Source organism: Microtetraspora glauca (assembly GCF_040656155.1).
In the GTDB taxonomy this organism is placed as follows: domain Bacteria; phylum Actinomycetota; class Actinomycetes; order Streptosporangiales; family Streptosporangiaceae; genus Microtetraspora; species Microtetraspora glauca.
Map to the genome: position 1 here is coordinate 57672 of NZ_JBFALK010000012.1, position 56993 is coordinate 114664.

Consider the following 56993-nt stretch of genomic DNA (forward strand, 5'->3'; position numbering starts at 1 on the left):
GCCGCCCGATCCCGTCGGGCGGCCGTCGTTTTGGGCCTTGTAGGGCGTCCGTGTCAAAGCTACGATCACGTCAACTCTTAGGAAACTTTATTAAAAGATCTGCCTCACATCACTCACCCCCCTCATCCCCCACCTGCCGTGACGAGACCAATGGAGCCGTCACCGCCCGGTCGGCCTCCGGGAGAAGGCGACGCGTTCCAGCCGCGGGAACGATCACGCGGCGCACTCGCCCCTTACTCGCCCTGACCACCCCCGCAAACCCCGCGCGCCCGCATGACGGCGGGATCCGCACCGCCGTCATGGACGACCGCCCGACCTGACCCGCGGAGCGGCCGGGACCTCAGCCGCTCCGCGACCGCGGCCCGCGACGCGCTCCCCCGATCGCGGCCCGCCCCCGTACGGCTCGCGCCCGCCGCCTCCTCGGGCGTGGGCCGTACGGCACCCCCCATCACCGACCCGAGGTGCACATGAGATTACGCGCCACCCTGGTCGCACTGGCGACCCTGTTCCTGAGCCTCGTCGCGCTGCCCGCGCAGGCGGCGTCGGTCACCGCCACCTTCACCAAGACCCAGGACTGGGGCTCCGGGTTCGAGGGCAAGGTGACCGTCACCAACGGCACGTCCTCGCCGGTCAACTGGAACGTGCAGTTCGACCTGCCCGCCGGGTTCTCCATCCCGTCGGCGTGGGACGCGACCATGACCCGCAGCGGGCAGCACTACACCTTCACCCCGCCGAGCTGGGCCGGGGCGCTGGCCGCCGGGGCGAGCCAGAGCTTCGGCTTCAACGGCACCCCCGGCAACTTCTCCGCCATCTCCAACTGCACCGTGAACGGCGGCGCCTGCGGCGGTTCGGAGGTCCAGGCGCCCGGCAAGCCCGGCGCCCCGAGCGTCACCGGAGCGACGAACGGCTCGATCTCCCTGAGCTGGGGCGCGTCCTCGGGCACCGTGACCGGCTACCGCGTCTACGAGGGCACGACGGAGCGCGCCTCGGTGTCCGGGACCAGCGCCACGATCACCGGCCTGGCCACGTGCTCGTCGCACACCTACACGGTCAAGGCGTACAACTCGGCGGGTGAGTCGGCGGCGAGCGACTCCGTCTCCGGCTCGACGACCGGCTGCTCCAGCGGCGTACCCGGGAAGGTGGGATCGGTCACCGCCGGGCAGGTCGGCGACACCGGCCTCACCCTGAGCTGGCCCGCGGCGACCGGCACGGTCACCGGCTACCGGGTCCGCACTGGCGGCACCGTGGTGGCCACCGTCAGCGGCACCTCCCACGCGATCACCGGCCTGACCGCCTGCACGAGCTACACCTACACGGTCACGGCGTACAACTCGGTCGGTGAGGGCCCCGCGAGCGACCCCGTCACCGTCACCACCACCGGATGCCCGATCGGCCCGCTGCCCAAGCACTTCCTCACCGGCTACTGGCACAACTTCGACAACCCGACAGTCGAGCTCAAGCTGTCGGCCGTGCCCGACGAGTACGACCTGGTCGCCGTCGCGTTCGGCGAGGCCACCCCGACTGCTGGCGAGGTCACCTTCGGCGTCGACCCCGGCCTGTCCGCCTCGCTCGGCGGCTACACCGACGCGCAGTTCAAGGCCGACCTGCAGACCCTGCACGCGCGCGGCAAGAAGGTCATCCTCTCGGTCGGCGGCGAGGCGGGCCGGGTCCAGGTGGCCAGCGCCACCGCCGCGACGAAGTTCGCCGACTCCGTGTACGCCCTGATCCAGAGCTACGGCTTCGACGGGGTGGACATCGACCTGGAGAACGGCCTCAACGCCACCTACATGGCCCAGGCGCTGCGCGCGCTGCGCACCAAGGTGGGCGCGGGCCTGATCATCACGATGGCGCCCCAGACGATCGACATGCAGTCGACCGGGATGGAGTACTTCAAGCTCGCGCTGAACATCAAGGACATCCTCACCGTCGTCCACACGCAGTACTACAACTCCGGCTCCATGCTCGGCTGCGACCAGTCGTTCGCCTACTCGCAGGGGACGGTCAACTTCATGACCGCGCTGGCCTGCATCCAGCTGGAGAACGGCCTGCGCCCCGACCAGGTGGCCCTGGGCCTGCCCGCCGGACCCGGCGCCGCCGGCGGCGGCGTCCTTTCGCCCTCACTCGTCAACCAGGCCCTCACCTGCCTGGCGACCAGGACCAACTGCGGGACCTTCGTGCCGCCGCGCGCGTACCCGGAGATCAGAGGCGCGATGACCTGGTCCATCAACTGGGACGCCGGCAACAACTGGAACTTCTCCAAGACCGTCAAGCCCCACCTCGCCACCCTCCCCTAAGGAGCACGCATGAGATTCCGTCGCATGGCGACGGCGGTGCTCGCCGCCCTCGCGATGTCCGTCGCCGGCGTCAGCGCCACCACACCCGTCGCGTACGGCGCCTCGACCACGATGGCCGCCTATCCGGCCTGGCAGGCATGGACCGCCTACAGCACCGGCAGCCGGGTCACCTACAACGGCGTCGACTACGAATGCGTCCAGGGCCACACCTCCCTCCCCGGGTGGGAGCCGCCCGTCGTCCCGGCCCTGTGGAAGGTCGTCTCCGGCGGCGGCGACCCGACGCCGCCGACCGCCCCGGGCAACCTCCGCACCACGGGCAGCACGACCAGCAGCATCTCGCTGGCCTGGAACGCCTCCACCGACAACGTCGGCGTCACCGGCTACAACGTCTATCGAGGCGGGAGCCTGGTGACGACCGTCACCGGCACCACCTACACCGACGGCAACCTGGCGGCGGGCACCTCGTACGCCTACACCGTCCGCGCCAAGGACGCCGCGAACAACCTCTCCGACCCGAGCAACACGCTGAACGCCAGCACCCAGGGCGGCAACGGCACGCCGGGCACGCCCGGCACGCCCACAGTGACCGGCGGCACGAACGCGTCGATCTCGCTGTCCTGGTCCGCGTCGAGCGGCACCGTGACGGGCTATCGCGTCTACGAGGGCGGTACGCAGGTCGCCCAGGTCACCGGTACGTCCGCCACGATCTCCGGCCTGTCCGCCTGCTCGTCGCACACCTACACCGTCAAGGCGTACAACGCGAACGGCGAGTCGGCGGCCAGCGGCTCCGTGACCGGCAGCACCACCGGATGCACGACCGGCGGCCGGCTGGCGGGCGCGCCATACCTCTACATGGGCTGGGGCGACCCGCCGAACGCGGGCACGGTCATGGACGCCACCGGGATCAAGTCCTTCACGATGGCCTTCATCCTGTCCAGCGGCGGCTGCACCCCGGCGTGGGACGGCCAGCGCCAGCTCGCCGGAGGCGTCGACGCGCAGGCGATCTCGACGATCAAGTCCAAGGGCGGTAGCGTCCAGATCTCCTTCGGCGGCTGGCAGGGCAACAAGCTCGGCCCGAACTGCTCGACCCCGGCCGCCTTCGCCGGCGCCGTGCAGCAGGTCATCAACGCGGTCGGCCCCGCCGTCGTGGACTTCGACATAGAAAACACCGACGAGTTCGAGAACTACACGGTCCAGGACCGCATCCTCAACGGCCTGAAGATCGTCAAGCAGAACAACCCGAACGTCAAGGTCGTCGTCACCTTCGGCACCACCACCACGGGCCCGAACTCCCACGGCGTCCGCCTGATCAACCAGGCGAAGGCGCTCGGCGTCGACATCGACAACTACACGATCATGCCGTTCGACTTCGGCGGCGGCGCGAACATGTACCAGAACACCGTCAACGCCGCCGAGGGCCTGAAGAACGCGCTGAAGTCCGCCAACGGCTGGACCGACGCGCAGGCATACGCCCACATGGGCATCTCCGGCATGAACGGCCTGTCCGACCAGCAGGAGCTGACCTCGGTGGCGACCTGGACCCAGATCCGCGACTGGGCGCTGTCCAAGGGCCTGACCCGCCTCGCCTTCTGGTCCGTCAACCGCGACCGTCCCTGCCCCGGCGGCGGCGTGGCGGAGAACTGCAGCGGCATCTCCCAGCAGAACTGGGAGTTCACCAAGGTAACCGCCGGGTTCTAGTGCCGTGACCGGCAAGGTTTGCCCGGAAGGAGCGGTGTCCGGGGTGGTGCGTCGCAAGGCGGAGGAGGAGGCCGTAGCGGAGCCTACGGCCGACATTCCCGGGCCCCGCGGAAACTCCGAGCCTGCGAGGAGTTTTCGTGGGTGGGGCGACAACGCGGCGAGGTGCCACCCTGGGCGACGCGACGGGGCAAAGATTGACGGGAGGGGCACTAGGTAGTGTCCCGCGGATCCCCGCCTCGGCGTGGGTCCGCGGGACACCTTCCGGCCGGTACGGCTCGCGCCCGACGGCACATGCCCGGGCACCACCTCCGCCCCCTTGACCGCCGGACCACGCGTCGTCGAACGCACCGCCCGGGACCTGCCGGATCGGCACCTCCCGCGCGCGATGGTCCTGGCCGTCGACATGTTCACCGGCCGATGACGGGGCGTCGAGACGAGATCATCTGGCCCGGATCCCGCGATCACCGCTGGTCGCCGCCGTCCGCCCAGACCCCAAAAGCACGACGAACTCCCTGGTCAGCGCTTTGATCACGCGACCGGTCAGCATTGCCTCTTGACCGGGCCATCGGCGACGGGTTGAATACTAAAACGCCGTTCCGGAACGGCATTCCGAAACGGCGTTTCAAAAATTCCCCGCCCTTCCCCTCGATGGGATCGCCACGCGGTGAGAACCCGTTCGCGCGCCCCCGACCATGAGGAGACATCGTGCCGACGCGACTGAGGCCCGAGCCGAGCTACCTGATCGGGCTCATCGGCGATGGCGTCGTGGGCTCGCTCAGCCCGGCGCTGCACGAGCGGGAGGCCGCCCGGCTCGGCCTGCGCTACGTGTACAAGCCGGTCGACCTCGCGGCATCCGGGTTATCCGCCGCCGATCTCCCCACGCTCCTCACCCAGGCGCTGGCGCTCGGTTTCGACGGCTTCAACGTGACCTATCCGTACAAGCAGGCGATCCTTCCCCACCTGGAGGCGATCGACGAGCAGTCGCGGCGCATCGGCGCGGTCAACGTGCTGATCCGGGGCAGCGCGGGCTGGATCGGGTGCAACACCGACGTGACCGGCTTCCGCTCGGCCCTGGCGCGGACCGTCGGTGACGGAGTGGCGGGTCCTGTGGTCCAGCTCGGGGCGGGCGGCGCCGGTTCGGCCACCGCGCACGCCGTGCTCGATCTCGGGGCCGACCGGCTGCTCGTGTGCGACACCGACGCGGCGCAGGCGACGGCCCTGGTCGGGCGGCTCGCCCCGTACTTCCCCGGCGCGGAGCTCCGGGCGATCGATGGCGCACAGTTACGCGACGCGGTCACCACCGCCTACGGCGTCGTCAACGCGACACCCGTCGGCATGGACCATTCGCCCGGCCTGCCGTTCGACGTCACCGAGCTTCCGTCCGGGGCGTGGGTCGCGGACGTGGTGTATCGGCCGGCCGAAACCGCGCTGGTCCGGCTCGCCCGCGCACGAGGGCACCGGGTCGTCGACGGCGGACAGATGGTGGTCGAGCAGGCCGCGGACGGGATGAGGATCTTCGCCGACGCCTCGCCCGATCGCGACCGGATGCGCGATCACTTCCTCCAGCTCACGGCCGCAACGAGAACGCAGTAGTCCGGAAACCGGCAATTCTTGGAACAGTATTCCACTATTGCCCGCCCCTCGAACCGGCACCGTCGACGCCCGGCCGCCGCGCGATCCGGCGTCAACCTTCACGCCCGACCCCCTTCGAGTGCGATCCGGCCCTCTGCACGTGAAAGCAGAACGAACCGCACCACCTGACCCCGAGCCCACCGCACGGCAAGGAAGATGACGCAGTTGACGCTCCCCCCCGAACCACAGCACGCGAACGGGACCCGCCCCATGATCTCGGTCGCGAACCTGAAGAAGAGCTACGGCGACCACACCGTCCTCGACGGCGTATCGATCGAGATCCAGCGGGGCGAGGTCGTCGCCATGATCGGCCCGAGCGGTGCCGGAAAGAGCACGCTCCTGCGCTGTCTGAACCTTCTGGAACGGCCCGACTCCGGCCGGATCACGATCGGCGACACCGTCGTCGATCTGCCCGCCAAGATTCCGGTGCGCACCCTCGAAACTCTGCGCAAGACGGCGGGCATGGTCTTCCAGTCCTTCAACCTCTTCCCCCATCTCTCTGTCCTCAGGAACGTGTCCCTCGCGCAGGAGTACGTACTCGGCCGGGACGCCAAGGCCGCGCACCAGCGGTCGATGGAGTTGTTGGAGCGGGTGGGGCTCGCCGACAAGGCCGGCTCATACCCCGCCCGACTTTCCGGCGGGCAGCAGCAGCGCATCGCCATCGCGCGCGCCCTCGCCATGGAGCCCGAGGTCATGCTCTTCGACGAGCCCACCTCCGCTCTCGATCCCGAGTTGGGCCTCGACGTCCTCGCGGTGATGCGCGAACTCGCCGCCTCGGGCATGACCATGGTCGTCGTCACGCACGAGATCCACTTCGCCCAGGACGTCTCCGACCGCGTCGTGATGATGGCCGACGGGGGGATCATCGAGCAGGGCGATCCGGCGCAGGTGCTCTCCAGTCCCGCCAACCCACGCACCCAGCGGTTCCTCAAGGCGGTGATCGACCGTTGATCCCGCTTGACGTCCTGGGGAACGCGATCGTGATGACAGTGGTGATCACGGTCTCGTCGTTCCTCATCGGCGCGATCCTCGGCGTCCCGCTCGTCCTGTTGCGCACGTCCCGGTTCGGCGTGGTGCGGGTGCTCACCCGGGCGCTCATCGACGTCCTCCGCGGGGTTCCGCCCGTGGTGTGGATCTTCATCCTCTACTTCGGTGTGAGCTCCGACGTGATCAAGCTCGACCCGCTGACCGCGGCGATCGGCGGGCTCGGCGTCATCTCGTGCGCGTACCTCGCGGAGATCTACCGTGGGGGTCTCCTCTCGGTGCACGCGGGGCAGACCGAGGCGGCGCAGGCGCTCGGCTTCGGCCAGGTGGGCATATTCACCCGCATCGTCGCGCCGCAGGCCTTCCGCGTCTGCCTTCCCTCCGCCGCCACGTACGGCATCGGCCTGCTCAAGGATTCGTCGCTCGCCTCGACGATCGGCGTCGCCGAGATCGCGTTCCGCGCGACGGCACAGGCCCGCTCGGGCGGTGACGGCATCACCCCGTTCGTCATCGCCGGCGTGCTGTACATCGCGCTCAGCATGCCGCTCGCCTATCTGTCCCGGACGCTCGACACGAAGCTGCGGATGAAGGTGTCGGTGTGATGAACGGACTCATCAAACAGTGGATCGACTGGCTGCCCAGCCTCGTCGACGGTCTCGGGGTCAGCGTCCAACTCGCCGTCGTAAGCCTGCTCATCGGGCTTCCCCTCGGCCTCGCCGAAGCCCTGCTGGTGGCCTCGCCGAACAGGATCGTCCGCTGGATCACGCTCGCGGTCGTCGAATTCGGCCGAGGCACCCCGACCCTCGTCCTCCTCTATCTCATCTACTACGGACTTCCGAGCCAGGGCCTGGTGCTCCCTGCTTTCGGATCGGCGGTCGTCGCGCTCAGCTTCATGACCGGCGCGTACACGAGCGAGATCATCCGGGCGAGCCTGCAGGCGGTCCCGCGCGGGCTCGTCGAGGCCGCTGCGGCGCTCGGGATCAATCGGTGGGGAACGTTCCGATTCATCCTCTTCCCCGAGGGCATCCGGATCGCGATCCCCGCCCTGATGGGCTTCGCCATCCAGCTGTTCCAGACGACCTCGCTGGTGTTCCTCATCACGCTGCCCGAGTTGCTGAGCCGCGCCTACTCGATCGGCTCGACCACGTTCCAGTACACGAGCGTTCTCGCTCTGGCCGGCGTCCTCTACCTCCTCGTGACCCTCCCCTCAGGATGGCTGGCCGCCCTGCTCGAGAAGCGGATGGGCCGCCACCTCGCCTGACCCGCCCCTCATCCGCCCGCCTTCACCGACCCCCACCACGACCATTGAGGTGAGCAAGATGTCCATCAAACGATTCGCCGCGCTCCTGTCGACGATCACCGTCGCGTCCGTCGCGCTCGTCGGCTGCTCCTCGGAGGGTGACACCACGGTCGCCGCCGACTGCAAGCCGGCCCACACGTTCTCCACGGTGTCCAAGGGGACGCTCACCGTCGGCGTCACCGACATGCCCCCGCAGGTCACCACCACCGGCGAGGGCGGCATGGGCGGCATCGACGCCGACATCATCCGGCTGTTCGCCAAGGCCGAGTGCACCACGATCACCGTGCAGACCGGCAACTCGGCCGCCGTGATCCCCGGCGTACAGCAGGGCCGTTCCGACGTGGCGCTCGGCGGCTGGAACCGCACGAAGGAACGTTCCACGATCGTCTCCCTGAGCGACCCGCTGTACATCGACCCGCTCGCGATCATCTCCGCCGCCGGTACGGACACGATCAAGACGCTTGAGGGGAAGACCGTCGGAACAGTCGACGGCTACAACTACGTGCCGAGCCTCAAGGCGGTCTTCGGTGACAAGCTCAAGCTCTACCCGACCCCGGTGAACATGGCGCAGGACCTCGACGCCGGGCGCATCGACGCGGCCGTCGACGGCGCGATCGCGGCCGCGGTGACCTACAACATGGACAAGTTCAAGGTCGCCGTCGCCCAGGGCGACGACCGCGTGCCGGCGACCCAGGAGGCCGCCCAGGGCGCCCTGGTGTTCAACCTCGGCAACGCCGAGCTGACCAAGGCGTTCAACGAGTTCCTCGCCGGGATCCGCAAGGACGGCACGCTCGCCGGGATCCTCAAGAACCACAACGTGCCGGCCGAGGTGCTCGAAACCGGCGACCCGCGCCTGATCTGACCGTTCCGGTGTTCCTCCCGCCCGCCCCGAGCAGAAAGCGCGTTCCATGACCTCATCACTCCGCGGCAGGACCGCCGTCGTCACCGGGGGAGCCACCGGGATAGGACGCGGCATCGCCGAGAGGCTGCTCGGCGCGGGCGCGAACGTCGTCATCGTCGGACGGCGCGCGGAATCGCTCGCGGCCGCCGCCGAGGCGCTCGACCCGTCCGGCGCGCGCGTCCTCGCGCGGGCGGCGGACATCTCCGGCCGCGACGGTTGCCACGCCGTCGCCCGGGACACCGTCGAGCGGTTCGGCACGATCGACATCCTCTGCCTCAACGCCGGGGTCTACCCGGCGGCCCGGCTGGGCGAGATCACCGAAGACCACCTGCGGGAGGTCGCGGCCACCAACCTCTTCGGGACGGTGTACCTCCTGCAGGCGTGCGAGGCCGAGCTGATCCGCGGCGGCCGGGGCCGCGTCGTCGTGACGTCCTCGATCACCGGTCCGGTCACCGGCTACCCCGGCTGGTCCGTGTACGGGGCATCGAAGGCGGCCCAGCTCGGGTTCGTCCGGTCCGTCGCGCTCGAACTCGCGCCGTACGGCGTCACGGTCAACGCGGTCCTGCCCGGAAAGATCGAGATCGAGGCGACGTCCGAGCAGGACCCCGACTACGTGGCGCGGGCCACGAGGGCCATCCCGGTCGGCCGCCTCGGCACGCCACGTGACGTCGCCGCCGCCGTCGCGTTCCTCGCCTCGGAGGACGCGGGCTTCATCACTGGGCAGTCGCTCGTCGTCGACGGCGGCCAGGTGCTGCCCGAGACCCCCTACCTCTGACCGGGCGGGCCCCCGATGCCCCCGGCCGGTCTCCCCGAACCCCCACCAGACGAAAGGCCGATCATGGCGATCGACAACTGGAACGCGTCCTTCCAGGCGTGGCAGCGAGCGCGGGACGTCGTCGGCGGCGGCGTCGCCAGCGGCGCCCGGCTGACGTCCAAGCCCCACCCCATCTTCATGAAGGGGGGCAGCGGATCACGCCTCGTCGACATCGAGGACAACAGCTACATCGACTACGTCCTCGGCTGGGGCCCGGTCATCGCGGGGCACGCCCACCCGCACATCGTCGAGGCCGTCCAGCGCCAGGTCGGACTGGGCGCCACGTACGGGTCGGGGCACGCCTACGAGTACCTCGCCGCCGAGAAGCTGCTCGCGCTCATCCCCGGCACCGAGAAGCTGCTGTGGACCAACACCGGCAGCGAGGCGACCCAGATCGCGTTGCGGCTCGCCCGCGCCGCGACCGGGCGGCACAAGGTGATCAAGTTCGTCGGCAACTACCACGGCTGGTCAGACCAGTTCCTGGTCGGCTACCGTCCCGATGCCGAGGGACGGCTGGACGGGCTCGGCACACCGGGCCAGACCCCGTCCGTGCTCGATGACGTCGTGCTCGTGCCGTGGGGCGACCTCGACGCGCTGGAGCAGGCGCTGGGCGGCGCGGGCTCCGACATCGCCGCGGTCTTCATGGACGCCGTCATGAGCAACTCGGGCGTGTTCACTCCCCCGCACGGCTACTTCGACGGGGTACGCCGGCTCTGCGACGGGGCGGGCGCCGTCTTCGTCCTCGACGAGGTGCTGACCGGGTTCCGGGTCGCCCTCGGCGGCGCGGCGGTGCGCTTCTCCGTCGACGCCGACCTCATCGTGCTCGCCAAGGCGATCGGCAGCGGGTATCCCGTCGCCGCCGTCGCGGGCCGGGCGCACCTGATCGACCAGGTCACGCGGGGCGTGATGCACGCCGGGACCTACAACGGCAACCCGCTCGTCCTCGCCGCCGTCGACGCCACCCTCGACATCCTCGCGAAGCCGGGAGTCTACGAGCGGATGGACCGGCTGAGCGCCAAGCTCGCCGCCGGGGTGCGGGACGCCTTCGGCGCCGTGGACATCCCGGTCACGGTCAACCAGGTCGGCGCGCTCATGCACTGCCTGCCCGGCGTCTCCGGCGGCAGCCGCTTCCCGGACTACCTGGCCAGCGACTACGGCATCTACGACGGCGTCGCCGTGGAACTGCTGCGGCGCGGGATCTTCGTCCCGGTGGGCGGGCGCCTCTACCTCTCCACCGAACACAGCGAAGCCGACATCGACGAGACGGTCGCGGCCTACCGCGAGGCGCTGCAGGTCGTGGCGTCCGCGCGGGCCTGACCGTCCTGACGCCCCGCGGCGTACAAGCCGGCACACAGCCCACGTACGGCGACAAGCGGTCGCGTGTGGCCCGGTCCGGCGGCACGTCGCGGAAGTCATCTCTCGAACCACCATCCGGACGCCCGACGACGTGCGCCCGGATGGCGAAACCCGTCCAGAAGGAGCCACGTGCCCGCGTCCGCCGCGACCGAACGACCCGCCGTCTCGGCCCAGTCCGTCCTCGGCCGCCCCCTCGACCTCGGCAGGGTGCGCCTGCCCAACCGCATCGTCTCCGCGCCGATGGAACGCAACTACTGCACTCCCGAAGGCTTCATGACGGAGCTGTACCGGGACTACCTGCTCCGCCGCGCGCGTGAGGGCGTGGGCCTCGTCTTCACGGAGGCCACCTTCGTGCGAGCGGACGGCCGGGGACGCACCCACCAGCTCGGCATGCACCGCGACGAGTGCGTCCCGGGTGTACGCGCCCTCGCCGACGCCCTGCACGCCCAAGGGTCCCTGCTCGGCATGGAGCTCAACCACGGCGGCAGGACCGTCCAGGCCACGGTGTCCGGCTTCCCCGCCGTCGCCCCCAGCCCGATCCCGTGCGAGGTGTCCGGCGGCGAGATGCCCCGAGAGCTGACGATCCGCGAGATCGAGGAGCTCGCGCGGGCGTTCGGCGAAGCGGCCGCGCGATGCGTCGCGGCGGGTACGGACGTCATCGAGATCCACGGCGGGCACGGCTACCTCATCCACCAGTTCATGTCGCCGCTCTACAACAGGCGGGCCGACCGTTTCGGCGATCCGGGAGAGTTCCTCGCCCTGGTGATCGACCGCGTACGGGAGGCCGCGCCCGAGCTCACGATCGGCCTGCGCGTCTCGGCCGTGGAGGGGGCCGAGGGCGGGCTGACCGCGGAGCAGCAGTTCGACATCATCGCGGAGACACGGCTGGACCTGCTCGACTATCTCGACATCTCCGCCGGCAACTACGAGGCCGGCGAATGGATCATCCAGTCGGGCGAGTGGAGCCCGGGGTTCCTCGCTCCGTACGCGCGGCGGTACCGGGAGCTCGGCCTGCCGCTCGGCATGGCGGGTCGGCTCAACACTCCCGAGGCCGCCGCGCGGGCGATCACCGACGGTGTCACCGACTTCGTCACGATCGGGCGCGCGCTCCACGCCGATCCGACCTGGGCGCGGGCCGCGCTGTCCGGTGGGAGCTACCGGCCCTGCATCGCCTGCAACGTGTGCATCGACGGGCTCGGAGACGGTGCGGTCACCTGCTCGGTCAACCCCGAAGTGGGCCGGGGCCGGGTATTCCTCCCGGCGCCCACGGTCGGGAGGACGGGTGGGGACGCGCCACGCGTGGTCGTCGTCGGTGCGGGCCCCGCGGGCCTCAGCGCGGCCGTCCTCCTGTCGGAGAACGGCGCCGACGTGACGGTCCTCGAAGAACGCGACCGGCTCGGCGGGCAGCTGGAACTGGCCTCCAGGCAGCAGCCCAATCCGGAGTTCGGGCGCTACCTCCGGTGGGCGTCGGAGTGCCTCGCCGCCCGCGGCGTGGATGTTCGACTGAACACGCGCGCCGGCGGCGCCCTGGTTTCGTCCCTGTCCCCGGACGCGGTCGTGTTGGCCACCGGCGGTGCCGGAAACACGCCGGCCATCCCCGGGATCGACGGCGAGCGTGTCCACGACCTGCGTGACTGGCTCGCCCGCCACGAGTCGGACGATCTCCCCGGAGCGGTGACGATCTGGGGCAACGACGGCCCGGCCATGAGCGTCGCGGACACCCTCGCGAGCCGGGGCGTACGGGTGCTGATGGTCGGCGCGCAGCCGCGGATCGCACCGGAGTTCGGTCGCCGCAGCAAGATCCTCGTTCTGCCCCGGCTGGCCGCGAACCCCGATGTACGGATGATCTTCGGAGCGACGATCGACGAGATCGGGGACGACCGGGTGCTGGTCCACGACGGCGCGGAGCGCACCTGGATCGACGCGCCGGGGATCGTGCTCGTCTCCCAGGGGGTGCACGCGCGGCCCCTCGACCGCGACGCGTACGGCGACGCCCACACGTTCGTCGCCGGGGACGCCGCCGGACGGCCGGGCAGCTCCGTCCGCGCGTCGATCGTCTCCGGCACCGACACCGCGCGCCGCATCCTCGACCTGTACGCGGGTGAGACGAAGGCGGTGGCCTCATGAGCCGCGTGTTGTCCCTGTCGGCGTTGACCGTACTCGACCTCGCCCCGCCGGACCTGGTCCGGTGCGGCGCGGAGACCGGCTACGGCGCGGTCGGCTTGCGCCTCGTGCCCGCGACGCCCGACGAGCCGTCGTGGCCGATGGTCGGCCGTACCCCGCTGGTGGAGCGGACCCGGCTGCTGGCCGACGACCTCGGCATCCCGGTGTGGGACATCGAGATCCTGCGGCTGACCGAGACGACGGACGTCCGCGAGTTCGAGGCGTTCCTCGAAACCGGCGCCTACCTCGGTGCGAGCCAGATCCTCGTCGCCGGCATGGACCCGGAACGGGGACGGCTCGCTGAGAACCTCGCCGCCCTCGCGGCGTTCGCCGAGCCGTACGGGCTCACGCCCAATCTGGAGTTCATGCCGTGGACGGCGGTCAGTGACCTCGCGGACGCCGCGGAGGTTCTCCGCGCCGCCGCGCACCCGAACGTCGGGCTGCTCATCGACTCGATCCACTTCGCCCGGTCGGGAAGCGATCCGGAGCTGATCGACGCGCTTCCGGTGGAGTGGTTCCGCTATGCCCAGCTCTGCGACGCTCCGGCTCGCGAACCCGCCGACCAGGCGGAACTGATCTACCAGGCCAGGAACGCACGGCTCCCGCCCGGCGAGGGTGGGCTCGACGTGCTCGCGCCGCTACGCCACCTGCCCCCGGATCTTCCTCTCGGGGTGGAGGCACCCTTCGAGAACCACGCCGGCATCCCGGCCCGGATCCGCGCGACCAGGGCGCTCCAGGCGACGCGGGCGGTGCTCGACCGCCTCAGCGGGGACGCCTGACCCCATGACACCACCCAGCGTGGAGAAAGCAGCGATGAAGAGTCCCTCCCCTTCCCGTCATCACCACACCGATCCCGCATCGGCGATACCGGAGGTCCGGTGCGACGTGCTCGTGATCGGCTCCGGCGCCGGCGGCCTGTCCGCCGCGGTGACCGCCGCGCACGCGGGAGCTCGCGTCGAGGTCGTCGAGGCGGCGCCGGTGCTGGGCGGCGCGAGCGCGTGGTCGGGCGGGTGGATGTGGACACCCGGCTCCTTCTTCGCGAAGGCGGACGGCGTCGACGAGGGTGCCGAGAAGTTCCGCACCTACCTCCGCACCTGCCTGGGCGACGACTACGACGCCGAGCGGATCGACGCGTTCCTCGACGGCGCGCCCCGGATGGTGGACTTCTTCCATCACCAGACATTCATGCGTTTCGTTCCCGGCACCACGATCAACGACATCTACGGCGACCTGCCGGGCGCGGGCACAGGTCACCGCTCCGTAGGTCCGAAGCCGGTCAACGCGCGGCGCATCCCCCGGCCGCTGCGCAGGAAGCTGCGCCGCCAGCTGTACGAGACGTCTTTCCTCGGGCTCGGCATCATGGCCGGCTCCGACCTGCAACGGTTCCTCTCCGCGTCGCGGGGGGACCTCCGCGGCCTCCTCCATGCCACCTGGCGGGTCGGGCTGCACATCATCGACCTCGTCGTTCACCGGACCGGTATGCAGCTCGTCAACGGCACCGCGCTCACGGCGCGGCTGGCGAAGTCCGCCGACGACCGCGGGGTCGGCCTACGGGTCTCGGCGGCCGCGGAAGAGCTGCTCACCGACGAGGACGGCCGGGTCATCGGCGCGCGGGTCCGAACGCCACAGGGCGTGACACGCTACCTCGCCTCGCGGGGCGTCATCCTCGCCACCGGCGGATTCCCGAACGACGTCGAACGGCGCAGGCGACTCTTCCCCCGCACGCCGACCGGGAGGGAGCACCACACGCTGGCGCCGGAAACGGCGGACGGCTCGGGCATCACCATGGCCGAGCAGGTTGGCGCCCACTTCCGCACCGACGTGGCCTCTCCCGCCGCGTGGTGCCCTGTCTCGCTCGTGCCGTACCGGAACGGGCGCGTGGGCACGTTCCCGCACATCATGGACCGGGCGAAGCCGGGCGCGATCGGCGTGCTGAGCACCGGCCGGCGCTTCGTCAACGAGGCGAACGGCTACTACGACTACGTGGAGGGGATGATCGCGGCGGCGCCGGAGGGAGAGCCCGTCCAGTCGTGGCTGATCGCCGACTCGCGATACGTCCGCAGATACCCCCTGGGCATGGTGAAGCCACGGCCGGTGCCGCTCTTCCCCTATCTCCGGAGCGGATATCTGAAGAAGGGCCGCACCCTACGCGAACTGGCCCAGGTCTGCGGCATCGACCCCGACGGACTGGAGCGGACCGTCGCACGATTCAACGACGGCGCGCGCCGCGGTGTGGACGACGAATTCGGGCGCGGCTCCACGCCATTCAACCGTTACGGCGGGGACAAGAAGTCGACGCCGAATCCGTCCCTCGGTCCTGTCGAGAAGGGCCCGTTCTACGCCGTCCGTGTGGTGCCCGGGAGCTTCGGGACGTTCGCCGGCATCAGGACGAACAAGCATGCCCAGGCCGTGGACGCCGATGGGAACCCGATCGCGGGCCTATACGTCGTCGGCAATGACCAGGCGAGCGTCATGGGCGGCCATTACCCCGCGGGCGGCATCAACCTCGGCCCGGCGATGACATTCGGTTTCCTCGCGGCACGTCACGTCACCGGCAATTCACGTAATGAGTGACCAGGCCGCGCGGACCGCGCCACCGTCGAGGTCATGGGAAAATCACAGACGCTTCACGACGGCTCCGACAGCACGTATTCCAAGAATTCGGAGCCGAGTTGACCGGACGGGCCTGAATGCGTTGACGACTGAAGGGAGATTTTCATGAGCGGATCGCTGGCACGCGGCCTCGCCGTGCTCAAGGTGCTCGCGACGGAGATCGACGGCCTGCCTCTCAACGAGATCGCGCAGCGGCTCGACCTTCCCAAGAGCGCGGCGCACCGGGCACTGGCTGAACTGGCCGCCGCCGGTTTCACGCAGCAGGTGGGGCCGCAGGGCAACTATGCGATCAGCCTTCGTTTCACCTCCCTCGCGCTGCGCCATCTCGGCCAGTATCCGCTGGTCGACCTGGCCAAGCCCGCCCTCCAGCGGCTGGCCGCGGTCTCCGGTGAGCTCGTACGGCTCAGCATCGTCGAGGACGACCGGTTGTTCTGGGTGGAGAAGCGGCAGGGGGCACGCAACGGCCTGCGTTACGACGACCCCGACATGGGAGCCCAGGTCATGCTCAGCTGCAGCGCGACAGGGATCGCCTGGCTGGCGCACCAGACCGACGCGCGGGTGAGCGAGCTGGCCGCCGCGCAGGGATATCCGAAGGAATCGGAGTTCGGTGCCCGCGCCCCCCGTGACGAGGCGGAGTTGATGGAGTACGTGGTCCGCGCCCGCGAGCAGGGCTACGCCTTCGTTGACGCCATCTACAAGGCCGGGCTGGCGGGCATGGCCGCGGCGATCGTGCCCGCGGGCGCCTCGACGCCCGTCGGTGTGATCAGCATCGCCGGGCCCAGCGTCCGGCTCGACCGGGACAAGGCGGAGTCGCTCGCGCCGGAGCTGCTGCGCGAGATCCGCGACCTGGAGGGGCTCCTGTCGGGCGTCTAGCGGTGACTCTCCCAGGTCGGCAGGCACGGTGTGCGCGAGGTACGAGCACCGGGGATGGCACCTGGTCGGTATCTGCCGCCAGGTCCCGGACCCAGCGCTGTCCGATGTGATGGTGGACCGTCGCGGGTCCTGACGTCAGGCGGTGGTGCGCCGGCCCTGGGTGCTCAGTGTCGGCACTTCGCTGTCTCGCGGGGTTCCTTACAGCCCGAGCCGGTTCATCGTATGGTTATCGCATGACGACGAAGCCGGTGAGTGTCACCATCGAGGAGCAGCTGCTCGAATACGCGCAGTCCGAGGTGCAGGCGGGGCGGGCCAAGTCGGTGTCGGCTCTGGTCAACGCCGCGTTGGCTCGGCGGGCCGAGGCGGACCACACGGCCGACGCCGCAGTCCTCGCGGCGGTGGAGACGGTGCTGGCGGATCCGGACTCCTCGGCGCGAGTGGAGCGGATGACCGCCCACCTGCTGGCGCAGCGCGAGCGGGTCGAGAAGCAGACCGCTGATGGCTGAGGCCGGCTATGTCCTGGACTCCACCGTGGTGTCGGAGGTCGCCCGGGGGGACCTCTCGCTGATCACGATGCTGTTCGGGTTGGATACACGGGGCCTGCGGCTGGTGGTGCCGGCGCTGATCGTCGCGTCGGTGGCCGCGGAGATGGGCGGCGGCGACGAGTCGGGGTTCCTTCCGGCGGTGCGGGGCATCGCAAGGCTGGAGCACGGCTCGTATGGTGCGCTGGGCGACTTCGACGACGCGCTGGAGCTCGGCCGAGTCGCGGAGCGGTTGGGCGACAAGCAGCGCTGGGAGGACGCGCACACGGTGATGCTGGCGCGGCTGTGGCGGGCGGACATCCTCACGCTGGACGGCACCAGGTGGGGTGGCCTGGAACTGGATGGAGTGCGGGTGGCGGAGATCGCCGATCCCGGGGTGTAGCCCGGGTAGCGGTGGGGGCGGTCGAGGATGACCGGCCTTCTCCGACAATGCCTCGTAGTCGGTCATTGGCTCGTTCGAGAGTGTCGAGCGTGATCTCGAGTTGCTCCACTCTCGCCTCGCCCAGTGCTTCTTCGGCGAGTTCGGCCCACGCGAGTTCGATGGCGGGCACCAGTTCGTGTCCTGCGTCGGTGACCACGATGCGTACCTGGCGGCGATCGGTGGGAGCCGGCTCGCGCCGGAATGATGTGCCCCACGTTCCGTGGAGTCGCGTCGGTTGACTTGTGCATCCACGAGGCTGTGAGCAGGTGCCCCTCGCCCTGCGTCAGGAGGTGAGGGCGCCGATGGCGGTGGCGAGATAGAGGAGACCGCCGGCCGAGACCGCGACGCCCGCGAGCGCGGGGGTCCACGACGCCACCGCGGCGGCGAACCGCGACCCCCGGGTACGACCGGCCAGCAGCGCCGATCCCCGGATCGTCAGGACGCCGACCGCGGTGAGGGTGAGGGCCATCCCGACGCCGAACGCGACGACGACCGTGACCGCCACGAGAGCGCGTCCCGTGAGCAGCCCGGTGACCAGGACGATGAACGCCGAGGGCGAGGGGACCAGCCCGCCGGAGATCGCGAGCGCCGTCAGGCCGCGCCACGACCACGGATCGACCAGCGGATCCCCGTCATGCCCGTGCCCATGACCGTGCCCATGACCGTGCCCATGACCGTGACCGTGCCCATGACCGTGACCGTGACCATGCCCATGCCCATGCCCGTGGCCGTGCGATCGGGTGATCAGATGGCGGCGGACGAGATGGACGCCGACGGCGATCACCACGAGTCCGGCCAGCATCTGCATCCAGGCGGTGACGGTCTTGGTGTCGAAGGCCGCGGTCGACAGGCCGACCCAGGCCAGCGCGAGGACGAGCACCGAGAAGGTGTGCATCAGCGCGACGATCACCCCCAGGCGCACGGCGTGCCGGTACCGGCCCCGCGTTCCGATGAGGTAGGCCGCGGTCACGCTCTTGCCGTGTCCCGGCGCGACCGCGTGCAGGGCGCCCACGCCGAACGCGACGGCCAGGACCAGCCAGAACGCCCCGGTGCTGTCGAAGAGGCTGATCAGGTAGTTCTCGGACTCCGTGCCGCCGGTCATGCCCGCGCACCTCCGTCGTTCCGCCGGTCGGCCGCCACGGCGGGGCGGCGGCGACGCCGTACCAGCACGATCGCGCCGAGCGCGGCCACGCCGACGGCGCCGAGGCTCCCGGACAGGGCCACGGACATGACCCCGGACGACGTACCTGCGGAGGTGAAGCGCATGCGCTGGGTGGCGCGCGCGGCGGTGAGGAGCGCGCGGTCCGGGGTGGCGGGCGTGTCCGCGGTGATCATGGTGCGGTAGGACGCGTTGAGGTCGGTGAGCGCCTCGACCGTGATGTCGGCGTCGACCACCGGGCCGGGGCACTCGAAGACGAAGCGGGCGCCGTCGGCGAGCAGCCGCTCAAGGGGCTCCAGCCGTCCGGGACAGCGCATGCCGTCCCGCGTGACCGCCACGCGGGAGAGGAGATAGTCGCGTACGGCGGAGGAACGCTGGAGCTTCTGCTCCCCCGTCAGCTCCACCGACACCGCGCCTGTGGACGGGTCCTCGAAGGCGCCGAGCGACTGGCCGAGCGCGACCCAGTCGTCCTCGGCGGCGAGCCAGGTGACGGCCACGTTCGCGCCGTCCACGCTGACCCGGGCGGTCGAGGGCGGGCCGAACGGGTGGGCGGCGGCCGCGGGGGCGAGGCCACCGACCGCGAGGCCGGAGATGAACAGGCAGGCGAGCACCCGGAGGGACAGGGACATGGGTTCTCCCTTACGAAGCCGTGTGGGGACCGCGAACCCGGGTCCCCACACGGTCTCCGCTTACTTCTTGGTGACGGTGACGACGGGGCTGGTGATCTTCTGGTTCTGGCTCTCCAGGTAGACCACGTAGGTGCCGTCCTTGACGTTGGCCGGGAGGCGGAGGTCGTAGGTCAGCCGGCCCAGCTCGTCGGCCTGCGCCCGGCCGATCTCGACGTCGCCGTGCCCGTCGCCCTTGCCCCTCTCCGCGGCGCTGACGTCGGCGGCGGCGCGCAGCCGGACGGTGACCTGCTCGGACGGGTCGTAGCCGTACGCCGAGACCTTGAGGGAGCCCTTCTTCTCGACCGTGGTCTTGTCGACCGCGACCTGCTCGCCGACGGTGTTCTCCGCGGTGCGGATCTCGTTGACCGTGCGCTCGCCGTTGCCGTTCTTCCTGACGAGGAAGCCGTCGTGGTGCTCGCCGTTGGCGTACCGCGACTCGAACCGGATGCTGTCCGCCTCGACGTCGATGAGCTGGTACAGCTGCGTGTTCTGGCTGGTGCTCACGGCCTCGGCGCCGTTGCCGGTCCAGTTCTCGCCGTTGTTGAGCGCGTACATCTTGCCGCCGGACACGGACACGACGTAGACGACGCCGTTGTGTACGGTGGCCGACTTCCGCGCCGTCTGGACGTTGCCACGGCCGTACGAGTGGTCGTGGCCCTGGAGGACCAGGTCGACGCCGTACTTCTCGAACAGCGGGCCCCACTGGTCGCGGACCTGCGGGTTGTTCCTGGTGCCCGTCGTCGAGTAGACGGGGTGGTGGAGCGTGACCACGGTCCACTTGTTCGGGTTGTCCTTGAGCAGACCCTCAAGCCAGCTCGTCTGCGCGGCCATCAGCGTGGCGTTGCTCTGGTAGTTGGAGTCCAGCCCGATGAAGCGGACGCCCTGGTAGTCCACGGTGTAGGCGGTCTGCTTCAGCTCGGCGTTGCCCGGACCGTTGTCCGGGTACGGGAACTGCGGGCGCCAGAAGGTCGACAGCCCGTTGCTGTACTCGTGGTTGCCCGGGATCGAGATGTTGTTGACCTGGCTGTCGATGAAGCCGCCCGCCCGGAACCACTGACCCCACTGCTCCTCGCTGTTCGCGGAGTCGATGAGGTCACCGGCGTTGACGATCGCCCTGGCCTGCGGGCGGTCGGCGAACGCCTGGCGGAAGACCCGGGGCACGGCCGAGTCGATGTAGTTCTGTGCGTCGCCGTAGTAGATGAACGAGAACGGCTGGAACCCGGCGGCGGCGGTGGTGAAGTCCGTCCACGCGCTCCAGTTGGTGCCGTCGCCGACCCGGTAGGTGTACCGGGTGTTCGGCTTCAGGCCGGAGAACTCAACGGTGTGGTAGGTCGAGGCGTATCCCAGCGTCGTGTTCACCGGCGTGCTGGCACCGGCCATGACGGTCTTCACCGCGCCCGCGGCCGGAAGGACCTGGCCGAGCGCGCGCGGCGCCTCCAGGATCTGGGCCTGCGCCGTGTCGGCGGTGGCCTCGGCGCGCCAGGTCACCTTCTGGCTGCCGGACGGCGTGGTGGTGGGGGTGAGGATGATGCGGTCCGGGATGGGGGACGGCTTGTTCAGCTCGGAGGCGGGGTACACGGGCGGAGCGGCCGCACCGAAGGCCACGGGGCCGACGGACAGGCCGCCGATGAGCAGCGCGCCCGCGCCGATCATCGCCAGCTTGCCCGGCCGGGACCCGATCGGCCACGGTCGTCTGACGTCACTCACGTTCGTTTCACTCCATTGGATGAGGGGCTGCGGTCCACCTGCGATCGCCAGGCGGACGCCCGAATTCACCCAGGGACGGCTGACCGTTGATCGACCGTGAGCTGGACGTGAGATGAACTGATGATCGTCCTCTTTCGCGACATCCGCCGTTGGGCCGGCGTTCACCGAGGCTCGTTTACGATCGCGCCGAACAATGGAAAAGGTCGCTGACCAGATGGAGCCGACGGACAGGTGACGACGATGGCCACCGCCCGCATCCCCTCGCGGGTCCGCTCGCGCGGGTGGGCGCTGCTGCCCGGCATCGCCGCGCTGGGCGCCCTCTTCGTCGTCCCGCCCACGCAGGCCGTGGCGAAGGACGACACCTTCATCACGGCGCGTACGACCGGGATCCTCCACATCGAGGGAGGCGAGTGCTTCAGCGATCCGGCCTACTCCTCGTCCGCCGGGGAGCCCGTCGTGACCTACACGCCGTGCGTCGGTGGGGCGGACAACCAGTCGTACGGCTTCGCGCACGTCCCGGACGGCCCCTGGGACCGCGCCGCGCTCTCCGCGTTCGCGTGGCGGAGATGCGGGGCGATGTTCGCCCGTCACTGGACCGGCGACGCCGCGTCCGGGCTGGACTTCTACCCGATCATGCCCACGGAGGAGACCTGGGCCGACGGGGACCGCGACGTCATGTGCGCCGTCTACGCCCCGGGAGGGCGGCTATCCCGCTCCATGCTGCCGGCCATGTAGGAGAGCCCCCACGGGGATCGGGCCGCCGGAGGATCGGCGCCGGGTCACCGGCCGGGGCGCCGACCGGGTCACCAGGTGACAGGAAGCGCCGTGAAACCTCCGGTGAGGCGGTCGGCCCGCGCGTCCAACTCCTCGTACGGCACGGCCAGGCGCAGGTCGGGGAAGCGCGGGAAGAGCGCGCGGAACACGCCGCACAGCTCCACCCTGGCGAGACTCGCCCCGAGGCAGTAGTGGTTCGCGTATCCGAAGCCGACATGCGGGTTGAGGCTCTCGCGTCCGATGTCGAACCGGTCGGGGTCCGCGTACGCCTGCTCGTCCCGGTTGGCCGCGAACGTGGCGAGCATCAGCAGTTCACCGGCTTTGATCGTCACCCCGCCGATCTCGACGTCCTCGTGCGCGTACCGGAGCAGGCCGTGCTGGCTCGGCGCGGCGACCCGCATGATCTCCTCCACCGCTCCGGGGACCCGTCCGGGGTCGCGGGCGAGGGCGTCCCGCTGGGCCGGGTCGCGCAGGAGCAGCAGCACGCCGTAGTCGATCTGGTTGACGGTCGTCTCGTGCCCGGCGAACAGCAGGCCGCCGGCGATCCTGGCGATCTCGTGCTCCGGGAGCTCGGCGGCGGCCAGGTCGGAGTACACGTCCTCACCGGGGCGCTCCCGCTTGGACCGGACGATCGCGTAGCTGTAGGCGTTCATCCGCGCCTGGGCCGCGGCGGAGCGCGCCGGGTCGGACAGGTCCGTCATCTCCTCGGCGATCGCCCGGAACTTCCCCCTGTCCTCGTACGGCACGCCGAGCAGCTCGCAGATCACCTGGATGGGCAGCGGGGCGGACAACCGCTCGTGCAGGTCGGCGGGCGGCCCCTGCTCGGCCATCCGGTCCAGCAGCCCGTTCACCAGGAGATCCACGCGGGTGGACAGGCTCCGCATCCGGCGGGCCGAGAAGGCGGGTGCGAGCAACCGCCGCATGGAGTCGTGGACGGCGCGTTCCGTGGCGTGATCGCCGGTCGGGCCGCCGGCGAACGCGTTGTTGGACAGGCGGGGCGCCGACTCGGGGCAGGGGTGCGACCGGCCGAACCGCTCGTCGGCGAAGACCTGCCTGATCTCCTCCCAGCCGCTCACCAGCCACGCCTCGTCTCCGGTCTCGGTGCGGATCCTGGTGATCGGCTCCCTGGCCCGCAGTTCTCCGAACTCGGGGGAGATCTCCAGAACGTCACGCCGTACGAAGGGCAGCTGAGGGTGTCCGGACATGATCGGATTTCCCTTCGAGAGACCTGAGCCTTCCCAGGGTCTGTCCGCTCCCTGGCCTAACAAGCCCCCCAAAGCATCCTTTGACGCTATTTTCACCTTTATGTCCGGAATAGCAATGGATGCGGTATCTGATGATCGACAGCTCGGATATTCGCGACCAAAAGCGGCCATTTCGGCGTATACCCGCGACAAGGAAGAGCCGAGGGCTCTACGTTCAAATTCATGCACCAAACGCCTGGCTACCAGCAGCAGCCGTATGACGCCCCGCCCCAGCAGCAATGGCAGCAGCAACCGGGACAGCCCGGCCCTCCCCCACCGCCGACCTCCCGCCGCAAGCCCCGCAGCAAGGCGCCGCTGCTGATCGTCGTCGCCATCGTGGTCGTCGCCGCCGTCGGCGTCGCGATCGTTCTGCTGACCGGCGGCGAGGAGGCGAAGCCGCCGGCCGCGAAGCCGGCCAAGAGCGCGGCGGCCGACCGCACGGCCACGCTGCCGGCACCTGACGCCGGGCAGCGAGCGGTCTACCTGGAAACGCTCCAGGCGATCGCGCCCGGACTCGCCGAGAACGAGGACCGCGCGATACGGCAGGCCGGCCAGGTGTGCAGCCGGATCCTCAATCCCCCGGAGAGCGGCATGAGCCTGGCTCAGTACACGGTCGCCCAACTGTCCGGCGGCGACACGGCGATCACCCAGGCGCAGGCGTACAAGGTGATCGGCGCGGTCAAGGTGTGGTGCGCCAAGTCCTGACCGCTTCAGCCCCTTCCACCCCCCATGCCGGTGGCCGGATCACGAACCCGTCCGGCCACCGGCGCGAAACCCGGAGTGCCTTGGTGCCGCCCCCGCGCGCGTGGCGCTCCGCCGTACGCGGCGGACATCGGCGGGCCATGCCGGACGCGGGTGTCGGCGGGAAAGCGGCCCGGAACACGGCGCGCCCGTTGACCATTTTTGGGGTGAAATATCCCTTTTATCGAAAACAGCTGCCCTAGTGTGATCACGTGGGTGACGACAGGGCCCGGGTGAGCATGTGGCAGCGCTGCTCCATCAGAACCCGCCTGACGGCGATCACGGCTGCCGTCATGGCGCTGATCTGCACTGTCGGCGCGGCGATCATCCTGATGGCCATACGGGAGAACGTCAGGGAATATCACGTGAAGAACCTCGTCACCCAGGCGGTGGAGATCACCCAGCAGGTGCACGAGAAGGGCAGGGTTCCTCGTCTGCCCGACACTCCGGGGACCGCGATCCAGGTCTTCAACCCGTCCGGCACCCTCGTCGCGGCGACGCCCAACGTGGCGAACGCACCACCGATGAACAGGCTGATGATGCAGCCCACGGGCTACGCGACCCGGAACGTCTGCGACCTGCGAGCGTTCCCCGGCGAGTGCAAGATCGGCATCTACTTCCCCTTCCATATGCCCGACGGGGTGTGGCGGCTCCACATAGCGGTCCCCGATGTCCCCTGGTATGTCAGTTTCACGGTGCTCGGCCTGGTCATTGCCGGGTGGATCGTGCTGGTCGGGGCGACGGCCCTGGCAGCCAACCGGATCGTGAGCAGGACGCTCGCTCCGGTGGACGTCATGACGTCCGAGCTGGCCGAGATCACCGTCGGCGACCTGAGCCGGCGGGTGCCGGTCCCCTGGTTCCACGACGAGCTGCGGCGGCTCGCCGAGCGGGCGAACCAGACGCTCGACCGGGCCGAGACGGCGGTCGATCGGCAGCGCCGCTTCGCCTCGGACGCCTCCCACGACCTGCGCACCCCCTTGACCGCGATACGCACCGAGATCGAGGAGGCGCTCCTCCACCCGGAGGACACCGACTGGGGGGCCACCGCGCAGACGCTGCTGGACAGCGTGGAACGACTGCAGGCCCTGGTCTCCAGCCTCCTGCAGATCGCACGGCTGGACGCGGGCGCTCCCAGGCGGCACGATCCCATCGATCTGGCCGAGCTGGTCACGTCCGAGCTGGCACTGCGACCGCGCGGTGTCACGGTGACCGAGCAGCTCGCGCCCGACGTGACGGTCACCGGCGATCGGCTCCACCTGGCCCGCCTGCTCGGCAACCTCCTCGACAACGCGGAGCGCCACGCCGAGAGCAACGTGACGATCAAGGTCGCCCGCGACGACGGGGCGGCGGTGCTCGAAGTGCAGGACGACGGCGACGGCATCCCGCCCGACAAACGGGAGATCGTCTTCCAGCGCTTCGCCCGGCTCGACGCCTCCAGGAAGAAGGACGCCGGGGGAACCGGCCTCGGACTGCCGATCGCGCGGCAGATCGCCGAGAACCACGGCGGCACGCTCACGATCGGCGACAGCCCGCGCGGCGCCAGGTTCGTGCTCCGCATCCCCCTGTGCCGCTGAACACCGCCACCTCCTCGCCGCCGCCGGGGCGAATATTGGCGCGCGGGCTCGAGGGGGTTCCCGTACATTGGCCGGATCGTCATCGGGCGCGGAGGAAACGCGGAGGAAACACGGTGATGGGCGACATGACCGGCAATGTGAGCATGCGCCGGATCGGGCCTGATGATTGGGCCGTCTGGCGCGAGTTGCGCCTCACCGCGCTCGCGGACGCGCCGGACGCGTTCGGCGCGTCACTCGCCACCGAGCAGACGTACGACGAGGCGACCTGGCGGGCACGCCTGCGGCCGGAGGGCGGACTCCGGGCGGTCGCCTTCCGCGACGTGACCCCGGTCGGCATCGTCGGCGCCTACTTCCCGGAAGAGGGGCCGGACGCCGTCGAGCTGATCAGCATGTGGGTGCACCCCTCCGCTCGCGGCGACGGCACCGCCGGCATCCTGGTGAACGAGGTCATCGCCTGGGCGCAGGAGCAGAGGTATCCCACGATCGCGCTGTACGTCGTCGAGGGCAACGATCGGGCGCGGCGGCTCTACGAGCGGCTCGGGTTCGTCGGCACCGGCGAGTGCGAGCCGTTGCTGAGCAACCCTTCGCTCCAGTGCCGCCGGATGGTCTATGCCGTCGACCGTGTGGAGCGCACCGGCCACGCGGGAGGCGGCCGATAGAGCGGAGGGGCCGACGGCGCCGGGCCCGGCATCGGCGATCAGGGCGAGACGACGAAGCCGAGGTGCTTGTCCACCACGTTGATCAGCGGCGCGCCCGCGACGTATCGGCGCAGGTTCTCCAGGAACGTGTCGGCGAGCGCCTCCTGCCATCCCGCCGCGTCGCCGCTCATGTGCGGGGAGATCAGCACCTGCGGGAACGACCACAGCGGATGTCCGGCCGGGAGCGGCTCCTCCTCGAAGACGTCGAGCGCCGCCCCGGCGAGCCGTCCCGAACGCAGGGCCTCGACGAGGGCCTCGGTGTCCACCGTCTCCCCCCTGCCGACGTTGATCAGCCGGGCCGCCGGCTTGAGCGCCGCGAGGACGTCGGCGTCGATCAGCCTTCGGGTCTCACCGGTCAACGGCGCCACGTTGACCAGGTAGTCGACGTCAGCGACCAGCGCGGCGAGCCGCGAGGAGTCGTACACGGCGCCGAAGTCGGCGTCGCCGTCCCGCGTCGAGCGTCCCGCGCCCAGGACCGTGAGGCCGACGGCGCGGAGCATGCGGGCGATCTCGCGACCGATGGCGCCGGTACCGACGATCATGACCGTCTTCCCGTCGATGCGCTCGGTCACGCGGTGCCGCCAGCGCTGCTCGCCCTGCAACCGCCACGACCCCGGCAGGTCCTTCGCGAAGGCCAGGACGCAGGCGAGGACGTATTCGGCGATGGGCCGGTCGAAGACGCCGCGGGAGTTCGTCACGATCACGTCGGACGCCCGCAGGTCATCGAAGAGCAGCCGGTCGACGCCCGCCGCGGCCACGTGGATCCAGCGCAACGCGTCGGCGTGGTGCCATGCCTCGCGGAGGGCGGGCGAGAAGGAGTCCCACATCAGGAGAGCGTCGCTTCCCCGCAGCGCGTCGCCCAGTTCCGCCCGGCGGGCGTACCGGACCTCGCCGGCCAGGTCGTGCAGGAGATCCCGCGAAGGAGGGAGGTCGTCTTCGTGAAGAACGGTGAGGACGACGCCGTTCCCGGCGCCGCGTTCCCCTGTCCCGGCGGCCGAGCTCGGACCGGGGCCGGTAGACGTCGTGACAGACGGACGTGCCCGCATAAGGACGGTGCTCCTTCAGAGATGATGAGGCGCGGAAGGGGGCGGATCACAGGTGCCGCCGCGCACGGATGTTCACAGCCGCGTACGCGTGGGACACCCGGCGCTTCAGGATGTGATCGGATCGGCCACTGCCCTGCGCGTGCGCCGCGTGATCCCCCCTCACCGGCTCCTGTCGCCGGACTTCACCTCGCTCAACGGCCAACACATCGGCAATGAACCGCTATTCCCCCCAAACCCACCCGAAAGGAGCGTCTGCTCGCCCTGCGGCGACCGATCCTCTCCATACCGGTGGACGGAATCGCGTACGGGAATTCGGCCCGCGCCGATGACACGCGTCCTTCCCGAGCTGTTACCGCCATAATCTCCAGGATTGTTTGCCCGCCATCGGGTTACTCCGCTCTACGGCGTGGCCAGGGCGAGAAGCGGGGCCAGGGCCTCCTCCAGATCCGCGATGGCGCCGTACACCACACCGGTCATGCCGAGCGCCACGGCGGCCTCGACGTTCTCCGCCCGGTCGTCGACGAAGAGGCAGCGGTCCATCGGGACGCCCGCCCGCTCGGCGGCGATCTCGTAGATCCTCGCGTCCGGCTTGACCACGCCGATCCTGGCGCTGTTCACGACGTCGTCCGCGAAGTACGCGAGACCCAGCAGGGCGAGGTCGTCCTCCACGTCCAGGGTCGCGTTGGTCACCAGCACGACGGGCACATGGGCCTGCGCGAGGCGGAGCATCTCCACCACGTTCTCGTCGGCGCGGAACGGGGTCCGCGTGAACATCGTGGCGAGCTCGCGGGCCCGCTCCGCCGGAACCCGCGCAGCGAGCTCGGAGGCGATGGCCTCGATCCACTGCTCCACGGTGTGCTCGCCCCGGAGGACCGGCAGGTCGTTCCCGGGCGCGAGGGCGACCTTGGCGGTCGTTCCCTCCGCCAGCCCGGCCGCCTGCTCCATCCGGGTCAACTCGGTCATGTCGTAGAAGCGGATCACGCCGTCGAGATCGCACAGCACGGCGTCGAAGGGCCTGCCGTTCACAGCCTGGGGATTCCGGGGATTCGTCACGGCACCTCCATAGCACATCCACGCGGAAACCCCCGCCGGGCCCGCGAGATCCGCCGGCAGCGCGAGGCCCGCACCGACACTCGCCTGACGGCCCGGACGCGCGCCCCAGACCGGCCCAGCCGCCCCGAGACGGCCCCCGTACGGCGCCGCAGCGCCGCCATAAAGTCCGAGAACGCCTTCCGCCGCGAAGTCCTCAAGCGGTCGTCACCGGCCGGAACGAGAGTAACGTCCAAGCGGCGCAGAAGGACCTGGGCCTCCAAGCCACGGTCCGACACGACCAGCCTGGCCGACATCGAGAACAGCCCCCAGAACGCGCCGCGGTGGGCCGCCGCCGAAGCCGACGTCGACCGATATCCCCCTCCTGGCTCGGGGAATCGGTCGACGTTCAGGCGGATCCGCGGGTGAAGCGGCTGATCAGCAGTGCCAGCCGCCGGTCGTGGTCCGCGCGCGGGAGCCTGCCGCCGCGCATGAGGGTGACCAGCCCGTGGAGGCCGCCCCAGAAGACCTCGGTGAGCAGACCCAGGTCGTCGTCACCGGCCTGTGGCCGGATGGCCTCGCTCAGCTCGCCGAAGGCGGCATGCAGGGCGGGCGGCGCCTCGGGGGTGGCGAACGGCAGGTCGACGACATGGCTGAACATGGCGTCGTACAGCGCGGAACGCCGCTCGGCGAACGCGGTGTAGGCGGCGCTGACCACGGCGAGGGCCTGTCGAGGATCGGTCGCCGCCGTGCGGGCCGCGCGCAGTTCGGCGGCCAGGTCGGCGAAACCCTCCACGGCGACCGCCGCCATGATGGCGTCCTTGCCCTTGAAGTGGCTGTAGAGCACCGGCTGGCTGTATTCCACCCGTTCGGCGAGGCGGCGTATCGTCACCGCCTCCCACCCTTCGGCCTCGGCCAGCTCCCGGGCCGCCGTGATGATCAACCGCTCCCGCTCCGCCCGCTCGCGCTCCCGGCGCTCCTGAATCGACACGTCTGCAGCCTAGCATCGCTAGCGCTTCTATCCACGCTCTGATAGCGTCGGTCTTGTTCCTAGCACTGCTAGCAATCGGAGTGGACCATGCTCACCCCCATCGCCTACGGCCTCGCGATCGTCCTCACCCTCTTCGTCATCGTCATCGGCGCCCGCTTCCTCCTGGCCCCCCAGGCCGCCGCCGCCGGCTACGGCGTGCCCGCCAAGCAGGACGGCGACGCCGCGTACCTGACCATCAAGGGCCTGCGCGACCTCACCTCCGGCATCATCGGCCTCGCCCTGATCGCCTTCGCGGACGCCCACGCGGTGGGCTGGTTCATGCTGGCCGTCGCCCTCACGCCCCTCGGCGACACCCTCATCGTCCTGCGCCATGGCGGCACCAAGGCCGCGGCTTTCGGCATCCACTTCGCCACCGCCGTGATCGTCCTCATCAGCGCCGTCCTGCTCTTCGCCGTCTGAACCGCGAAAGCCTCGCCACCACCCACTCGCCCCGAAGGAGCCAGTCGATGCCATGCCGCCGCCGGACGTCCCGGAGGACCGGTCAGCTATCCGGGACGTCCGGCTCCGTGCTCTCTCCGGCGCTCCGTCCGGCACCCGCCGACGCGCCCTCCGCCGCGCCTTCTCCGGTGCCGTCCCGGCCGTCGCGTCTGGTGTCGCGCCCCGCCTGCCTGAGCGCGAGGCGCAGGCCGTACTCGATTTGGGCGTTGACGCTGCGCAGGTCGTCGGCGGCCCACTTGGCGACGGCCTCGTAGACGGCCGGGTCCAGCCGGAGCAGGAGCTTCTTGCGCTCTGGCATGGTCAGGCATAGAGGCTGCCGGCGTTGACCACCGGCTGGGTCGCCCGGTCGCCGCAGAGGACGACCAGGAGGTTGGACACCATCTGGGCCTTGCGCTCCTCGTCGAGTTCGACCACGCCCTGCTCGGACAGGCGGTCCAGGGCGAGCCCCACCATACCGACCGCACCCTCGACGATGTGGGCGCGCGCGGCGACGACCTGCGCGGCCTGTTGCCGGACCAGCATGGCCTGGGCGATCTCCGGCGCGTACGCCAGGTGGGTGATCCGGGCCTCCAGGACCTCGACCCCCGCGAGCCCGGTGCGTTCGCGCAGCTCGGCGGTGAGCTCCTCGGCCACCTCGGCGCCGTCGCGCAGGCTGGTCCTGCCCTCGACGTGCGAGTCGTACGGGTGGCTGGTGGCCAGGTGCCGCACCGCCGCCTCGGACTGGATGGCGACGTACTCCTCGTAGTCGTCGACAGAGAACGCGGCCCGCGCGGTGTCGACGACCTTGTAGACGACGACCGCGGCGATGTCCACGGGGTTGCCGTCGGCGTCGTTGACCTTGAGCTTGGCCGTCTCGAAGTTGCGCACGCGCAGGGTCACGCGCTGCTTGGTCGTCAGTGGCGCCACCCACTGGAAGCCGGCGTCGTTCACCGAGCCGACGTAGCGGCCGAGGAACTGCACCACCTTGGCCTCGTTGGGGTTGATCACGGTGAAGCCCGTGGCCACGATCACGAAGATCACACCCCACAGGATCGCCGCCCCGGCCAACGCCTCGACACCGATCGCCAGCCCGGCCGCGGCCAGCGCGCCGCCGAGCACCAGCAGCCCGATCGTCACGGCGAAGCCGTTCAGGCGGAACGCCCGACGCTCCATCGCCCCTCCTTGCTATTGAAGTGATATCACCAAGATAGCGCATAGCTAGCAAATGTGCGCAAGGCGGGAAAGGGGGGCATCGCGCCCTCGACCCTCCCGGACCGGAGCGCCAACCCTGGCTCTCCCCGACCGGAGCACCCACCCCTGACTCTCCAAGCGGGGCTGCCCACCCTCGGCTTTCCAGGCCGAGCCTTCCGAACGCACCCACCGTTTTGGGTCTTGCCGCCACCACGACTCGGGGTTACGATCCGCGTAATTATTAGGAAACTTTCCTTTAGGAAAGAGTTCTCACATGCGCCGATTAGCCGTCCTGTTGCTCCCGATCGCCATGATGGTCGCCTTCGCGGCCGCCCCGGCACACGCTGCCGCCCGCCTCACCGCCGCCTTCACCCTGACCGGCAATCAGGGCAAGTTCGTGGTGAGCAACCCCGAGAGCGCCCCCGTCACCGGCTGGTCGATCCAGTTCGACCTGCCCGCCGGGGTCACCGTCAGCAACCCCCAGAACGCCACCACGACCCAGACCGGCACACGGGTCAAACTCACCCCGGCGTTCTACATCAACACCGTCCGGGCGAACGGGAACACCGAGCCGTACAGCCCGACCTTCACGCTCAGCTCACCCGCCCAGCCGACGAGCTGCCTGATCAACAACGCCAACTGCGACGGCAGCGGCGACCCGCCCCCGCCGGCCGCGCCGGTCGTCGCGAGCTTCTCCCTCAGCGGCAGCCAGGGGAAGTTCGTCGTCGAGAACAACGGCGACGCCGCCCTCGACGCCTGGTCGATCCAGTTCGAGCTGCCCGCCGGGGTCACCGCGAGCAACGCCCAGAACGGCTCGCTGAGCCAGAGCGGCCGTCAGGTCACGCTGAGTCCGGCCTTCTACAACACCAAGATCGCGGCGCACGCGACCACCGAGCCGTACAGCCCGACCTTCACGCTCAGCTCGCCCGTGGAGCCGACGAGCTGCCGGGTCAACGACGTGCGATGCGACGGCTCTGCGGACACCCCGCCCTCCGCGCCGGGGAACCTCCGCTCGCCGGTCAAGACCACCAAGACGGTCTCCCTCGCCTGGGACGCCGCGACGGCGGGCAGCCTCCCGATCACGGCGTACGAGGTCTACCGAGGCACCGACCTGGCCACGACGGTCACCGGGACCGCCGCGACGGTCACCGGCCTGAGCCCGAACACCGAGTACACGTTCACGGTCAAGGCCAAGGACCGCAAGGGCACCCCCTCGCCGGCCAGTTCGCCGCTGAAGGTGACCACCAACAATCCGGCCGACGACACCCAGCCGCCCACCGTGCCGGCCAACGTGCGCAGCACCGGCAAGACGTCGTCCAGCGTCGCGCTCGCGTGGGACGCCTCGACCGACAACAAGGGCGTCGCCGGATACGACGTGTACGTCGGCACGACACTGGCGACGAGCGTGCTCGGCACCACGGCCACGGTGACCGGGTTGTCCCCGTCCACGGAGTACACCTTCACCGTGCGGGCCCGTGACCTCTACGACAACACGTCGGCTGCCGGCGTCGCCGTCAAGGCGACCACCGCCGACATCGTCGAGAACGGGTACGCCAGGGTCGGCTACTTCGTGCAGTGGGGCATCTACGGCCGCCAGTACTTCGTGAAGAACCTCGACACGACCGGGGCGGCGGCGAAGCTGACCCACCTCAACTACGCGTTCGCCAACATCGACCCGGTGAAGCTGACCTGCCTCAACGGCGTCACCAAGGGAACCTCGTCCGACCCGCAGGACCCGAACCAGGGTGACGGCTCGGGCGACGCCGACGCCGACTACGGCCGGCCGATGAGCTCGGCGCAGTCCGTGGACGGCGTCGCCGACACCGGCTGGGAGAAGCTGCGCGGCAACTACAACCAGCTGCGCAAGCTCAAGGCGAAGTACCCGAACCTGAAGGTGCTGATCTCGCTCGGCGGCTGGACGTACTCGAAGTACTTCTCCGACGTGGCCGCCACGGACGCGTCCAGGAAGAAGTTCGTCAGCTCCTGCATCGACATGTACATCAAGGGCAACCTGCCCGAGTACAACAGCGCGGGCGGGCCGGGCAGCGCCGCCGGGATCTTCGACGGCATCGACCTGGACTGGGAGTGGCCGGGCGCCGAGGGCCACGCCGGAAACCACATCGGCCCGAACGACAAGGCGAACAACACCCTGCTGATCGCCGAGTTCCGCAAGCAGCTGGACGCGCTGACCGTGGAGACCGGGAAGCGCTACCAGCTCACCGCGTTCACGCCGGCCGACCCGGACAAGATCGCGGCGGGCTGGGACCTGCCCGAGGTCGCCAAGTCCCTGGACATCTTCAACATCCAGGGCTACGACTTCCACGGCGCGGGCAGCGACAACTCGTGGGAGCCGAACCGGACCGGCCACCAGGGCAACCTGTACGCCGACACCGACGACCCGTACTCGTTCCACTTCAGCGTCGAGAACGCGGTCAACGTGTACCTGCAGGCCGGGGTGAACCCGCGCAAGCTCACCATCGGTCTCGCGTACTACGGGCGCGGTTGGCAGGGCGTCGCCGACGGCGGCAAGTCCGGCGAGTGGCAGTCGGCGACCGGTGCCGCGCCGGGCCAGTTCCAGGAGGAGGCGGGCACCCGGGGCTACAGCAACCTGGTGGCGAGCGTGCCCGGCTGCACCGTACGGCACGACGAGCAGGCGGGGGCCACCTACTGCTACACCGGCAGCGCGAGCCAGGCCGGCCAGTGGTGGACCTTCGACGACACGTGGTCGATCGCCAAGAAGACCGCGTGGCTGCGTACCAAGGGCCTGCTCGGCGTGATGATCTGGGAGATGTCCGGTGACACCGGCACGCTGACCGGTGCCGTGGACACCGGCCTGAAGTAGCCCTTACTCGGATATTTCGGGAAACGACGGATCTCCCGGCGGGGACGGCGAGGGACACGCCCGCTCGATGGGCGCGCCCCCGCCGGGAGATCCGCCGGGAGATCCGGACCGCAGGCCGGACCGGTCGGCCGGGACGCTCTCAGCCCTTGACCGCTCCGGCCATCAGGCCGCGTATGAAGAACCGGCCGAGCACGATGTAGACCAGGTTGAACGTGCCGAACAGGAACAGCGCGAACACCAGGTCGGCGCCGGGGAACCGCCATACGTTCGTCCCGTCTGCGGCTTCCGTGGCAACGCTGGTCAGCGCTGGGCGGGCGGCTGCGGGCCCTTGGCGTACATGTCGGCGACGTGACCGGCGAGCACCGTGAAGAAGCCGGTGAAGCCGAGGAGCGCGAGCGCCGCGCCGACGATCACATCATTCCGGGTGGCCGTGGTCCAGGTCGCGCTGTCCGGTTGCTGGCCGGTCACGAACGGCGCCGCGACCAGCCAGACGCCGATCGCGAAGATCATGCCGATGCCGGCGATTCCCCACCTGCTCACCAGTCCTCCTCCGCATTCGTGTACGCGGTCTGCGTGTGGGTGCTCGGCCCGTGGGCGTTCCGCGGGCGGGCGTTCTGTGGATGGGCGTTCTGCGGCTGGGCGCTCTGCGCGTGGGTCCGCTCCATCTGGTCGGCGGCCAGTGCGGCCACCAGAGGCTTGAGCAGGCCGTGCAGGTCCTCGATGGTCGGCACCTGCGGCGGGGGCGGGGGCGGCTCCTCCTCCAGTGCCCGTGCGACCCTCGCCGCGTCCGACGAGTCGGCCCGGCCGTGCTCATCCGGATGCGGCAGGGCCGACCGGTCCGGCCGTACCGCCTGGCGCTCCGGCAGCAGCCCGTCGGCGCGGAGCTGCGCGCGCCAGGCACGGGCCCACACCCCGATGGTGGCCAGGGAGAGCGCGCACACCAGCGCTCCCGTCCACGCGTCGACCCCCGACGCCGTGCTGCCGGAGGGGTAGTCCAGGCCGTACGGCGCGATCAGCAGCCAGACACCCGCGCCGAGAGCGGCGGTCGCCGTGATCAGGCCAGCCAGATATCGGGTCATTTGCTCTCCTTTTCCACCAAAGCCGCGAGCAGCACCTGGCCTGCCAACGGCCGCAGCAGCTGCCGGGACGCGGCGCGAGCGCGGGCGGCGTCATCGTCGGCGGCGGCCTCCGGCACCGCGTCGGGCGGGACGAGCCGGGCGGCGGCAGCGAGCAGCCGGGGCGACGCCCCGCGTTCGAGCCGGTCGGCGAGCCAGGCGAGCGCGACGCCGGTCACCGCCAGCGTCACCGCGCTCGGCCGCGTGGACGTCTCCCCGCGCAGCGGCACCTCCTTCAGGAAGAGCGCGAGCAGCAGGCTGGCGGCGGCGAACGGAATCGCCCACAGGTAGACGGCCTGGACCGCCGTGGTGAACGCTTCAAGCAGCTCGTGGAGCTGCGCGCCGGGCAGCCGGGCGAGCATGCCGGGATCGAGCTGGACGGCCTGCGCCGGCAGACCGGCCCTGGCGAGTTCCTCCTCCAGGGTGCGGATCTGGATCGTGCCGAACAGCGCGGTGCCGAGCGAGCCGCCGAGAGTGCGGAAGAACGCGATGGCACTGGACGCGGTACCGATGTCACCGGGGAGTACGGCGTTCTGCGTCGCCACCAGTGGGACCTGCATGAAGCCGCCCACACCCAGACCGACCACGACGGTGAAGGCCATGAGCAGCACCCGCGACGTGTCCACCTCGACCAGGCTGAGCAGGTACAGCCCGACGGCCAGGATCCCCGCTCCCAGGACGGGCATCGCCTTGTACCGGCCGGTCTTGGAGACCAGCGCCCCGCTCACCAGAGAGGCGACGATCACGCCGCCGGTCAGCGGGACAAGGGCGAGCCCGGACTCCGTGGCCGTGTCGCCGCGGACGATCTGGAGATAGGTGGGCAGGTAGACCACGGCGCCGAACAGCGCGGCTCCGGACAGCAGCGACAACCCCGCGCTGACCGCGACCACCGGATCGGTGATGACCCGCGGCGGCAGGATCGGCTCGGCCGCGCTGCGCTGCCGGGCGGCGAAGGCCACGGTCAGGCAGACACCCGCCGCCGCGAGAGCGATGATCTGCGGCGAGGCCCAGTCGTACGTGCGGCCGCCCCACACCGTGACCATCAGAATCGAGCACACGGCGGCGACCAGGAGGACGGCCCCGGGATAGTCGATGCTGTGCTGCACCGTCGTGCGGGGCAGATGCAGCGCGACCGCGATCACGGCGAGCGCGGCCACGCCCAGCGGAAGGTTGATCCAGAAGATCCACCGCCAGGTCGCGTGGTCGGTGAAGAACCCTCCGACGAGCGGGCCCGCGACGCTGGCCAGGCCGAACACGCCGCCGAAGAGCCCCTGGTAGCGGCCACGCTCACGGGGCGGGACGACGTCCGCGATGACGGCCATGGCGAGCGCCATGAGGCCGCCGCCGCCCAGCCCCTGGACGCCGCGGAAGATGATGAGCTGGGCCATGTTCTGGGCGAGGCCGCACAGGATGGACCCGATCAGGAAGATGACGATCGCGCTCTGGAAGATCTGCTTGCGGCCGTACAGGTCCGAGAGCTTGCCGTACAACGGGGTCCCGGCCGTGGAGGCGAGCAGATAGGACGTGACCACCCAGGAGAGCTGGTCCAGCCCGCCGAGCTCCTGCGCGATCATGGGCAGCGCGGTGGCCACGATCATCTGGTCCAGAGCGGCGAGCAGCATGGCGAGCATGAGTCCGGCCATGACGAGCCGGATCTGCGCGCGAGTCAACAACGACAACCCCCGCTTCGATCACAATGAGTGATGATGACACTACGCAGAGATGAGGATCGCCGTACCGAGAATGACCATTCTTCTCCTCACCCGCCCGCGCGAGCGGCTTCCCGCGCGGGTTCCGGACGGGTTCCGGCAGGTGGGTTCCGGCAGGTGGGTTCCGGCGGGTGGGTTCCGGCGGAGCCCAGCGGGATGCAAGGTGGCTCCAAGTCGGCGGCACTACTCATGGAGGCATGAAGAACAGCACCATCATCAGGACCGCCCGCAGAACCGCCCGCGCGGCCGGCGCCGCCGCGCTGCTGACGGTCGTGGCCGTCGGCGGCCTGACCGCGCCGGCCGAGGCCGCCGCGGCCCGGCTCCACTGGGGACCCGTCCAGTCCAGGGGCGGCCACGGGGGGTACGCCAAGGCCGACGTGTGGATCACCGACTTCAGCGCGGAGACGTTCGTCGTGTCGGGCACGCTGTACGACCGCGACCGGCACGACGGCCATTGCGCGTACATCCGCGCCCGCTTCCACTACGCCGGCGGCGGCACCGGATGGGCCCAGCCCAGGTCGACCTGCGCGGCGAAGAGCTCGTTCCGGCTCTCCTCCGACGGCGAGATCACGCGTGTGGACGTGAAGGTCTGCGTACTGGACAAGGCCCGCCGGGCCACCGTGAACTGCTACGTCGATCCGATCAAGGCCTCGACCGTGGCCAACTGGCCCCAGTAGCCGCACGGGCGGGTCGGTGGGGCCAGTCGGTGACGGCCGGGAGCGGGTCAGATGGTGACGCGGACCCCGTACCTCTCCAGCCAGGCGTTGAACTGGATGAGCTGCTCCATCGCGGCCCTGCTCTCCTGGAGGCTGGTCGTCCCCACCTCGTGGTCGAGCGCGGTCCGCGCCTTCGCCATGTCGAGCAGCGGCGCCACCGGCAGGTCGTCCAGGCCGAGGAGCCTGACCGCCTCGGCCTGGAGCGCCCGCTCGTACGCGGGGTCCTGGGTCGAGGGGTAGGGGCTCTTGCGGCGCTCGACCACCGAACGCGGCAGGACGTCCGCGGTGGCGGCGCGCAGGAGGCTCTTCTCCCGCCCGTCGAACGTCTTCATCGCCCACGGGGCGTTGTAGACGTACTCCACCAGGCGGTGGTCGCAGAAGGGGACGCGCACCTCCAGGCCGACGGCCATGCTCATCCGGTCCTTGCGGTCCAGGAGGATCTGCACGAAGCGGGTGAGGTGCAGATAGCTGACCTCCCGCATCCGCTTCTGCAGGCCGGTCTCACCGGGCAGCGGCCGCACCTCGGCCAGGGCCTGCTGGTAGGCGTCGGCCCGGTAGGCGGGGATGTCGAGCTTGCGGGTGAGCTCCTCGTCGAAGAGCCCGTCCAGGCCGCGGCGCCCGATGGATCCCCGCATGGCCAGCCACGGGAAGGTGCCGGAGTTGACCGCCTCGGCGTCGTGGAACCACTTGTACCCGCCGAAGACCTCGTCGGCGGATTCGCCGGAGAGCGCCACGGTCGAGTGCCCTCGGATCGCCTTGAACAGCAGGTAGAGCGAGGTGTCCATGTCGCCGATGCCGGCCGGCAGGTCGCGTGCCCGCAGCACCGCCGCCCGGACGGCCGGGTCCATCAGGTCGGCCGAGTTCAGCAGAATGTCGGTGTGGTCGGCGCCGATGTGCTTGACCACGTCCTTGACGTACGGGCCGTCAGGGGTGTCGCGCATCTCGTCGGGCTGGAAGTTCTCGGTGTACCCGGCGAAGTCGACGGAGAACGACCGGACCTTCGTCGTGCCCAGCGCCCTCGCGGCGAGCGCGGTCACGGCGCTGGAGTCCAGGCCGCCCGACAGCAGGGTGCACAGTGGCACGTCCGAGATGAGCTGGCGGCTGACGATGTCGTCCAGCAGCCCGCGCACGTTCTCGATCGTGGTGGGGAGGTCGTCGGTGTGCTCGCGGGACTCCAGGGTCCAGTAGCGGCGCCGGGTCACGCCCTCGCGGCGGATCCGGACGAGCTGGCCGGGACGGACCTCGTACATGCCGCGGTAGATGGCCCGCTCCGGCGTCTTGACGAAGGCGAGCAGCTCGCGCAGGCCGTCGGCGTCGACCACCCGCTCCGCCAGCGGGTTGGCGAGGATCGCCTTCGGCTCCGAGCCGAACAGCACCCCTGACGGGGTCGGGTAGTAGTAGAGCGGCTTGATGCCCATCCGGTCGCGGACGAGGAGCAGTTCCTCGCGGCGGGCGTCCCAGATGGCGAAGGCGTACATGCCGTTGAGCCGGCCGACGAAGTCCTCTCCCCACTCCAGGTACGCCTCGAGGACGACCTCGGTGTCGCTCTCCGTCCGGAAGTGGTGCCCGCGCGAGGCCAGTTCGGCGCGCAGCTCGCGGAAGTTGTAGACCTCGCCGCTGTACGTGAGGACGGCGAGGAGCCTCCCGTCCCTTTCGGCGGCCATCGGCTGGCGGCCGCCCTCGATGTCGATGATGGCGAGCCGGCGGTGGCCGAGCGCCGCGTGCGGCTCCACCCGCAGGCCTTCGGCGTCCGGTCCCCGGCACACCATGGTGTCGGTCATGGCCTGCGCGACGTCGCGCACGGTTCTCAGGTCACGGTCGTAGTCGACCCAGCCGGCGATACCGCACATCTTCGTGCCCCCCTAGCGAGAAGAAGTTAGTTCAGCTAACTAAACGCCTGACCTGGGCGGATTATGCCCGCGCGGGTCCAGAATCAGCTCGCCAACCTCCGCAAAGAGCTACAAATGTCATGTAAAGCGACGAACCCACCCGCATGGGGCAGGTGGGTTCAATCGCGATGGTGAACCATGATCGGCCGAGGATCAGCCGGGGATGGCCCTTGCCCGGCGGCACGGACCGGAGGCGGGAAGGAGCGGAGGCGGGAAGGAGCGGAGGCTCGGAGGCCGGGAGCGGAGGGGGACCCTCAGACCCGGGACCCCAGGCACACGCTGCCACTGGGGATCGTCCGGCTGCCCTGGAAGCCGCCGTACATGACCGTGGCCTCGACCGTCAGGCAGCCCCGGCTGAACGGCAGCACAGCGGTCCCGCTCCGGCCCGTCGTCCAGCCACGGACGTACGCCGGATTGAGCGTGGAGATGCAGCGGCCGGACGAGGTGGTGGACACGCAGTTGCGCAGCCTCAGCTCTACGTACTTCCTGACGCCCCACGTGTAGTCCGTGGAGTTCAGGAACGCGCACGCCGTACGAGTGGAGCCGTTGTAGAAGAGGTGGATGTAGGCGGCTTTCTGCCGGGGCGAGCCCGCGACCGTGCCGTTGACGGCCCAGACCTCCCTCCGCAGGATCCGCTCGCCCGAGCAGGTGGGCAGTGCCCGGCTCGCCGAACCGGCGGCCGGCAAGGCTGTCGTGGGGGTCGCCGCCGACACTGCCGCGGCGGTCGAGACGGTGACGGGTGCCGCGAGCAGGCCGGCGGCGAGGGTCGCGACGAGAAACGCGCGCATGTCTCCTCCAAGGGCTGAGGGGGGCTGATCCGGCGCCTGGCCGAACGGTTCGGCGGCGCCCGAGATCAGAGTGACCGGCGCTCGGCAGCCGGTGCCACAGACGGAAGAAGCGAGCACTTGCAGTGCAAGTCCCACGGCCCTGACCTGTACGTTCTCAGGGAAACTGCAAGATTGCACCCATACCTGCGCCATGGTCGCCGTGCGTGCTCGGGCGGCCCGGCGATCGACCCGCCATGCTCCCTACACGCTCACCGCCGATGGTCACGGAGAGAGCTCCCGCCTGCTTGACGTGCACGCCGACGCCTGCGGCCTGCCAGCGGTTCAGCTCCTTCTCGGTCACCCAGAGGTCAGGGGAGTTCGGCGAAGCGCTCGACGTTGTCGCTCCTGCCGGAGACGAGGACGATGTCGCCATAGGAGAGCTCGGTCTCCGCCGTGGTGTAGGTGAACTCCTCGCCGGGGCTCTTGACGGCCACGATCGTCACGCCGTACTTGCGGCGCAGCTTCGACTGGCCCAGCGGGACGCCGACGAACTCCTTGGGCGGGTGGGTCTTGACGAGGGCGAAGTTCTCGTCGACCTCCACGTAGTCGAGCATCCGGCCGCTGACCATGTGGGCGACCCGCTCCCCCATGTCGTGCTCGGGGAAGACGACATGGTGGGCGCCGATCCGGTGCAGGATCTGGCCGTGCTGGCGGCTGACCGCCTTGGCCCAGATGTCCTCCAGCTCCAGCTCCACCAGCAGCGAGGTGGCGAGGATGCTCGCCTCCAGGTCACTGCCGATGGCGACCACGGCCCGGTAGAAGTCGGGCACGCCGAGCTGGCGCAGCGCCTCGATGTCGGTGGCGTCCGCGGTCGCGATGTTCGTGATCCGTCCGGCCAGGCTCTGCACCAGCTTGGGGCGGCTGTCGATGGCCAGCACCTCGGTTCCCCTCGCCGCCAGTTCCAGCGCGAGGGAGCTGCCGAACCGGCCGAGGCCGACGACCACGACAGGATCGTTCTTCTTGTCAGCCAACGATGACTCGCTCCTCGGGTAGTTCGTAACGGCGGGTGCGCTCCTTGAGGGCGAGCGCCGAGCCGAGCGTGAGGGGGCCGATCCTGCCGATGAACATGAGCACCACCAGGAGCAGGTGCCCGGCCGGGGGCACGTCCGCGGTGATGCCGGTGGACAGGCCAGTCGTGCTGAACGCCGAGACGGCCTCGAACAGCACCTTGTCCAGGCTGTGCGGGGTCAGCACGAGCAGGACGTAGGTGGACACCGCGACGAGGGCGACGCCGAGCGCGCTGATCGCGACCGCCTGGCGCTGCGCGGACTCGGTGAGCCGCCGGTGCCCGACGTTGACCCGGGACTCGCCCCGCAGCTCCGCCCAGATGACGAAGGCCAGCAGTCCGAACGTCGTGACCTTGATGCCGCCCCCGGTGCCGGCGCTGCCCGCGCCGATGAACATCAGGATGTCGGTGGCCAGCCAACTCGACGGCGCCATCTGGGAGACGTCGATGCTGTTGAAGCCCGACGAGCGCGGCATGACGGCGGTGAAGAAGCTGGCCAGCAGCTTCTCGGAGTCGTCGAGGGCGCCCATGGTGCCGGGGTTGCGCCACTCCGTCATCAGGAAGACCAGCGTGCCGGAGGAGAGCAGGAGCACGGTGACGACGACGCTCACGCGGGTGAGCACCGACCAGCGGCTGGGCCGCCGCCAGGAGCGCAGCAGCTCGAACATCACCGGGAAGCCCAGGCCGCCGACGATCACCGCCGCGGCGATCGTGAGGCAGATCCACGGGTCGGTCACGAACCCCATCAGGCTGTCCGGCCACAGGGCGAACCCGGCGTTGTTGAACGCCGAGATCGCGTGGAAGACCCCGTGGTAGACCGCCTCCCCGAACGACTCGTCGTACTTGATCATCAGTCTGGCGGTGAGGATCACGGCCACGATCGCCTCGGAGACGAGGCTGAAGATCACGACGTTGCGCACCACCCGGCGGGCGTCGGCCACGTTGAGCGTGCTGGTCTGGGCCTGGGCCATGAGCCGGACCCGGAGTCCCATGCGGCCGGAGACCAGCATGGTGAACAGGGTGGCCATCATCATGATCCCGAGGCCGCCGACCTGGACCAGCCCGGCGATCACTCCTTCACCGAAGGAGGACCAGTACGCCCCGGTGTCGACGATCACTAGGCCCGTCACGCACACCGCCGAGGTCGCGGTGAACAGGGCGGACACCCAACCCGCGGACTCACCGGAGGTCGTCGCGATCGGAAGCGTCAGGAGGACGGTGCCGATCAGCACCACGCTGCCGAATCCGGTCGCCAGGACCTGGGTCGGGTTCTGGAACCGGTCGAGTACGGCCGAGCCCCACCCGGCCTGCCGCCCCTTCACTTCGCCGGCCCCTTCGGAGAAGACCGCCGTACCACCGAGCGCCTCCGTCAAGAGAGCATCAAGAGACAACGTCAAAGAGACAATGTAAGCGACCCACGGTAACAGGATCCGCAGGTTAAAGCCGACGTACGTCACCTTAGTCCGAAATATGGACCGAAACCGGCGCTGACGTGCCGATCCTGCATGACAGGTGTCAACCCGGGACTCATAAGATTGGGCATGGACTGCCAGACATGAACGAACGGGGTACCCGGTGCTACACGAGAAGCTGTCGACGATCTACGACAACGTCCTGCGCCGTAATCCCGGTGAAATCGAGTTTCACCAGGCCGTCCGCGAGGTCTTGGAGAGCATCGGCCCGGTGCTCGGCAAGCACCCCGAGTACGCCGAATCCAAGATCATTGAGCGGATCTGCGAGCCCGAGCGGCAGATCATCTTCCGTGTGCCCTGGGAGGACGACCAGGGCGAGGTGCATATCAACCGTGGCTTCCGGGTCGAGTTCAACAGCGCGCTCGGGCCGTACAAGGGCGGGCTGCGCTTCCACCCCTCCGTCTATCTGGGGATCATCAAGTTCCTCGGGTTCGAGCAGATCTTCAAGAACAGCCTGACCGGCCTGCCCATCGGCGGCGGCAAGGGCGGCTCGGACTTCGACCCCAAGGGCAGGTCCCAGCGCGAGATCATGCGCTTCTGCCAGAGCTTCATGACCGAGCTCTACCGCCACATCGGCGAGTACACCGACGTCCCCGCCGGTGACATCGGCGTCGGCGGCCGTGAGGTCGGCTACCTCTTCGGGCAGTACAAGCGCATCACGAACCGGTACGAGTCCGGCGTGATCACCGGCAAGGGGCTGAGCTTCGGCGGCGCCCAGGTCCGCACCGAGGCCACCGGGTACGGCTGCGCGTTCTTCGTCGAGGAGATGCTCAAGGCACGCGGCACGTCCTTCGACGGCAAGCGCGTCGTGGTGTCCGGGTCCGGCAACGTCGCGATCTACACCATCGAGAAGGTGCGCCAGCTCGGCGGCGTCGTGGTCGCCTGCTCCGACTCCTCCGGATACGTCGTGGACGAGAAGGGCATCGACCTCGATCTGCTCAAGCAGGTCAAGGAGGTCGAACGCCAGCGGCTCAGCGCGTACGCCGCCAAGCGCGCCGGCGAGGGCGCGGTGTTCGTGCCCGGCCACAGCGTGTGGGAGGTGCCCTGCGAGGTGGCGATGCCGTCCGCCACGCAGAACGAGATCACCGGCAAGGACGCCGAGCGGCTGGTACGCGGCGGCTGCGTCGCGGTGGGCGAGGGCGCCAACATGCCGACGATGCCCGAGGCCATCCGGGTGTTCCAGGACGCGGGCGTGGCCTTCGGGCCGGGCAAGGCCGCCAACGCGGGCGGCGTGGCCACCAGCGCGCTGGAGATGCAGCAGAACGCCAGCCGCGACTCCTGGACCTTCGAGTTCTCCGAGCGCCGCCTGCGCGAGATCATGTCCGACATCCACGACCGCTGCCTGAAGACGGCGGACGAGTACGGCATGGCGGGGAACTACGTGGCGGGCGCCAACATCGACGGCTTCAAGCGGGTCGCCGACGCGATGCTCGCGCTCGGGCTGATCTGAGCCGGACGCCTCCCGGGGAAGGTGCCGTACCCCCTCGCGTACTCCCCTGGTCGTATGTGACGTGTCTCTGGCCGGACGACGACTCGGCGGACGTGATGGGACAAGATCCTCCCTAACCCACGTATCTGAAGGGAGCGCACCGTGCGCAGGGTCTTCGTCGCGCTGGCCGGCCTGCAAATGCTCGCCATACTCGCGCAGTTCTATTTCGCGGGCGTCGGCGCCTTCGACAAACCGCAGTCGGACGACTCGTTCGCGCTGCACGGCACCACCGGAATGATGGTCATCCCCGTCCTGTCCCTGCTGATCACCGTGGTGGCCACGATCGTCAAGGCGCCGGGCCGGCTGATCGGGCTGAGCATCGCGCCGTTCGGCCTGGTCGTCGTCCAGATGCTGATCATCATCCTGGGCCGGGCGCTGGACGACGGCACCGGCAACTCCACGACGGCGTCGCTGGCCATCCTGGGCCTGCACGCCGTCAACGGCCTGGCCATCATGGCCGTCTCCGGACAGGTGCTCGCCGGAGCCCGGAAGTTCGCCTTGGCCGGCGAGACGACGCCGAAGAACGTGACGGCGCCGGTGTCATGACCACCTCGGGGCTGCTCGCGCTCGACCTGCTCGCCTCGGCCCTGACCACGCTCGCGTGGCTGGGGACCGGGGCGGCCGCCGCCTTCCGGCGTCCGAAAGTGGCGCTGGCCCTGTTCCCCGTGGCCGTGCTCGTGACGCTGGCCCGGGTCGCCTGCGTCATCGCGCTCGCCCGGGCCGGATGGTGGTTCGTCCAGGAGAAGGTCATCGTCGCGGTGCCCCTCCTCGGCCTCGCCGTACTGGTGGCGGCCGTGCTCGCCGGGCCGCGTCTCGTCGAGGCGGCCCGCGGCCGTGGCGTCACGGCGGCCCGGCCCATCGTGGTGATGCCCCTGCTGGGCGCGGGCTTCGCCGCGGCGGCGGGGCTGGTCCACACACTCCTGCTCGGCTACCCCGCGACCTGGAGCACGGGCCTGCTCACGGTGGCGCTCTTCGGGGTCGCCCTTCTGGTGAGCTGGCGGGTCGTCTGCCCTCCGGTACGCGGGCTCCGGCCCGGCGCCTCCGCGATCCTCGCGGTGGCCCTGCTCGGCACCGGGCTCGCGTTCGCCCCGGTCGAGGCGACCGACCTCGGCGGCGGCGTCTCCGGAGAGCGGCACGAGCACCACGGACAGCCGGTGACCGCGCTGCGCGGGCCCACCGCCCCGGCCGAGGGCGGCAGGGTGCGCCGCTTCATGCTCACCGCCCGCACCTCGACCATCGCGCTGTCCTCCGGGAAGCAGGTCGCCGCGTGGACGTTCAACGGCCAGGTGCCCGGACCCGCGATCACCGCGACCGAGGGCGACCTGATCGAGGTACGGCTGCGCAACGCCGACATCGAGTCGGGCGTGACGCTCCACTGGCACGGCTACGACGTCCCCTCGGGCGAGGACGGGGTCCCCGGCCTGACCCAGGACGCGGTCCTCCCGGGCGAGGAGTTCGTGTACCGCTTCCTCGCGAACCAGGTGGGGACCTTCTGGTACCACACGCACGAGGTGTCCGACCTCGGCGTGCGGATGGGGTTGTACGGCACCCTCGTGGTGCACCCGCGTAACAGGGCCGAGGGCCTGGACCTCACCCTCCCCGTGCACACGTTCTCCGGCACGACCGTGCTCGGCAACCACGACCAGCCCATCCAGCAGCGGGCGTACCCCGGCATGCCGACCCGCCTGCGCCTGGTCAACACTGACAACACCCCGCACCGGTTCACGCTGAGCGGTACGCCGTACCGGCTGGTCGCGATCGACGGCAACGACCTCAACGAACCGGGCGAGGTGAGCAAGGTGGGACTGCGCCTGCCCGCGGGCGGCCGGTACGACCTCGCCTTCACGATGCCCGCCACCGGCGTGCGCCTGCTCGTGGACGACCGTACGGAGGGCCTGAAGCTGGTGCCCGCCGCGACCACCGGCGCCATTGACCCGGCCGGGACGACGGGGAGCGTCGAAACGATCGAGAAAGTCCGGACCACCACCGGGACGACCGGCGCCGCCGGAACCACCGGAACCGCCGGGAGCACGGGCGGCGCGACCGCGGCGAGCCCCACCGCCGGTCCGGTCGAGAACACCGCGGGCTGGCCCGAACTCGACCCGCTCGCGTACGGAAAACCCGCCGCCCCGCCGTTCGACGCGAACGAGCAGGTGAAGCGGAGGTTCACGCTCGTCCTCGACCAGGGACTCGCCATGGTCGACGGGCGGCCGATGTACGCGCACACGGTCAACGGGCAGGCGTTCCCGAACATCCCCACGCAGATCGTGACGGAAGGCGACCTCGTCCGGATCACCGTCGTGAACCGGGGACGCGAGACCCACCCCTGGCACCTGCACGGGCACCGCGTGCTCGTCCTCAGCCGCGACGGCCGCGCACCGACCGGGGCACCCTTGCTGCTCGACACCTTCGACGTACGCCCCGGAGAGGTCTGGGAGGTGGCCTTCCGCGCCACGAACCCGGGGCTGTGGATGAACCACTGCCACAACCTGAGCCACGCCGACATGGGCATGGCCCTGCACCTCTCCTATGAGGGCGTCACCACCCCGTTCCACGGAGCGCACGGCGGCTGACGCCCCCACCCTGGGGGCGCTGCTTCGTCCCGGGGGCCTGCTTCACCCGGTTCGTCCCGGGGGTCTGCTTCACCTGCGGGTTCCGGCGGCTCCGCGAAGCGTTCGCGTGGACCGGGCATTCGTGCACTGAATATTCGTGCACTGGGCGTTCACGCACTGGACGTTTCGGATGCGCCGACCACCTGAGGAGCGGCTGCCGGCGTACCCGCTGCCGAGAACTGTCCGTTTCTGTGGCAGATACGTCCCATACAGCGGGGCGCCCCTCGCGGCCGGTTGGGAATGGGGGAACACGAGGCCGCCTGGCGGTATCACCCGGCCATGTCGCCTGGTCACCGCCTGGTCACGCCGGCCGGCCATGAGCAGGAGGGAACCGTCATGTCGGAGACGATCGCGGGAGTGAAGATCCCGGATTCGGCCCTCGCGGCCGACGCGACCGAACTCGTCCGTCAAGCGGCGCCACCGCTGCTGTTCCACCACTCTCGCCGCGTTTACCTGTTCGGCACTCTTCAGGGCAAGCGGCTCGGGCTGGAGGCCGACCCGGAGCTGCTCTACGTCGGGGCGATGTTCCACGACCTGGGCCTGACCGAGACGTACCGGACCGACCACCAGCGTTTCGAGATCGACGGAGCCGACGAGGCGCGCCGGTTCCTCACCTCGCACGGGCTGCCCGAGACCGACATCCGGAAGGTATGGGAGGGAATCGCGCTCCACACCACCCCCGAGGTGCCGTACCGGCTGGACCCGGAGGTCGCGCTGGTCACCGCCGGAGTCGAGACCGACGTCCTCGGGATCGGCTACGGGGAGCTGTCCCCCGACGACATCGCCGCCGTCACTGCCGCCCACCCGAGGCCCGACTTCAAGCGCCAGATCCTCGCCGCGTTCGCCGACGGGTTCCGGCACCGCCCTGACACCACATTCGGTACGGTCAACGCCGACGTGCTGGAACACTTCGTTCCCGGATTCCGGCGTATCGATTTCGTGGAGATCATCCAGAATTCGGATTGGCCCGCGTAGTCACATGAAAGCCATCGCGGGACTTCACAAGAGGACTATCACCAGCGATCACTTGATTCCCAAAAGGCCGGACGACGTGTCCATCGGCCACGGCGAGCGGAGGCTCCCCACTTGTGCCCTGTGCGGCGTCGGCCGTGAACCCTGATCCCGCCCCACCCCTGTTCACACTCATATGTCAACGGCCAGGTGGGTCATCGCGTACGTTCGAGCACGCCGGCTTCGGCGGAGAACCCCACCGGCAGTCGCTGCTCTCAACCGGTTACGCCCAGAGCATGGAGAACCGACGCGAGCGGATCTCGGCGAGGAACCGGCGCTACGCGCCGGGTGTGGCCTCGAAGGCCCTCGCGACCGCCTGCCGGGTCTCGTCCATCGACGCGTGTCCGCGCTCGCGGGCCACTGAGGTCATGTCGACATCGGGCATGCCGCAGGGGATCGCGAGGTCCCACGGGCTCAGGTCGCCTTCGACGTTGAGGGCGAAGCCGTGGCTGGTCACGGCCCGGCTGGCCCGCATGCCGATCGAAATGATCTTGCGTCCGGTGTCCTTGGTCCAGACCCCGGTGAGCAGTTCCGAACCGGGCGGGGTGTCGCGGCGTTCGGCCGGGATGCCCAGCTCTCCGAGCGCCTCGACCAGCCGCAGTTCGACCTCGCGGATGTAGTCGACGACCCCCTCGTCGGCCCGCAGCTTGACGATCAGGTATCCGACGAGCTGGCCCGGCCCGTGGTAGGTCAGCTGCCCGCCCCGGCCGGTCTGCATGACGGGAATGCCGTGCGAGGGGTCGGGCAGGTGCTCCTCGGGCGTGCGCTTGCCGATCGTGAACACGGCGGGGTGGCTGAGCAGCCAGAGCGTGTCCGGCCGGCCGTCCTCCTGCCGCTCCTCGACCAGGGCGGCCATTCGCTCCATGGCCTTCTCATAGTCGACCAGATCATCCTGAACCAACGTCAACGGTCGTTCACGCATCGGGCACCTCCATTCGCGAGCATAGAACGCACCCCCAAAACGGGTGCACGCAGCCTGGACACGAGACATGCCCAGGCCCGCGCGCCGTGATCACCGTCAGGTGGCCGAGCAGGCGGCGGTGTCGCCTTCGTCACCCCGTCGCCGCCCGCGTGCCGCTACGGGCGCCTCAGTAGTGCAGGCGCGCAGGCACCTTGGGGACGAAGACCCACATGATCAGGTAGATGACGAACTGCGGGCCGGGGAGCAGGCAGGACAGCAGGAAGAGCAGCCGGACGGCGTTGGGCGACATGCCGTAGCGCTCCGCGATTCCGCCGCAGACACCGGCGATCATCTTGTGGTCTCTGGATCGGTACATGTGTGTAAACCCCCTTCTTTCACTCAGTCCAACGGACCTTCTCCAAGATCCGGTTCCGCCGCCGACCCTGACAAAACCCTGAGGTGGACAGGGGGTTTGCTTTCCCCTACATCGGACAGTCTTCCCATTGGCGGACAATCGCCTCATATCGGAAGGAAGTCTGACATGGGTATGGGTGACAAGATTTCCAACAAGGCTCAGGAGCTCAAGGGCAAGGCCAAAGAGCGCGTCGGCGAGATGACCGACGACGAGCGCAAGCAAGCCGAAGGCAAGGCCGACAAGGTCAAGGGCAATGTCAAGCAGGCCGGCGAAAAGGTGAAGGACGCCTTCAAGGACTGACTCTGCGGACCGGCGGGCGGCGGGAGCAACGGCCTCGCCGTCCGCCCCTCACGCCCTATGGAGGCCCTGGAAGGCCCTGGAAGGTGCGCGAAGGCCCGTCCGGGATGCCCGAACACCCGGGACTCACGGTCGTGGCGTCCGGGGACTCAGCAGGGGATCAAAGGTCGTCGCCGCGGACGCCGTACGTGACGGCACAGGGCGCGTTCCGCGCCGACCACAGGAATCCCTCCCACAACCATCGCCCGGCGACCGCGAGGCGCGCGCGTACGCCGTCCCGGAGCATCAGCCAGGCGATCCAGCCGGCGACGACGATCGCCCAGTACGAGATGAGCCGGTAGAGGGCGACCACGGCGGCCGCGGCTCCGCCCGTGACACCGGCCGCGACGAATGTGGCGGCCATGCCGAGTTCCGCGATGCCCAGCCCCCCGGGAATCAGGGCGAGCGTCGCGGCCATCTTGGCGGCGACGTACCCGAGCAGCATCGTGTGCGGGCCGACCCGTACGCCCGCGGCGGCGCAGACGGCCGCGAGGCAGGCCACGTCGAGAAGCCAGTTGGCGAGCGCGAGGCCGGCGATGACCAGGCGGTCGCGACCGGCGAGCCGGAGCGCGTCACGAGCGGCACGGAGTTGCCCCATGGCCTTCGGGCTCCGCCGGTGCAGCCATCCGGTGAACCGGCGCGGGCGCAGCCGCAGCAGGACCCCCACCGCGAACAGCAGCGCCCCGAAGGCGATCGCGGTCGGCGTCCTCGTGGACGGTTCGCCGAACAGCGCGAAGAGGCTCAGCCCGGCGAAGGTGGCCGTCGAGTACGTCCCCGCCAGTACCAGCGTCGCCGCGATGAGCGGCTTCGCCGCCCCCAGGCGGACGAACTCCCTCGTCGTGTACGCGATGGACAGGACGGGCCCGGCGGGCAGCGAGTTGGACACGGCGTTGCGCGCGTACGTGACGGCCACGGCGCGGGGGTACGTCAGCCGGGCCCCGCCCAGCGCGAGCAGGCGGCTGAAGAGCCTGGCGAAGACGCCCATCGACATCGCCTCGGCGAGCACGGCCACCGCGAGCCAGCCGAGACTCACTCCGCTGAGCGAGTCCCAGACCTCGTCCACGTTCGGCAACCGGTCCTTGAGGACGAACAGGGCCAGTGCCGTCACGCCCGGAACGACAAGCCATTTCCCGCCGGCCCATTTCCTACCGGCCCATTTCGTACCGGTCCGGTTCCCGCCGGTCCACGCTCGCCACCGCGGCATTCCACCCACCCAATCTCACGCCACGGCCAAGGGTTCCACAGTGAGCGCCGTCACCCTCCGGCGGGGGACGGCCAGGAGCAGCACACCGAGGAGCGCCCAGCCGCCGAGCACCACGACCGGCATGCCCAGGGCGGCCCCGTCGAAGTAGACGACGTTCCTGAGCGCCTCGGCCGCCTGGCCGACCGGGAGGACCTGCCCGACCGCCGCGTACCACTCGGGGATGAACCGGGCGCCGACCGGGCCGCCGCTCGCGGGCAGTCCGATCGGGATGAACAGGAGAGCGGCGAGGCCGACCGCGGCCGTCCCCCCGAGCCGGGCTAGACCCGCCGACACGAGAGCGACGGTCAGCGTGACGCACGCCGAGACCGCCACCAGCCCGGCGAACCTGCCAGGGATGGCGCCGAGCACCACGTCCGCCAGCCAGGCGTTCGCCGTACCCGCCGCGAGAGCGGCGACGGCGAGGACTCCGGCACGCGCCGCGCCGCCGAGTCCGGGCGCGATCCGGGAGATCAGCACCGCGACGGCGATGCCCGGGATGACGAGGGAGAGCACGTAGAACATCCCGGAGACGCCTCCCGCGTCGCCGGGCGGCAGCGGGATCACGTCCTCCACCGCGAGCCGCGTCCCCTGCGCCTCGGCGGCGCCCTGGAACGCCTGGGTGATCACGGTCGCGCCGGTACGGCCGGCCGCGCCGGCGACCAGTAGTTTCCCCGCCCCGGGCACGAGGACGGCGTCCACTTCCCGATCGGCGAGCGCGGCGCGCGCGGTCCCCTCGTCGGCGTACGCGGTGAGGGCGAAGGCGCCCGGCGCCACGGCGGCGAGCGCGGCGTCGATCCGCGCGGTGGCCTGGGCCGGGCCGACGACCGCCACGGGGACGTCGTGCGGGCGCGGCTGATGCAGCGCCCCCAGGAAGGACAGCGCGAAGACCATGCCGAGGGCCGTCACGAGGACGACCGCCGCGATCAGCTTGCGCATCGAATTCTCCAAGCGATGAGTTCAACAACGTTGAGTTGAACATAGATGAATTCAACGTGGTTGAATAGCCCTCATGAGCGGACGACGGCCCGGATCGCCACAGACGCGCGAGGCGATCCTCGACGCGGGGCTGCGGGCGTTCACCGAGAGCGGGTACGCCGGGACCACGATCAGGGCCGTCGCCCGTGCGGCGGGCGTCGATCCGGCGCTGGTCATGCATTTCTTCGGGTCCAAGGACGGCCTGTTCGAGGCCGCCATCCGCGGCGGCGGCATCCCGCTGCGCAGCCTGTCCGACGCCGCGGACGGCGACGTCGAGGGTCTCGGCCGGCGCGTCGTCGCCCGTTACGTGTCGTTGTGGGAGGATCCGGAGACGGGCGCGCGACTCCACGCCGTGATGAGTTCGGTCGCGGCGTCACCCGCCGCCGCGGACCTGTTCAAGGAGTTCGTACGCTCCGAGGTGATCCAGCCGCTCGTCAAGCGGCTGGACGTGGGTTCACCGGAGACGCGTGCCATCCTCGCCGGGTCACACCTGATGGGTGTCGCCTTCGCCCGCTATGTGGTGCGGATCGAGCCGCTGGTGTCGTTGTCCCCGGAGGAACTGATCTCCTGCGTGGCACCTGCCGTCCAACGCTATCTCACGGGTGATCTCCCAATATAGGGTGATTAACCCGACCCCATGGAGCGTGACATGGACATTTCGGGCCTGCAGCAGCAGACGCGACTGATAGTGCGCCAGAAGATCACCATGATGGTGAACCGCTACGTCGTCCACGTGGTCCAGGCCGACGGGTCACCCGGCGAGGTCGTCGCCTTCGCCGAGCAGAAACGGATGGCCTTCAAGGAACAGGTCACGCTGTACACGGACGAGTCCCGGCAACAGGTGCTCGGCGGCTTCAAGGCGCGCAACGTGCTCGACCTCGCCGGCGAGTACGACGTGACCGACCACGACGGCAGGCCGATCGGGCTGTTCCGCAAGGACTTCGGCAAGTCGTTGCTGCGCTCGACCTGGCATCTCCGTCAGCCGGGCCTGCCCACCTACACCGGCAGCGAGCGCAACGCGGCCGTCGCTGTCGTGCGCCGTTTCAGTGACTCGCTGTCGTGGCTGCCGTACCACTTCGACTTCAGCGTGGGAGCGTCGATCGCGTTCTCGGTCGAGCGCATATGGGGCCCCCGGGACCAGTACGCCGTGACCATCGGCGATCCGCGCCTGGACCGGCGCCTGATCATCGCCATGGCCGTCGCGCTGGACGCGCTCCAGTCACGCTGACCCGGCCTGGGCATCCCCACTCAAGCCGCTGCGAACCGCCGCCCTGAAGGAGGAAGGCGGCCGCCCTGAGGCGGCCGCCTTCGCGCGGCGTTCCCGCCGGGTCAGACCCCGATGGGGTGCCAGACGGTCTTCGTTTCGAGGAAGGCCGTCATGCGGTCCGTACCCGGGTCGGCCAGCCAATCGATCCTGTCCTGAGCCGGCCGCAGGACCCGCTTCAGGTTCTCCGCGGCGAGTTCCTCGCAGCGCACCGCGAGGTCGGCGTCCGCACCGGTGAGGTCGATGCCGTTGACGTCCATGTGACCGGCCAGCCAGGGGGCGATCTCCCCGGCCGAACCCGTCAGGATGTTCACCACGCCGCCCGGCAGATCCGACGTGGCCAGCACCTCCGCGAGCGTGATCGACGGCAGCGGGGCCCGCTCCGAGGCGACCACGACGCAGGTGTTCCCCGTGACGATCAGCGGCGCGATCACGCTGACCAGGCCGAGCAGCGGCCCCATCGGCGGCGCGACCACCGCGACGACGCCCGTCGGCTCGACCGTGGACAGGTTGAAGTACGGCCCGGCCACCGGGTTGGCGGAGCCCCGGATCGCACCGATCTTGTCCGACCAGCCCGCGTACCAGACGAGGCGGTCGACGGCGGCGTCCACCAGTTCCCCCGCCTTCTTCGCGGTGACGCCGTCGGCGTCGACCACCTCGGCGACGAACTGGGCCCGGCGCCCCTCCAGCATCTCGGCGACGCGGTAGAGGATCTGCCCCCGGTTGTACGCCGTGGCCGACGACCAGCCGGGGAACGCCTTGCGGGCGGCGGCGACGGCGTCCCTCGCGTCCTTGCGCGACGCCTTCGACGCGTTCGCCAGGAAGTCACCCTTGGAGGAGGTCACGGCATAGGACCTTCCGCTCTCCGAGCGCGGGAACGCCCCGCCGATGAACAGCTTGTACGTCTTGCGCACGGCCAGGCGCTCACTCATCGAAGGTTCCAATCTGGAGTGGACGGGCCGGCTGGTAGACCTGGCCGCACCGGCAGACTCCGCCGCGATGCGCGAACCAGCCATGCCGTACGGCGAAGCGGCGTGAGCGGCGGCCGCGGGCGTATCCGGTACCGGCCCCCGCGACGGCGCGCCGGATCAGACGGCGGCGCCGGCGATGTTCACACTGCAAGGTACGCCTCCAGTCCGTGTCGTCCGCCTTCCCGGCCGTAGCCGGACTCCTTGAACCCTCCGAACGGCGATGTGGGGTCGAACCGGTTGAAGGTGTTGGCCCACACGACACCGGCGCGCAGCCGGTCCGCCATCCACAGGATGCGGGAGCCCTTCTCCGTCCAGATGCCGGCCGACAGGCCATACGGCGTGTTGTTGGCCTTCTCGACCGCCTCGGCCGGCGTACGGAACGTCAGCACGGACAGGACCGGCCCGAAGATCTCCTCACGGGCGATCCGGTGCGACTGCGCCACGCCGGTGAAGACCGTCGGCGGGAACCAGAACCCCCTGTCGGGGATCGGGCACGGTGGGGACCACCGCTCGGCCCCCTCGGTCACCCCGGCCTCCGACAGCTCGCGGATCTTGGCGAGCTGGGCGGCGGAGTTGATCGCGCCGATGTCGGTGTTCTTGTCCATCGGGTCGCCGAGCCGCAGGGTGGACAGCCGCCGCTTGAGGGCGTCCAGCACCTCGTCGGCGACGGACTCCTGCACCAGCAGCCGGGAGCCCGCGCAGCACACGTGGCCCTGGTTGAAGAAGATGCCGTTGACGATGCCCTCGACGGCCTGGTCCAGCGCGGCGTCCTCGAACACGATGTTCGCGGCCTTGCCGCCCAGCTCCAGGGTGAGCTTCTTGCGGGTGCCGGCCACCGACCTGGCGATCATCCGCCCGACCTCGGTGGAGCCGGTGAAGGCGACCTTGTCGACGCCGGGGTGGTTCACCAGGGCGGCCCCGGTCTCGCCCGCGCCGGTCACGATGTTGACCACGCCCGGCGGGAGGTCGGCCTGGCGGCAGATCTCGGCGAACGCCAGCGCGGTCAGCGGGGTCGTCTCGGCGGGCTTGAGCACCACCGTGTTGCCGCACGCCAGCGCGGGAGCGATCTTCCAGGCGAGCATGAGCAGCGGGAAGTTCCACGGGATGACCTGCCCGGCCACTCCCAGCGGCCGAGGGTCGCTACCGAACCCGGCATATCCCAGCTTGTCCGCCCAACCGGCGTAGTAGAAGAAGTGCGCGGCCACCAGCGGCAGGTCCACGTCCCGCGACTCGCGGATCGGCTTGCCGTTGTCCAGGGTCTCCAGGACGGCCAGTTCACGCGAGCGTTCCTGGATGATCCTGGCGATCCGGAAGATGTACTTGGCCCGTTCCGAGCCGGGCAGCGCCGACCAGGTGGTGAACGCGGTGCGCGCGGCCTGGACGGCCCGGTCGACGTCCGCCTCGGTCGCCCAGGCGACCTCCGCCAGGACCTCCTCGGACGCGGGGTTGATGGTCTTGTGGTGATCCTCGCCCTGGGAGTCGACCCATTCGCCGCCGATGAACAGCCCGTACGACGGCTTGATGTCGACGATCTCCCGCGATTCGGGCGCAGGTGCGTACTCGAACATGTGCCGCCTCAGTCCAGGGTGAAGTAGTCGGGGCCGGCGTACCGGCCGGTGGCCATCTTCTGCCGCTGCATGAGCAGGTCGTTCAGCAGCGTCGAAGCGCCCAGCCGGAACAGGTCGGGGGTCAGCCAGTCGGTGCCCGCCGTCTCGTTGACGAGCACGAGGTACTTGATCGCGTCCTTGGTCGTACGGATGCCGCCCGCGGGCTTGACCCCGATCACGCGGCCGGTGCGCAGCCGGAAGTCCCTGACCGCCTCCAGCATGATCAGTGTCACCGGCAGCGTCGCCGCGGGCTGCACCTTGCCGGTGGAGGTCTTGATGAAGTCGGCCCCGGCCAGCATCGCCAGCCACGAGGCACGCCGCACGTTGTCGTACGTGGCCAGCTCGCCGGTCTCCAGGATCACCTTGAGGTGCGCGCCCTGCTCCCCCCGCGCGACTCCGGCACCACCGCAGGCGGCCTTGACCGCCGTGATCTCCTCGAACACCTTCAGGTAGTCGCCGGACAGGAACGCGCCCCGGTCGATCACCATGTCGATCTCGGCGGCGCCCGCGGCCACGGCGAGCGCGGTGTCGGTGACCTTCACGTCCAGGGACGACCGCCCGCTCGGGAACGCCGTCGCCACGGAGGCCACCTTCACCCCCGAACCGTCCAGCGCGCGCACGGCGGTCGCCACGAGGTCGGGATAGACGCACACGGCGGCGACACGGGGAACGGAGGGGTCGGTGGGATCGGGGTGGACCGCCTTGGCGCACATCGCCCGGACCTTGCCCGGGGTGTCGGCGCCCTCCAGCGTGGTCAGGTCCACCATCGAGATGGCCAGGTCGATCGCCTGGGCCTTGGCCGTCGTTTTGATCGAACGCGTCCCCAGCATCGCGGCCCGCGCGTCCGCACCGACCCGGTCGACACCGGGAAGCCCGTGCAGGAACGCGCGCAGCGTCGCGTTGGAAGAGGCGACCTCCGCGAACGGAGCAGTCGTAGTTGACACCTCCCCAGCATCGCCGACCTGTCTCACGGTTTCCAAACCGACCGGAGCCGAGCCCCTTCCAGGTTGTTTGTCACATGTCGCCGTTCACCGCCCCCGGAGCGTCTTATGGATCTTCACGCCCGCGGCGGGGACGGCCTAAGGGGTCTTAGGCGGTCCTAGGACACAGGCACGAAGCACAGATAGGGCATCCGCCTGATGTGGTGGAGGGGGCCTTAGCCCGAACCTTGAGTGTGTAAGGAAACGCAAGGCGTTCGAGAGAGGAAACCGGGATGGGTCCCGAACTGCACTACCAGCTGATCATCAGCCGCGCGGCGGAGCTCCGGGAGGAGGCGGCCAACCACCGCACCGTACGCGCCGCCATCATGGCGCTCAAGGAGCGGAGGCGAGACGGCCATCGGACGCGTGCGTCCTTCGGCAAGTCCCGCACCGCATGAGCCCGCTTCGAAGGCCCGGCCGGAGCCTCCCTCCCGGCCGGGCCTTTCAGCCTCCGTGACCCCTGTCCACGCGCTGGGAGAGTCCCTGTCCACCCACTGGAAAACGGGCGAAAGCCATACGGATGGCATGTAATGCTTGACGACATGATGGGCCGGGCGGTGAGCCCCGTCTTCGTTGGACGGGGCGCGGAACTTGACATGCTGTCGGACGCGTTCGACCAGGCCCGTAAGCAGGCGGCGGCCGTGATCCTGCTCGGTGGCGAGGCGGGTGTGGGGAAGACCCGTCTGGTCTCCCGTTTCGCCGACCAGGCCGCCAGGAACGGCG

General features: G+C 70.0%; 56 protein-coding genes (1 of these 56 only partly in view). 33 read left to right on the top strand and 23 right to left on the bottom strand.

Going from position 1 to position 56993, the window contains the following annotated elements:
• Positions 1-467: 467 nt before the first annotated feature.
• From AB0I59_RS21850 to AB0I59_RS21930, 17 genes are all read left to right on the top strand, one after another.
• The gene (locus AB0I59_RS21850; protein ID WP_358135424.1) at positions 468-2294 is read left to right on the top strand and encodes a cellulose binding domain-containing protein; all 1827 of its coding nucleotides are present in this window, start codon (positions 468-470) and stop codon (positions 2292-2294) included.
• A 9-nt stretch (positions 2295-2303) separates the two neighbouring features.
• A complete protein-coding gene (locus tag AB0I59_RS21855; RefSeq protein WP_358135427.1) occupies positions 2304-3992 on the top strand; it encodes a fibronectin type III domain-containing protein in 1689 nt (562 codons plus the stop codon).
• A gap of 241 nt (positions 3993-4233) precedes the next feature.
• Positions 4234-4413 carry a hypothetical protein gene (locus AB0I59_RS21860; protein ID WP_061252935.1) on the top strand — a complete coding sequence of 60 codons (180 nt, stop codon included), beginning with the start codon at positions 4234-4236 and terminating at the stop codon, positions 4411-4413.
• A 284-nt stretch (positions 4414-4697) separates the two neighbouring features.
• The gene (locus AB0I59_RS21865; RefSeq protein ID WP_358135431.1) at positions 4698-5585 is read left to right on the top strand and encodes a shikimate dehydrogenase; all 888 of its coding nucleotides are present in this window, start codon (positions 4698-4700) and stop codon (positions 5583-5585) included.
• Between the two features lie 249 nt (positions 5586-5834).
• A complete protein-coding gene (locus AB0I59_RS21870; protein ID WP_358135434.1) occupies positions 5835-6575 on the top strand; it encodes an amino acid ABC transporter ATP-binding protein in 741 nt (246 codons plus the stop codon).
• The gene (locus AB0I59_RS21875) at positions 6572-7210 is read left to right on the top strand and encodes an amino acid ABC transporter permease (RefSeq protein WP_061252933.1); all 639 of its coding nucleotides are present in this window, start codon (positions 6572-6574) and stop codon (positions 7208-7210) included. The genes AB0I59_RS21870 and AB0I59_RS21875 overlap by 4 nt, the downstream gene beginning before the upstream one ends.
• Positions 7210-7869: an amino acid ABC transporter permease gene (locus AB0I59_RS21880; RefSeq protein ID WP_358135438.1), complete on the top strand. Its 660-nt coding sequence runs from the start codon at positions 7210-7212 to the stop codon at positions 7867-7869. Before AB0I59_RS21875 ends, AB0I59_RS21880 begins: the two co-directional genes overlap by 1 nt.
• Before the next feature lie 58 nt (positions 7870-7927).
• On the top strand, positions 7928-8770 hold the full coding sequence (locus AB0I59_RS21885; protein ID WP_358135441.1) for a substrate-binding periplasmic protein: 843 nt from the start codon (positions 7928-7930) through the stop codon (positions 8768-8770).
• A 46-nt stretch (positions 8771-8816) separates the two neighbouring features.
• Entirely contained in the window at positions 8817-9584 is a 768-nt protein-coding gene (locus AB0I59_RS21890; protein ID WP_358135444.1) for an SDR family NAD(P)-dependent oxidoreductase, read from the top strand.
• A gap of 63 nt (positions 9585-9647) precedes the next feature.
• Positions 9648-10940, top strand: coding sequence for an aspartate aminotransferase family protein (locus AB0I59_RS21895; protein ID WP_358135447.1), 1293 nt, complete (start codon positions 9648-9650; stop codon positions 10938-10940).
• A 168-nt stretch (positions 10941-11108) separates the two neighbouring features.
• Entirely contained in the window at positions 11109-13106 is a 1998-nt protein-coding gene (locus AB0I59_RS21900) for an FAD-dependent oxidoreductase (protein ID WP_358135449.1), read from the top strand.
• A complete protein-coding gene (locus AB0I59_RS21905) occupies positions 13103-13921 on the top strand; it encodes a sugar phosphate isomerase/epimerase family protein (RefSeq protein ID WP_358135451.1) in 819 nt (272 codons plus the stop codon). Before AB0I59_RS21900 ends, AB0I59_RS21905 begins: the two co-directional genes overlap by 4 nt.
• Before the next feature lie 34 nt (positions 13922-13955).
• Positions 13956-15716, top strand: a complete 1761-nt coding sequence (locus AB0I59_RS21910) for an FAD-dependent oxidoreductase (protein ID WP_358135453.1) — start codon at positions 13956-13958, stop codon at positions 15714-15716.
• A gap of 144 nt (positions 15717-15860) precedes the next feature.
• Positions 15861-16628 (top strand): IclR family transcriptional regulator, encoded by a 768-nt coding sequence (locus tag AB0I59_RS21915; RefSeq protein ID WP_061252925.1) that lies wholly within the window; start codon positions 15861-15863, stop codon positions 16626-16628.
• 233 nt (positions 16629-16861) lie between these two features.
• Positions 16862-17134, top strand: coding sequence for a hypothetical protein (locus AB0I59_RS21920; RefSeq protein WP_061252924.1), 273 nt, complete (start codon positions 16862-16864; stop codon positions 17132-17134).
• Positions 17127-17552, top strand: coding sequence for a hypothetical protein (locus AB0I59_RS21925; protein WP_061252923.1), 426 nt, complete (start codon positions 17127-17129; stop codon positions 17550-17552). The genes AB0I59_RS21920 and AB0I59_RS21925 overlap by 8 nt, the downstream gene beginning before the upstream one ends.
• A gap of 100 nt (positions 17553-17652) precedes the next feature.
• Positions 17653-17796: a hypothetical protein gene (locus AB0I59_RS21930; protein WP_358135457.1), complete on the top strand. Its 144-nt coding sequence runs from the start codon at positions 17653-17655 to the stop codon at positions 17794-17796.
• A 78-nt stretch (positions 17797-17874) separates the two neighbouring features.
• Here the strand turns inward: AB0I59_RS21930 and AB0I59_RS21935 are convergent, their stop codons facing one another.
• The 3 genes from AB0I59_RS21935 to AB0I59_RS21945 are packed head-to-tail and all read right to left on the bottom strand — an operon-like array spanning position 17875 to position 21125.
• The gene (locus AB0I59_RS21935) at positions 17875-18693 is read right to left on the bottom strand and encodes a nickel/cobalt transporter (RefSeq protein WP_358135460.1); all 819 of its coding nucleotides are present in this window, start codon (positions 18691-18693) and stop codon (positions 17875-17877) included.
• On the bottom strand, positions 18690-19379 hold the full coding sequence (locus AB0I59_RS21940) for a hypothetical protein (RefSeq protein WP_358135462.1): 690 nt from the start codon (positions 19377-19379) through the stop codon (positions 18690-18692). Before AB0I59_RS21940 ends, AB0I59_RS21935 begins: the two co-directional genes overlap by 4 nt.
• 60 nt (positions 19380-19439) lie before the next feature.
• Positions 19440-21125, bottom strand: a complete 1686-nt coding sequence (locus tag AB0I59_RS21945) for a purple acid phosphatase family protein (RefSeq protein ID WP_358135465.1) — start codon at positions 21123-21125, stop codon at positions 19440-19442.
• Between the two features lie 231 nt (positions 21126-21356).
• Here AB0I59_RS21945 and AB0I59_RS21950 point away from each other — a divergent pair, with 231 nt between their 5' ends.
• Entirely contained in the window at positions 21357-21860 is a 504-nt protein-coding gene (locus AB0I59_RS21950; protein WP_061252920.1) for a hypothetical protein, read from the top strand.
• A gap of 68 nt (positions 21861-21928) precedes the next feature.
• On the opposite strand, the gene AB0I59_RS21955 is transcribed toward AB0I59_RS21950, so the two are convergent.
• A complete protein-coding gene (locus AB0I59_RS21955; protein WP_358135469.1) occupies positions 21929-23104 on the bottom strand; it encodes a cytochrome P450 in 1176 nt (391 codons plus the stop codon).
• 222 nt (positions 23105-23326) lie between these two features.
• Here AB0I59_RS21955 and AB0I59_RS21960 point away from each other — a divergent pair, with 222 nt between their 5' ends.
• From AB0I59_RS21960 to AB0I59_RS21970, 3 genes are all read left to right on the top strand, one after another.
• Positions 23327-23848, top strand: coding sequence for a DUF732 domain-containing protein (locus AB0I59_RS21960; protein WP_358135472.1), 522 nt, complete (start codon positions 23327-23329; stop codon positions 23846-23848).
• 248 nt (positions 23849-24096) lie between these two features.
• On the top strand, positions 24097-25458 hold the full coding sequence (locus tag AB0I59_RS21965) for a sensor histidine kinase (protein WP_358135475.1): 1362 nt from the start codon (positions 24097-24099) through the stop codon (positions 25456-25458).
• Between the two features lie 116 nt (positions 25459-25574).
• On the top strand, positions 25575-26117 hold the full coding sequence (locus AB0I59_RS21970; RefSeq protein ID WP_358135477.1) for a GNAT family N-acetyltransferase: 543 nt from the start codon (positions 25575-25577) through the stop codon (positions 26115-26117).
• 38 nt (positions 26118-26155) lie between these two features.
• Here the strand turns inward: AB0I59_RS21970 and AB0I59_RS21975 are convergent, their stop codons facing one another.
• The 3 genes from AB0I59_RS21975 to AB0I59_RS21985 form a co-directional block, all read right to left on the bottom strand.
• Positions 26156-27202: a D-2-hydroxyacid dehydrogenase gene (locus tag AB0I59_RS21975; protein WP_082776491.1), complete on the bottom strand. Its 1047-nt coding sequence runs from the start codon at positions 27200-27202 to the stop codon at positions 26156-26158.
• A gap of 399 nt (positions 27203-27601) precedes the next feature.
• Positions 27602-28255, bottom strand: a complete 654-nt coding sequence (locus tag AB0I59_RS21980) for an HAD-IA family hydrolase (RefSeq protein ID WP_358135480.1) — start codon at positions 28253-28255, stop codon at positions 27602-27604.
• A gap of 385 nt (positions 28256-28640) precedes the next feature.
• Positions 28641-29222: a TetR/AcrR family transcriptional regulator gene (locus AB0I59_RS21985; RefSeq protein WP_358135483.1), complete on the bottom strand. Its 582-nt coding sequence runs from the start codon at positions 29220-29222 to the stop codon at positions 28641-28643.
• A gap of 87 nt (positions 29223-29309) precedes the next feature.
• Here AB0I59_RS21985 and AB0I59_RS21990 point away from each other — a divergent pair, with 87 nt between their 5' ends.
• Positions 29310-29681 (top strand): DUF4267 domain-containing protein, encoded by a 372-nt coding sequence (locus AB0I59_RS21990; RefSeq protein ID WP_358135486.1) that lies wholly within the window; start codon positions 29310-29312, stop codon positions 29679-29681.
• Positions 29682-29763: 82 nt separating this feature from the next.
• Here AB0I59_RS21990 and AB0I59_RS21995 read toward each other — a convergent pair whose 3' ends face one another.
• Positions 29764-30018, bottom strand: coding sequence for a type II toxin-antitoxin system antitoxin (locus tag AB0I59_RS21995; RefSeq protein ID WP_358135489.1), 255 nt, complete (start codon positions 30016-30018; stop codon positions 29764-29766).
• 2 nt (positions 30019-30020) lie between these two features.
• Complete coding sequence (locus tag AB0I59_RS22000) at positions 30021-30872, bottom strand: SPFH domain-containing protein (RefSeq protein WP_358135491.1); 852 nt, start codon at positions 30870-30872, stop codon at positions 30021-30023.
• A 292-nt stretch (positions 30873-31164) separates the two neighbouring features.
• Here AB0I59_RS22000 and AB0I59_RS22005 point away from each other — a divergent pair, with 292 nt between their 5' ends.
• Complete coding sequence (locus tag AB0I59_RS22005; protein ID WP_358135494.1) at positions 31165-33732, top strand: glycosyl hydrolase family 18 protein; 2568 nt, start codon at positions 31165-31167, stop codon at positions 33730-33732.
• Between the two features lie 300 nt (positions 33733-34032).
• On the opposite strand, the gene AB0I59_RS22010 is transcribed toward AB0I59_RS22005, so the two are convergent.
• Genes AB0I59_RS22010 through AB0I59_RS22020 form a run of 3 tightly spaced genes read right to left on the bottom strand, consistent with a single transcriptional unit; the run spans position 34033 to position 36517 of the window.
• Positions 34033-34272: an SPW repeat domain-containing protein gene (locus AB0I59_RS22010; RefSeq protein WP_061252911.1), complete on the bottom strand. Its 240-nt coding sequence runs from the start codon at positions 34270-34272 to the stop codon at positions 34033-34035.
• A complete protein-coding gene (locus AB0I59_RS22015; RefSeq protein ID WP_061252910.1) occupies positions 34269-34811 on the bottom strand; it encodes a hypothetical protein in 543 nt (180 codons plus the stop codon). Before AB0I59_RS22015 ends, AB0I59_RS22010 begins: the two co-directional genes overlap by 4 nt.
• A complete protein-coding gene (locus AB0I59_RS22020; protein WP_358135497.1) occupies positions 34808-36517 on the bottom strand; it encodes a DHA2 family efflux MFS transporter permease subunit in 1710 nt (569 codons plus the stop codon). Before AB0I59_RS22020 ends, AB0I59_RS22015 begins: the two co-directional genes overlap by 4 nt.
• Positions 36518-36753: 236 nt before the next feature.
• Here AB0I59_RS22020 and AB0I59_RS22025 point away from each other — a divergent pair, with 236 nt between their 5' ends.
• The gene (locus tag AB0I59_RS22025) at positions 36754-37233 is read left to right on the top strand and encodes a hypothetical protein (protein ID WP_061252908.1); all 480 of its coding nucleotides are present in this window, start codon (positions 36754-36756) and stop codon (positions 37231-37233) included.
• 47 nt (positions 37234-37280) lie between these two features.
• Here AB0I59_RS22025 and asnB read toward each other — a convergent pair whose 3' ends face one another.
• The 4 genes from asnB to AB0I59_RS22045 form a co-directional block, all read right to left on the bottom strand.
• Positions 37281-39122: an asparagine synthase (glutamine-hydrolyzing) gene (gene asnB / locus AB0I59_RS22030; protein ID WP_061252907.1), complete on the bottom strand. Its 1842-nt coding sequence runs from the start codon at positions 39120-39122 to the stop codon at positions 37281-37283.
• Between the two features lie 293 nt (positions 39123-39415).
• Complete coding sequence (locus AB0I59_RS22035) at positions 39416-39949, bottom strand: hypothetical protein (protein WP_358135499.1); 534 nt, start codon at positions 39947-39949, stop codon at positions 39416-39418.
• A gap of 347 nt (positions 39950-40296) precedes the next feature.
• Positions 40297-40959 (bottom strand): potassium channel family protein, encoded by a 663-nt coding sequence (locus AB0I59_RS22040; protein ID WP_228644130.1) that lies wholly within the window; start codon positions 40957-40959, stop codon positions 40297-40299.
• Positions 40952-42250: a TrkH family potassium uptake protein gene (locus AB0I59_RS22045; protein ID WP_061253639.1), complete on the bottom strand. Its 1299-nt coding sequence runs from the start codon at positions 42248-42250 to the stop codon at positions 40952-40954. The genes AB0I59_RS22040 and AB0I59_RS22045 overlap by 8 nt, the downstream gene beginning before the upstream one ends.
• Positions 42251-42569: 319 nt before the next feature.
• Here AB0I59_RS22045 and gdhA point away from each other — a divergent pair, with 319 nt between their 5' ends.
• The 4 genes from gdhA (at position 42570) to AB0I59_RS22065 (ending at position 47542) form a co-directional block, all read left to right on the top strand.
• Entirely contained in the window at positions 42570-43916 is a 1347-nt protein-coding gene (gene gdhA, locus AB0I59_RS22050) for an NADP-specific glutamate dehydrogenase (RefSeq protein ID WP_061252905.1), read from the top strand.
• Between the two features lie 141 nt (positions 43917-44057).
• On the top strand, positions 44058-44501 hold the full coding sequence (locus AB0I59_RS22055; protein ID WP_061252904.1) for a DUF6220 domain-containing protein: 444 nt from the start codon (positions 44058-44060) through the stop codon (positions 44499-44501).
• A complete protein-coding gene (locus AB0I59_RS22060; protein WP_358135505.1) occupies positions 44498-46528 on the top strand; it encodes a multicopper oxidase family protein in 2031 nt (676 codons plus the stop codon). The genes AB0I59_RS22055 and AB0I59_RS22060 overlap by 4 nt, the downstream gene beginning before the upstream one ends.
• Before the next feature lie 375 nt (positions 46529-46903).
• Positions 46904-47542, top strand: coding sequence for an HD domain-containing protein (locus AB0I59_RS22065; protein WP_358135508.1), 639 nt, complete (start codon positions 46904-46906; stop codon positions 47540-47542).
• Between the two features lie 313 nt (positions 47543-47855).
• Here AB0I59_RS22065 and lipB read toward each other — a convergent pair whose 3' ends face one another.
• On the bottom strand, positions 47856-48500 hold the full coding sequence (lipB, locus tag AB0I59_RS22070) for a lipoyl(octanoyl) transferase LipB (protein WP_061252901.1): 645 nt from the start codon (positions 48498-48500) through the stop codon (positions 47856-47858).
• Between the two features lie 166 nt (positions 48501-48666).
• Complete coding sequence (locus AB0I59_RS22075) at positions 48667-48855, bottom strand: PspC domain-containing protein (RefSeq protein WP_061252900.1); 189 nt, start codon at positions 48853-48855, stop codon at positions 48667-48669.
• Positions 48856-49020: 165 nt separating this feature from the next.
• Between AB0I59_RS22075 and AB0I59_RS22080 the strand changes: the two genes are divergently transcribed.
• Positions 49021-49194, top strand: a complete 174-nt coding sequence (locus AB0I59_RS22080) for a CsbD family protein (RefSeq protein WP_358135512.1) — start codon at positions 49021-49023, stop codon at positions 49192-49194.
• A 157-nt stretch (positions 49195-49351) separates the two neighbouring features.
• Here AB0I59_RS22080 and AB0I59_RS22085 read toward each other — a convergent pair whose 3' ends face one another.
• Positions 49352-50338, bottom strand: a complete 987-nt coding sequence (locus tag AB0I59_RS22085) for a lysylphosphatidylglycerol synthase transmembrane domain-containing protein (protein WP_358135515.1) — start codon at positions 50336-50338, stop codon at positions 49352-49354.
• Positions 50339-50449: 111 nt separating this feature from the next.
• Entirely contained in the window at positions 50450-51409 is a 960-nt protein-coding gene (locus AB0I59_RS22090) for a hypothetical protein (protein WP_358135518.1), read from the bottom strand.
• Positions 51410-51482: 73 nt separating this feature from the next.
• On the opposite strand from AB0I59_RS22090, the gene AB0I59_RS22095 reads away from it, so the two are divergent.
• Positions 51483-52067: a TetR/AcrR family transcriptional regulator gene (locus AB0I59_RS22095; RefSeq protein ID WP_082776485.1), complete on the top strand. Its 585-nt coding sequence runs from the start codon at positions 51483-51485 to the stop codon at positions 52065-52067.
• A 30-nt stretch (positions 52068-52097) separates the two neighbouring features.
• Positions 52098-52676: an LURP-one-related family protein gene (locus AB0I59_RS22100; RefSeq protein WP_358135521.1), complete on the top strand. Its 579-nt coding sequence runs from the start codon at positions 52098-52100 to the stop codon at positions 52674-52676.
• Between the two features lie 101 nt (positions 52677-52777).
• Here AB0I59_RS22100 and AB0I59_RS22105 read toward each other — a convergent pair whose 3' ends face one another.
• The 3 genes from AB0I59_RS22105 to deoC all read right to left on the bottom strand — a co-directional run bounded on the left by AB0I59_RS22105 (position 52778) and on the right by deoC (position 56234).
• Complete coding sequence (locus AB0I59_RS22105; protein ID WP_358135524.1) at positions 52778-53644, bottom strand: aldehyde dehydrogenase family protein; 867 nt, start codon at positions 53642-53644, stop codon at positions 52778-52780.
• A gap of 179 nt (positions 53645-53823) precedes the next feature.
• Positions 53824-55251 (bottom strand): aldehyde dehydrogenase family protein, encoded by a 1428-nt coding sequence (locus AB0I59_RS22110; protein WP_061252894.1) that lies wholly within the window; start codon positions 55249-55251, stop codon positions 53824-53826.
• An 8-nt stretch (positions 55252-55259) separates the two neighbouring features.
• Positions 55260-56234, bottom strand: a complete 975-nt coding sequence (gene deoC, locus AB0I59_RS22115; RefSeq protein WP_358135527.1) for a deoxyribose-phosphate aldolase — start codon at positions 56232-56234, stop codon at positions 55260-55262.
• Between the two features lie 269 nt (positions 56235-56503).
• On the opposite strand from deoC, the gene AB0I59_RS22120 reads away from it, so the two are divergent.
• Positions 56504-56668 carry a hypothetical protein gene (locus AB0I59_RS22120; RefSeq protein ID WP_358135530.1) on the top strand — a complete coding sequence of 55 codons (165 nt, stop codon included), beginning with the start codon at positions 56504-56506 and terminating at the stop codon, positions 56666-56668.
• 132 nt (positions 56669-56800) lie between these two features.
• Positions 56801-56993, top strand: partial view of an ATP-binding protein gene (locus tag AB0I59_RS22125; RefSeq protein WP_358135533.1) — the beginning only. 2684 nt of this gene lie beyond the right edge of the window; the window shows 193 of its 2877 coding nt (coding positions 1-193); its start codon is at positions 56801-56803; its stop codon lies beyond the right edge, outside the window.

Bases quoted from the DNA above. Each gene is read 5' to 3' on its own strand.
- AB0I59_RS21940 (WP_358135462.1), bottom strand. From the start codon at position 19,379: ATGTCCCTGTCCCTCCGGGTGCTCGCCTGCCTGTTCATCTCCGGCCTC.
- AB0I59_RS22080 (WP_358135512.1), top strand. From the start codon at position 49,021: ATGGGTATGGGTGACAAGATTTCCAACAAGGCTCAGGAGCTCAAGGGC.
- AB0I59_RS21990 (WP_358135486.1), top strand. From the start codon at position 29,310: ATGCTCACCCCCATCGCCTACGGCCTCGCGATCGTCCTCACCCTCTTC.
- AB0I59_RS22105 (WP_358135524.1), bottom strand. From the start codon at position 53,644: ATGAGTGAGCGCCTGGCCGTGCGCAAGACGTACAAGCTGTTCATCGGC.
- AB0I59_RS22100 (WP_358135521.1), top strand. From the start codon at position 52,098: ATGGACATTTCGGGCCTGCAGCAGCAGACGCGACTGATAGTGCGCCAG.
- AB0I59_RS22015 (WP_061252910.1), bottom strand. From the start codon at position 34,811: ATGACCCGATATCTGGCTGGCCTGATCACGGCGACCGCCGCTCTCGGC.
- AB0I59_RS21970 (WP_358135477.1), top strand. From the start codon at position 25,575: ATGGGCGACATGACCGGCAATGTGAGCATGCGCCGGATCGGGCCTGAT.
- AB0I59_RS21935 (WP_358135460.1), bottom strand. From the start codon at position 18,693: ATGACCGGCGGCACGGAGTCCGAGAACTACCTGATCAGCCTCTTCGAC.
- AB0I59_RS21955 (WP_358135469.1), bottom strand. From the start codon at position 23,104: ATGTCCGGACACCCTCAGCTGCCCTTCGTACGGCGTGACGTTCTGGAG.
- AB0I59_RS22060 (WP_358135505.1), top strand. From the start codon at position 44,498: ATGACCACCTCGGGGCTGCTCGCGCTCGACCTGCTCGCCTCGGCCCTG.
- AB0I59_RS21885 (WP_358135441.1), top strand. From the start codon at position 7,928: ATGTCCATCAAACGATTCGCCGCGCTCCTGTCGACGATCACCGTCGCG.
- AB0I59_RS22095 (WP_082776485.1), top strand. From the start codon at position 51,483: ATGAGCGGACGACGGCCCGGATCGCCACAGACGCGCGAGGCGATCCTC.
- lipB (WP_061252901.1), bottom strand. From the start codon at position 48,500: ATGCGTGAACGACCGTTGACGTTGGTTCAGGATGATCTGGTCGACTAT.
- AB0I59_RS22005 (WP_358135494.1), top strand. From the start codon at position 31,165: ATGCGCCGATTAGCCGTCCTGTTGCTCCCGATCGCCATGATGGTCGCC.
- AB0I59_RS22025 (WP_061252908.1), top strand. From the start codon at position 36,754: ATGAAGAACAGCACCATCATCAGGACCGCCCGCAGAACCGCCCGCGCG.
- AB0I59_RS21995 (WP_358135489.1), bottom strand. From the start codon at position 30,018: ATGCCAGAGCGCAAGAAGCTCCTGCTCCGGCTGGACCCGGCCGTCTAC.
- AB0I59_RS22035 (WP_358135499.1), bottom strand. From the start codon at position 39,949: ATGCGCGCGTTTCTCGTCGCGACCCTCGCCGCCGGCCTGCTCGCGGCA.
- AB0I59_RS21870 (WP_358135434.1), top strand. From the start codon at position 5,835: ATGATCTCGGTCGCGAACCTGAAGAAGAGCTACGGCGACCACACCGTC.
- AB0I59_RS21925 (WP_061252923.1), top strand. From the start codon at position 17,127: ATGGCTGAGGCCGGCTATGTCCTGGACTCCACCGTGGTGTCGGAGGTC.
- AB0I59_RS22065 (WP_358135508.1), top strand. From the start codon at position 46,904: ATGTCGGAGACGATCGCGGGAGTGAAGATCCCGGATTCGGCCCTCGCG.
- AB0I59_RS21890 (WP_358135444.1), top strand. From the start codon at position 8,817: ATGACCTCATCACTCCGCGGCAGGACCGCCGTCGTCACCGGGGGAGCC.
- AB0I59_RS21910 (WP_358135453.1), top strand. From the start codon at position 13,956: ATGAAGAGTCCCTCCCCTTCCCGTCATCACCACACCGATCCCGCATCG.
- AB0I59_RS22110 (WP_061252894.1), bottom strand. From the start codon at position 55,251: ATGTTCGAGTACGCACCTGCGCCCGAATCGCGGGAGATCGTCGACATC.
- AB0I59_RS22000 (WP_358135491.1), bottom strand. From the start codon at position 30,872: ATGGAGCGTCGGGCGTTCCGCCTGAACGGCTTCGCCGTGACGATCGGG.
- AB0I59_RS21855 (WP_358135427.1), top strand. From the start codon at position 2,304: ATGAGATTCCGTCGCATGGCGACGGCGGTGCTCGCCGCCCTCGCGATG.
- AB0I59_RS21905 (WP_358135451.1), top strand. From the start codon at position 13,103: ATGAGCCGCGTGTTGTCCCTGTCGGCGTTGACCGTACTCGACCTCGCC.
- asnB (WP_061252907.1), bottom strand. From the start codon at position 39,122: ATGTGCGGTATCGCCGGCTGGGTCGACTACGACCGTGACCTGAGAACC.
- AB0I59_RS22090 (WP_358135518.1), bottom strand. From the start codon at position 51,409: ATGCGCAAGCTGATCGCGGCGGTCGTCCTCGTGACGGCCCTCGGCATG.
- AB0I59_RS21915 (WP_061252925.1), top strand. From the start codon at position 15,861: ATGAGCGGATCGCTGGCACGCGGCCTCGCCGTGCTCAAGGTGCTCGCG.
- AB0I59_RS21850 (WP_358135424.1), top strand. From the start codon at position 468: ATGAGATTACGCGCCACCCTGGTCGCACTGGCGACCCTGTTCCTGAGC.
- AB0I59_RS21880 (WP_358135438.1), top strand. From the start codon at position 7,210: ATGAACGGACTCATCAAACAGTGGATCGACTGGCTGCCCAGCCTCGTC.
- AB0I59_RS21960 (WP_358135472.1), top strand. From the start codon at position 23,327: ATGCACCAAACGCCTGGCTACCAGCAGCAGCCGTATGACGCCCCGCCC.
- AB0I59_RS21975 (WP_082776491.1), bottom strand. From the start codon at position 27,202: ATGCGGGCACGTCCGTCTGTCACGACGTCTACCGGCCCCGGTCCGAGC.
- AB0I59_RS21895 (WP_358135447.1), top strand. From the start codon at position 9,648: ATGGCGATCGACAACTGGAACGCGTCCTTCCAGGCGTGGCAGCGAGCG.
- AB0I59_RS22120 (WP_358135530.1), top strand. From the start codon at position 56,504: ATGGGTCCCGAACTGCACTACCAGCTGATCATCAGCCGCGCGGCGGAG.
- AB0I59_RS22075 (WP_061252900.1), bottom strand. From the start codon at position 48,855: ATGTACCGATCCAGAGACCACAAGATGATCGCCGGTGTCTGCGGCGGA.
- AB0I59_RS21920 (WP_061252924.1), top strand. From the start codon at position 16,862: ATGACGACGAAGCCGGTGAGTGTCACCATCGAGGAGCAGCTGCTCGAA.